This window comes from Bacillus sp. N12A5, assembly GCF_026790125.1.
In the GTDB taxonomy this organism is placed as follows: Bacteria; Bacillota; Bacilli; order Bacillales; family Bacillaceae; genus Bacillus.
This window is the reverse complement of the sequence record NZ_JALAMR010000025.1, coordinates 1-55,163: the sequence shown is the minus strand read 5'-3', so window position 1 is coordinate 55,163 and position 55,163 is coordinate 1. Positions and strand designations below refer to the sequence as shown.

59 protein-coding genes and 2 tRNA genes are annotated in these 55,163 nt (G+C 42.9%); 60 read left to right on the top strand and 1 reads right to left on the bottom strand.

Annotated elements, in window-relative coordinates:
• Positions 1-161: 161 nt before the first annotated feature.
• The 13 genes from csfB (at position 162) to rsmI (ending at position 9,439) form a co-directional block, all read left to right on the top strand.
• Positions 162-356 (top strand): anti-sigma-G factor, encoded by a 195-nt coding sequence (gene csfB / locus MOC09_RS19730; protein ID WP_268371645.1) that lies wholly within the window; start codon positions 162-164, stop codon positions 354-356.
• Positions 357-487: 131 nt separating this feature from the next.
• Positions 488-1,102 carry a 5-bromo-4-chloroindolyl phosphate hydrolysis family protein gene (locus MOC09_RS19725; RefSeq protein WP_268367117.1) on the top strand — a complete coding sequence of 205 codons (615 nt, stop codon included), beginning with the start codon at positions 488-490 and terminating at the stop codon, positions 1,100-1,102.
• Positions 1,103-1,120: 18 nt separating this feature from the next.
• Positions 1,121-2,278, top strand: coding sequence for a toxic anion resistance protein (locus MOC09_RS19720; protein ID WP_268367116.1), 1,158 nt, complete (start codon positions 1,121-1,123; stop codon positions 2,276-2,278).
• An 81-nt stretch (positions 2,279-2,359) separates the two neighbouring features.
• The gene (locus MOC09_RS19715; protein ID WP_268371643.1) at positions 2,360-3,802 is read left to right on the top strand and encodes an aminotransferase class I/II-fold pyridoxal phosphate-dependent enzyme; all 1,443 of its coding nucleotides are present in this window, start codon (positions 2,360-2,362) and stop codon (positions 3,800-3,802) included.
• Positions 3,799-4,437, top strand: a complete 639-nt coding sequence (gene tmk / locus MOC09_RS19710) for a dTMP kinase (protein ID WP_268367114.1) — start codon at positions 3,799-3,801, stop codon at positions 4,435-4,437. The genes MOC09_RS19715 and tmk overlap by 4 nt, the downstream gene beginning before the upstream one ends.
• A gap of 74 nt (positions 4,438-4,511) precedes the next feature.
• On the top strand, positions 4,512-4,841 hold the full coding sequence (gene darA / locus MOC09_RS19705) for a cyclic di-AMP receptor DarA (protein ID WP_003218295.1): 330 nt from the start codon (positions 4,512-4,514) through the stop codon (positions 4,839-4,841).
• 12 nt (positions 4,842-4,853) lie between these two features.
• On the top strand, positions 4,854-5,294 hold the full coding sequence (locus tag MOC09_RS19700) for a YaaR family protein (protein ID WP_268367113.1): 441 nt from the start codon (positions 4,854-4,856) through the stop codon (positions 5,292-5,294).
• 11 nt (positions 5,295-5,305) lie between these two features.
• Positions 5,306-6,295, top strand: coding sequence for a DNA polymerase III subunit delta' (holB, locus tag MOC09_RS19695; RefSeq protein WP_268367112.1), 990 nt, complete (start codon positions 5,306-5,308; stop codon positions 6,293-6,295).
• A gap of 2 nt (positions 6,296-6,297) precedes the next feature.
• On the top strand, positions 6,298-7,125 hold the full coding sequence (ricT, locus tag MOC09_RS19690; protein WP_003242158.1) for a competence/sporulation regulator complex protein RicT: 828 nt from the start codon (positions 6,298-6,300) through the stop codon (positions 7,123-7,125).
• Between the two features lie 14 nt (positions 7,126-7,139).
• On the top strand, positions 7,140-7,499 hold the full coding sequence (yabA, locus tag MOC09_RS19685) for a replication initiation-control protein YabA (RefSeq protein ID WP_010332687.1): 360 nt from the start codon (positions 7,140-7,142) through the stop codon (positions 7,497-7,499).
• A 57-nt stretch (positions 7,500-7,556) separates the two neighbouring features.
• The gene (locus MOC09_RS19680; protein ID WP_268362804.1) at positions 7,557-8,300 is read left to right on the top strand and encodes a tRNA1(Val) (adenine(37)-N6)-methyltransferase; all 744 of its coding nucleotides are present in this window, start codon (positions 7,557-7,559) and stop codon (positions 8,298-8,300) included.
• Entirely contained in the window at positions 8,287-8,586 is a 300-nt protein-coding gene (locus MOC09_RS19675; protein ID WP_268371641.1) for a GIY-YIG nuclease family protein, read from the top strand. The genes MOC09_RS19680 and MOC09_RS19675 overlap by 14 nt, the downstream gene beginning before the upstream one ends.
• Complete coding sequence (rsmI, locus tag MOC09_RS19670) at positions 8,561-9,439, top strand: 16S rRNA (cytidine(1402)-2'-O)-methyltransferase (RefSeq protein ID WP_268371639.1); 879 nt, start codon at positions 8,561-8,563, stop codon at positions 9,437-9,439. The genes MOC09_RS19675 and rsmI overlap by 26 nt, the downstream gene beginning before the upstream one ends.
• A 49-nt stretch (positions 9,440-9,488) precedes the next feature.
• Here rsmI and abrB read toward each other — a convergent pair whose 3' ends face one another.
• Positions 9,489-9,779, bottom strand: a complete 291-nt coding sequence (gene abrB, locus MOC09_RS19665; protein WP_268362813.1) for a transition state genes transcriptional regulator AbrB — start codon at positions 9,777-9,779, stop codon at positions 9,489-9,491.
• A 495-nt stretch (positions 9,780-10,274) separates the two neighbouring features.
• Between abrB and metG the strand changes: the two genes are divergently transcribed.
• The 47 genes from metG to lysS all read left to right on the top strand — a co-directional run bounded on the left by metG (position 10,275) and on the right by lysS (position 54,861).
• Complete coding sequence (gene metG / locus MOC09_RS19660; RefSeq protein ID WP_268371637.1) at positions 10,275-12,269, top strand: methionine--tRNA ligase; 1,995 nt, start codon at positions 10,275-10,277, stop codon at positions 12,267-12,269.
• A 78-nt stretch (positions 12,270-12,347) separates the two neighbouring features.
• Positions 12,348-13,115 carry a TatD family hydrolase gene (locus MOC09_RS19655; RefSeq protein ID WP_268362811.1) on the top strand — a complete coding sequence of 256 codons (768 nt, stop codon included), beginning with the start codon at positions 12,348-12,350 and terminating at the stop codon, positions 13,113-13,115.
• A gap of 245 nt (positions 13,116-13,360) precedes the next feature.
• A complete protein-coding gene (locus MOC09_RS19650) occupies positions 13,361-14,584 on the top strand; it encodes a ubiquitin-like domain-containing protein (protein WP_268367111.1) in 1,224 nt (407 codons plus the stop codon).
• A 144-nt stretch (positions 14,585-14,728) separates the two neighbouring features.
• Positions 14,729-15,289 (top strand): ribonuclease M5, encoded by a 561-nt coding sequence (rnmV, locus tag MOC09_RS19645; RefSeq protein WP_268360602.1) that lies wholly within the window; start codon positions 14,729-14,731, stop codon positions 15,287-15,289.
• A complete protein-coding gene (rsmA, locus tag MOC09_RS19640; RefSeq protein WP_268360603.1) occupies positions 15,282-16,160 on the top strand; it encodes a 16S rRNA (adenine(1518)-N(6)/adenine(1519)-N(6))-dimethyltransferase RsmA in 879 nt (292 codons plus the stop codon). The genes rnmV and rsmA overlap by 8 nt, the downstream gene beginning before the upstream one ends.
• 161 nt (positions 16,161-16,321) lie before the next feature.
• Positions 16,322-17,194: a sporulation-specific protease PrtG gene (gene prtG / locus MOC09_RS19635; protein WP_268367110.1), complete on the top strand. Its 873-nt coding sequence runs from the start codon at positions 16,322-16,324 to the stop codon at positions 17,192-17,194.
• A 209-nt stretch (positions 17,195-17,403) separates the two neighbouring features.
• Positions 17,404-17,664, top strand: coding sequence for a biofilm formation stimulator Veg (gene veg, locus MOC09_RS19630; RefSeq protein WP_003218330.1), 261 nt, complete (start codon positions 17,404-17,406; stop codon positions 17,662-17,664).
• A gap of 159 nt (positions 17,665-17,823) precedes the next feature.
• Entirely contained in the window at positions 17,824-18,009 is a 186-nt protein-coding gene (locus tag MOC09_RS19625; RefSeq protein ID WP_003218333.1) for a small, acid-soluble spore protein, alpha/beta type, read from the top strand.
• 147 nt (positions 18,010-18,156) lie between these two features.
• A complete protein-coding gene (ispE, locus tag MOC09_RS19620) occupies positions 18,157-19,026 on the top strand; it encodes a 4-(cytidine 5'-diphospho)-2-C-methyl-D-erythritol kinase (RefSeq protein WP_268360647.1) in 870 nt (289 codons plus the stop codon).
• A 55-nt stretch (positions 19,027-19,081) separates the two neighbouring features.
• Positions 19,082-19,939, top strand: a complete 858-nt coding sequence (gene purR, locus MOC09_RS19615; protein ID WP_003242134.1) for a pur operon repressor — start codon at positions 19,082-19,084, stop codon at positions 19,937-19,939.
• Positions 19,936-20,313 carry a 2-iminobutanoate/2-iminopropanoate deaminase gene (ridA, locus tag MOC09_RS19610; RefSeq protein WP_003226738.1) on the top strand — a complete coding sequence of 126 codons (378 nt, stop codon included), beginning with the start codon at positions 19,936-19,938 and terminating at the stop codon, positions 20,311-20,313. Before purR ends, ridA begins: the two co-directional genes overlap by 4 nt.
• A 194-nt stretch (positions 20,314-20,507) precedes the next feature.
• Positions 20,508-20,801 carry a septation regulator SpoVG gene (gene spoVG, locus MOC09_RS19605; RefSeq protein WP_003218346.1) on the top strand — a complete coding sequence of 98 codons (294 nt, stop codon included), beginning with the start codon at positions 20,508-20,510 and terminating at the stop codon, positions 20,799-20,801.
• A gap of 192 nt (positions 20,802-20,993) precedes the next feature.
• Positions 20,994-22,364, top strand: coding sequence for a bifunctional UDP-N-acetylglucosamine diphosphorylase/glucosamine-1-phosphate N-acetyltransferase GlmU (glmU, locus tag MOC09_RS19600; protein WP_268360606.1), 1,371 nt, complete (start codon positions 20,994-20,996; stop codon positions 22,362-22,364).
• Between the two features lie 22 nt (positions 22,365-22,386).
• Positions 22,387-23,340 (top strand): ribose-phosphate diphosphokinase, encoded by a 954-nt coding sequence (locus MOC09_RS19595; RefSeq protein ID WP_268360608.1) that lies wholly within the window; start codon positions 22,387-22,389, stop codon positions 23,338-23,340.
• 82 nt (positions 23,341-23,422) lie between these two features.
• Positions 23,423-24,040: a 50S ribosomal protein L25/general stress protein Ctc gene (locus MOC09_RS19590; protein WP_268360610.1), complete on the top strand. Its 618-nt coding sequence runs from the start codon at positions 23,423-23,425 to the stop codon at positions 24,038-24,040.
• A gap of 107 nt (positions 24,041-24,147) precedes the next feature.
• Positions 24,148-24,714 (top strand): aminoacyl-tRNA hydrolase, encoded by a 567-nt coding sequence (gene pth / locus MOC09_RS19585; RefSeq protein ID WP_268360611.1) that lies wholly within the window; start codon positions 24,148-24,150, stop codon positions 24,712-24,714.
• 59 nt (positions 24,715-24,773) lie between these two features.
• Positions 24,774-25,004: an anti-sigma-F factor Fin gene (gene fin / locus MOC09_RS19580; protein ID WP_003243417.1), complete on the top strand. Its 231-nt coding sequence runs from the start codon at positions 24,774-24,776 to the stop codon at positions 25,002-25,004.
• A gap of 69 nt (positions 25,005-25,073) precedes the next feature.
• Positions 25,074-28,607 carry a transcription-repair coupling factor gene (gene mfd / locus MOC09_RS19575; RefSeq protein WP_268371634.1) on the top strand — a complete coding sequence of 1,178 codons (3,534 nt, stop codon included), beginning with the start codon at positions 25,074-25,076 and terminating at the stop codon, positions 28,605-28,607.
• A 135-nt stretch (positions 28,608-28,742) separates the two neighbouring features.
• Complete coding sequence (spoVT, locus tag MOC09_RS19570; RefSeq protein ID WP_003218365.1) at positions 28,743-29,279, top strand: stage V sporulation protein T; 537 nt, start codon at positions 28,743-28,745, stop codon at positions 29,277-29,279.
• A 180-nt stretch (positions 29,280-29,459) separates the two neighbouring features.
• Positions 29,460-31,058, top strand: a complete 1,599-nt coding sequence (locus tag MOC09_RS19565) for a polysaccharide biosynthesis protein (protein WP_268360614.1) — start codon at positions 29,460-29,462, stop codon at positions 31,056-31,058.
• A complete protein-coding gene (gene mazG, locus MOC09_RS19560; protein ID WP_268371632.1) occupies positions 31,048-32,517 on the top strand; it encodes a nucleoside triphosphate pyrophosphohydrolase in 1,470 nt (489 codons plus the stop codon). The genes MOC09_RS19565 and mazG overlap by 11 nt, the downstream gene beginning before the upstream one ends.
• A gap of 2 nt (positions 32,518-32,519) precedes the next feature.
• Positions 32,520-32,780 (top strand): RNA-binding S4 domain-containing protein, encoded by a 261-nt coding sequence (locus tag MOC09_RS19555; protein WP_268371630.1) that lies wholly within the window; start codon positions 32,520-32,522, stop codon positions 32,778-32,780.
• A 78-nt stretch (positions 32,781-32,858) separates the two neighbouring features.
• On the top strand, positions 32,859-33,161 hold the full coding sequence (yabP, locus tag MOC09_RS19550) for a sporulation protein YabP (protein WP_003226714.1): 303 nt from the start codon (positions 32,859-32,861) through the stop codon (positions 33,159-33,161).
• Positions 33,158-33,793, top strand: coding sequence for a spore cortex biosynthesis protein YabQ (yabQ, locus tag MOC09_RS19545; RefSeq protein WP_268371628.1), 636 nt, complete (start codon positions 33,158-33,160; stop codon positions 33,791-33,793). The genes yabP and yabQ overlap by 4 nt, the downstream gene beginning before the upstream one ends.
• A 17-nt stretch (positions 33,794-33,810) precedes the next feature.
• Complete coding sequence (divIC, locus tag MOC09_RS19540) at positions 33,811-34,188, top strand: cell division protein DivIC (RefSeq protein WP_268360619.1); 378 nt, start codon at positions 33,811-33,813, stop codon at positions 34,186-34,188.
• Between the two features lie 80 nt (positions 34,189-34,268).
• Positions 34,269-34,655, top strand: coding sequence for a S1 domain-containing RNA-binding protein (locus tag MOC09_RS19535; protein WP_268360620.1), 387 nt, complete (start codon positions 34,269-34,271; stop codon positions 34,653-34,655).
• 167 nt (positions 34,656-34,822) lie between these two features.
• Positions 34,823-34,899: transfer RNA gene (locus MOC09_RS19530), tRNA-Met, on the top strand.
• A gap of 9 nt (positions 34,900-34,908) precedes the next feature.
• Positions 34,909-34,980: transfer RNA gene (locus tag MOC09_RS19525), tRNA-Glu, on the top strand.
• A 200-nt stretch (positions 34,981-35,180) separates the two neighbouring features.
• Positions 35,181-37,664, top strand: a complete 2,484-nt coding sequence (gene spoIIE / locus MOC09_RS19520; protein WP_268371626.1) for a stage II sporulation protein E — start codon at positions 35,181-35,183, stop codon at positions 37,662-37,664.
• Positions 37,665-37,748: 84 nt separating this feature from the next.
• Entirely contained in the window at positions 37,749-38,486 is a 738-nt protein-coding gene (locus tag MOC09_RS19515) for a VWA domain-containing protein (RefSeq protein WP_268360623.1), read from the top strand.
• A complete protein-coding gene (prkT, locus tag MOC09_RS19510; protein ID WP_268371625.1) occupies positions 38,452-39,468 on the top strand; it encodes a serine/threonine protein kinase PrkT in 1,017 nt (338 codons plus the stop codon). The genes MOC09_RS19515 and prkT overlap by 35 nt, the downstream gene beginning before the upstream one ends.
• Before the next feature lie 103 nt (positions 39,469-39,571).
• On the top strand, positions 39,572-40,990 hold the full coding sequence (gene tilS / locus MOC09_RS19505) for a tRNA lysidine(34) synthetase TilS (protein WP_268360625.1): 1,419 nt from the start codon (positions 39,572-39,574) through the stop codon (positions 40,988-40,990).
• Positions 40,987-41,529, top strand: a complete 543-nt coding sequence (gene hpt, locus MOC09_RS19500) for a hypoxanthine phosphoribosyltransferase (protein ID WP_268360626.1) — start codon at positions 40,987-40,989, stop codon at positions 41,527-41,529. Before tilS ends, hpt begins: the two co-directional genes overlap by 4 nt.
• Positions 41,530-41,626: 97 nt before the next feature.
• Positions 41,627-43,540, top strand: coding sequence for an ATP-dependent zinc metalloprotease FtsH (gene ftsH / locus MOC09_RS19495; RefSeq protein ID WP_268360627.1), 1,914 nt, complete (start codon positions 41,627-41,629; stop codon positions 43,538-43,540).
• Positions 43,541-43,730: 190 nt separating this feature from the next.
• The gene (locus tag MOC09_RS19490; RefSeq protein WP_268360628.1) at positions 43,731-44,507 is read left to right on the top strand and encodes a type III pantothenate kinase; all 777 of its coding nucleotides are present in this window, start codon (positions 43,731-43,733) and stop codon (positions 44,505-44,507) included.
• An 11-nt stretch (positions 44,508-44,518) separates the two neighbouring features.
• Positions 44,519-45,394, top strand: a complete 876-nt coding sequence (hslO, locus tag MOC09_RS19485; protein WP_268371623.1) for a redox-regulated molecular chaperone HslO — start codon at positions 44,519-44,521, stop codon at positions 45,392-45,394.
• Positions 45,395-45,441: 47 nt separating this feature from the next.
• Complete coding sequence (locus MOC09_RS19480) at positions 45,442-46,335, top strand: peptidyl-prolyl cis-trans isomerase (RefSeq protein ID WP_268360631.1); 894 nt, start codon at positions 45,442-45,444, stop codon at positions 46,333-46,335.
• 75 nt (positions 46,336-46,410) lie between these two features.
• Entirely contained in the window at positions 46,411-47,337 is a 927-nt protein-coding gene (gene cysK / locus MOC09_RS19475; RefSeq protein WP_003218399.1) for a cysteine synthase A, read from the top strand.
• A gap of 161 nt (positions 47,338-47,498) precedes the next feature.
• The gene (locus tag MOC09_RS19470) at positions 47,499-48,911 is read left to right on the top strand and encodes an anthranilate synthase component I family protein (RefSeq protein ID WP_268371622.1); all 1,413 of its coding nucleotides are present in this window, start codon (positions 47,499-47,501) and stop codon (positions 48,909-48,911) included.
• 13 nt (positions 48,912-48,924) lie between these two features.
• Positions 48,925-49,509 (top strand): aminodeoxychorismate/anthranilate synthase component II, encoded by a 585-nt coding sequence (pabA, locus tag MOC09_RS19465; protein ID WP_268360635.1) that lies wholly within the window; start codon positions 48,925-48,927, stop codon positions 49,507-49,509.
• Positions 49,509-50,390 (top strand): aminodeoxychorismate lyase, encoded by an 882-nt coding sequence (pabC, locus tag MOC09_RS19460; RefSeq protein WP_268371647.1) that lies wholly within the window; start codon positions 49,509-49,511, stop codon positions 50,388-50,390. The genes pabA and pabC overlap by 1 nt, the downstream gene beginning before the upstream one ends.
• A complete protein-coding gene (gene folP, locus MOC09_RS19455) occupies positions 50,372-51,229 on the top strand; it encodes a dihydropteroate synthase (protein ID WP_268360637.1) in 858 nt (285 codons plus the stop codon). The genes pabC and folP overlap by 19 nt, the downstream gene beginning before the upstream one ends.
• Complete coding sequence (gene folB / locus MOC09_RS19450; RefSeq protein ID WP_268360639.1) at positions 51,222-51,584, top strand: dihydroneopterin aldolase; 363 nt, start codon at positions 51,222-51,224, stop codon at positions 51,582-51,584. The genes folP and folB overlap by 8 nt, the downstream gene beginning before the upstream one ends.
• A complete protein-coding gene (folK, locus tag MOC09_RS19445; RefSeq protein WP_268371620.1) occupies positions 51,581-52,084 on the top strand; it encodes a 2-amino-4-hydroxy-6-hydroxymethyldihydropteridine diphosphokinase in 504 nt (167 codons plus the stop codon). The genes folB and folK overlap by 4 nt, the downstream gene beginning before the upstream one ends.
• Positions 52,036-52,254 carry a helix-turn-helix domain-containing protein gene (locus MOC09_RS19440; protein ID WP_268360642.1) on the top strand — a complete coding sequence of 73 codons (219 nt, stop codon included), beginning with the start codon at positions 52,036-52,038 and terminating at the stop codon, positions 52,252-52,254. The genes folK and MOC09_RS19440 overlap by 49 nt, the downstream gene beginning before the upstream one ends.
• Positions 52,255-52,268: 14 nt before the next feature.
• Entirely contained in the window at positions 52,269-53,270 is a 1,002-nt protein-coding gene (gene dusB, locus MOC09_RS19435; RefSeq protein WP_268371617.1) for a tRNA dihydrouridine synthase DusB, read from the top strand.
• A gap of 91 nt (positions 53,271-53,361) precedes the next feature.
• A complete protein-coding gene (lysS, locus tag MOC09_RS19430) occupies positions 53,362-54,861 on the top strand; it encodes a lysine--tRNA ligase (RefSeq protein ID WP_268360646.1) in 1,500 nt (499 codons plus the stop codon).
• Positions 54,862-55,163 lie beyond the last annotated feature (302 nt).

The window sequence follows — 55,163 nt, the reverse complement described above, 5'->3', positions numbered from 1 at the left end:
ATTGAGCTGGGTTTTTTGTTTATTCTAGATCGATAAAATCAAACAAATACAAACACCGACAGCTTATATAGCCCATATACTGATTTCAAGTTTCGAAAAGATCTAAATAGTGTATACAATATCCAGTTTAAGGGAAGGCTAATTGTACGGAGGTGGGGACGATGGACGAAACAGTTAAACCTAATCATACATGTGTGATTTGTGATCAAGAGAAGAATAGAGGCATCCATCTTTATACGAAATTCATATGCTTAGATTGTGAGAGAAAAATAATTTCTACATCAACTTCCGATCCTGACTATGCCTTTTACGTAAAGAAACTAAAAAGCATTCATACACCGCCATTATATTCTTAGACCTGAAAAGGTCTTTTTTTGTACCATTTATAAGGAATGGGTTAATAAAAAGAAGGTGAAACTTGTTTAGGGATTGAACGTAGTAGATAATAATATTAAAACTGAGTATTTACACAGGAGTCGATTATCTCATGCAGAGGTTTCTTCATTTTTTGATATGGAGTTTAACAAGCGGTGCGACTTTTGTTTTCATAGGGATATTGAGCTTTTTCGCTTTAAATCAGTCACTTTTCTTATCATTTGTTTATGGGCTCGCTTCAGGAGCAGTGGTATATACAGCTGGTATTTGGAATTCGAGACGGTTATTTCTTAAAAGGCATGAACTGACAGGAAGAGAATATGCCTACATTAAGAAAAACCTCGAGGAAGCAAGGCAGAAAATCATACGGCTTCGGAAAGCTTTGTTTCAGGCAAAAAGCATTCAAATGTTTAAACAAAATGCAGAAATGCTGAGACTTGTCAGGAGGATTTATATCCTCACCAAAAAAGAGCCGAAACGGTTTTATCAGGCTGAGCGCTTTTTTTATCAAACTCTCGATTCAGTTGTTGAATTAACAGAGAAGTATGCCTTTCTCTCTTCTCACCCGAAAAAAAGCAAAGAGCTGTCGATGTCGTTAAGTGAGGCGCGTATCACACTTGCTGAGTTGACCAAGCGTTTAGAGGAAGATTTAACTCATTTAATGGGTGATGAAATTGATGACCTGCAATTTGAATTAGATGCAGCAAAGCATTCATTAAAGAAATAATGGAAGAGGGTAAGAGCGATGAGCAGAGATCAAAGCGACCTTCAAATAGATGAATTATTGGCCGACCCTTTTGGTGATATAGAAATACCCAGGGTGGAGGCTGTAAAAGCAGAGAAGCAGCAAGTACGCCTTGTCGATGTTCTTCCTGAAGAAAACAGGGAAAAAGCAATTCAGCTTGCTGGACAGATCGACCATAATAATATGCAGAGCATTGTCTTATACGGCTCACAAGCCCAATCTAAACTGCTGAATTTTTCTCATACCATGATTGATCATGTTCAAAAGAAGGATGTCGGAGAGATTGGCGAGATACTTGGAGAGCTGATGAAAAAGCTGGAGCAAGTAAACCCTGATGATCTTCAGTCAAAGAAAAAGGGTATTTTGGCACGCGTGTTTGGAAGAGTATCGAGTTCTCTTCAGGAGGTGCTGTCTAAATATCAAAAGACCAGTGTGCAGATAGACAGAATCAGTTTGAAGCTGGAGCATTCAAAAAATGCCTTAATCAGTGACAATAAACTGTTAGAGCAGTTATATGAAAAAAACAAAGAGTATTTCGCCGCACTGAATGTTTATATTGCTGCAGGGGAACTGAAGCTGGAGGAATTAAGAACAAAAACGATTCCTGAACTGAAGCAACAAGCCGAATCAAGTGAGCACAACCAAATGGCCGTGCAAGAAGTAAACGATTTAGTTCAATTTGCAGACAGGTTAGATAAAAGGGTGCACGATTTGCTGCTGAGCAGGCAAATTACCATCCAAAGTGCGCCGCAAATCAGGCTGATACAGAATACAAACCAAGCGTTAGCTGAAAAAATCCAATCATCCATTGTGACTGCAATCCCGCTTTGGAAAAACCAAGTAGCAATTGCGCTGACGCTTTTAAGGCAGCGCAATGCAGTAGATGCACAACAGAAAGTATCTGATACAACCAACGAGCTTTTACTGAAAAATGCGGAGCTTTTAAAAACCAATACAATTGAAACTGTACGGGCAAATGAACGAGGCCTTGTTGATATCGATACTTTGAAGAAGGTTCAGGAAAGCTTAATCAGCACGCTTGAAGAAACGCTGACGATACAAGAAGAGGGACGAATTAAGCGGCATCAGGCAGAACAAGAACTCATGATGATGGAAGGCGATCTGAAGCAAAAACTGCTTACAATAAAGGAAAGATAGTTACCAGTAAGTCTAGCTTTAAGTTCTGTCAGAGGCACGATATAATAAAGTGTAAGAAAACACATTCAAAGGATTGTTTTAATGAACACACCTTTATATAAAGCACTGATTCAGCATGCGAGAAGAAATTCTCATTCATTTCATGTTCCGGGACATCACAATGGAGATGTCTTTTTTGATGACGCTAAGTCGATATTCAATCCGCTACTCACCATTGATGTAACTGAACTGGCAGGATTGGACGATCTCCACCATCCTACTGGGGTGATTAAGGAAGCTCAAGAGCTTGTCAGTCAATTATATGGATCGGCGGAAAGTTTTTTGCTTGTCAATGGTACGACTGTCGGGAACTTAGCAATGATTTTATCTGTTTGTGACCCGGGGGATACAATTCTGGTCCAGAGAAACTGTCACAAGTCTGTATTTCATGGTGTTGATCTGGCTGGTGCTGAGCCGGTTTATCTCGCACCTGACGTTGATAAAGCAATGCATGTGCCTACGCATGTTCCGCCTGATACAGTTAAAGAAGCCTTGGCAGCATATCCAGATGCAAAAGGCTTGGTGCTGACCAATCCGTCATATTACGGGCATAGTGCTGACTTAACCGAAATCATTTCAGAAGCCCATCATTACGGGATTCCTGTTTTGGTGGATGAAGCGCATGGTGCACATTTTGTTTTAGGAGAGCCTTTTCCTGTCTCAGCTTTAGAGATGGGGGCAGATATTGTTGTTCAGTCGGCTCATAAAACGCTGCCGGCCATGACGATGGGTTCTTATTTGCATCTCAATAGAGGCTGCAGAGTTGATCGGAATCGGGTGGCAGAGAACCTGGCCCGTTTACAAAGCAGCAGCCCGTCTTATCCGATCATGGCTTCATTAGACATTGCCCGTGCTTATGTTCAGCATATTATAGAAGAACAAAAGCTCTCCGGCATTTTGCAGCGAATACAATCACTTAAACAAACGTTTGATTTACTTACTAATGCAGAAGCTGTCAAACCGGCCGATTCACGGTTGATATCGGATCCGTTGAAGCTCACCATTCGTTCCACACGGGGCCATTCTGGGTATACGCTGCAAAACATCTTAGAGCGTGTCAACATATTCACTGAGCTTGCTGATGAAAATCAAGTGCTGCTCGTTCTTCCCTTGGGAGGAAAACGCAGAATAAACGCTGAAATCATTAAAAGCATTGATGAAGAAATTGAAAAAACGCCTCCGGATCAGATGTTTGTTTCTGCAGAATGGGAAGCACAGCCGGTTACCGTATTGCCTTATCCAAAAAAGGTCTTGCATACGTTCAAGAAAGAATATGTGGACTTTGATGAAGCAGCAGGCCGGCTGAACGCAGAGGATATCATTCCTTATCCTCCGGGTATTCCAATGATCATGGCGGGAGAAAGAATATCGAGAGAAAGTGTGCAAAAGCTCAGCCGCTTGATCAGCATGAAAACGCATGTTCAAGGGAATATGAAAATCAAAGAGAAACAACTACTTGTTTATATAGAAGAGGAGAAGTCATGAGCGGTTTATTTATTACATTCGAAGGTCCTGAAGGTGCGGGAAAAACGACTGTTCTGCAGGAAATCAAAAACATACTGACAGCAGAAGGCCTTCAGGTTACGGCAACTCGAGAGCCAGGCGGCATAGATATTGCAGAACAAATTCGAGAGGTTATTCTGAATGAGAACAACACCTTAATGGATCCAAAAACAGAAGCTCTCTTATATGCAGCTGCAAGACGCCAGCATTTAGTCGAAAAAGTAAAACCAGCATTAGAACAGGGGCATGTTGTTCTTTGCGACAGATTCATAGACAGTTCACTCGCATACCAAGGATATGCAAGGGGACTTGGGATTGATGAGGTTCTGTCAATTAATGAATTCGCCATCGGAGATATGATGCCCCATGTAACGGTTTATTTTTCAATTGATCCAGAAGAGGGGCTGAAGCGTATTCACGCAAACGGCTCACGGGAGAAAAACAGGCTCGATTTAGAAAAATTAGACTTCCATACAAAGGTACAGGAAGGTTATCAAGAGCTGATGAAGCGATTTCCGGAAAGATTTCATTCAGTTGATGCCGGCCAGTCCAAAGACCTCGTCGTTCAGGATGTCCTAAAGGTTATCAATGAAGCGTTGAAAAAAATTCAATTGTGACCTGTTTCCCAATAGTTGATATAATAATGTAAACGAGATCATTGTTGTTTCCAATCTAAAGGAGGCCTTCACAGATGAAATTGATAGTGGCAGTTGTACAAGATCAGGACAGCAACAGACTTTTGAAAACCTTAACGGATCACAACTTTAGAGTCACAAAGCTTGCGACGACGGGAGGATTTCTTAAATCAGGCAATACAACGTTTATGATTGGTGTCGAGGATATACGCGTCGATAAAGCATTAAGTCTCATTAAAGAAAATGGGCAGAAACGCGATCAGATGATTGCCCCAGTATCTCCAATGGGCGGAAATGCCGATTCTTATGTCCCTTATCCAGTCGAAGTTGAAGTTGGCGGAGCGACAGTGTTTGTTCTTCCAGTCGATGAATTTCATCAATTTTAAGGATTTGAAACTGTGAAAATTAATAAAGATATACGTACATTTATAGATAATAAGCAGCTTCCTTCTGTGAAAACATCTGAGATCACAGCGTCGTTTAAAACATCAATGGAAAACCAAAGCAGCAAATTGAAATTTGATCAGCTGACTAGGCTGTTATCGGATATAGAAGCGTTTGGAAAAAGACTGACGAAGTCCCGGAATTTTAAAGACCTAGCGAGATTTAAGGGACTCGTGAAACGTTTTGTCAAAGAAGCTGTAGACAGCGGGCTTTCACATGAAACGGCGCAAAGCTTTGACCTGTACGGTAACAGCAGAACGCTGGGACTTGTGAAAGAAATAGATGACAAATTGATACAGCTTACGGAAGAGATGATGGATCAGGAAAAGCCGGCAATTGATTTGCTGGAGCGTATTGGCGAAATAAAAGGTTTATTGATTAACCTTTACACATAGAGAGTGATACAATGGCAATATCCTGGAAGGAAATGACCGAGCTTCAGCCCAGAGTGATGAAGCTTTTATATAATAGTATTGAGAAGGACAGATTATCACACGCATATTTATTTGAGGGAAAAAAGGGAACAGGCAAGCTTGATGCCGCGCTGCTTCTTGCGAAAAGCTTTTTTTGCTTGGAGGGTGGCGCGGAGCCTTGTGAGAGCTGCCGAAACTGTAAACGGATAGCGTCAGGGAACCATCCTGATCTCCATCTTGTTCAGCCTGATGGTTTATCGATCAAAAAGGCGCAAATTCAAGCGCTGCAGGAAGAGTTCTCTAAGACAGGGCTTGAATCGCATAAAAAGCTGTATATTATTTCGCACGCAGATCAAATGACAGCAAATGCGGCAAACAGCCTTCTGAAATTTTTAGAAGAACCAAATAAAGACACAATGGCGATCCTCATCACTGAGCAGCCCCAAAGGTTATTGGATACCATCATTTCAAGATGCCAAACCCTTCCTTTTCAGCCTTTGCAGCCCAAAGCAATTGAAGAGAGACTAATCGAACAGGATGTCTCGCCTCATATGGCGAGGCTTCTGGCCAACATGACCAACAATGTAGCAGAAGCAGTCGAATTAAGTCGAAATGATGAGTTTGCAGAGTCTAGAGCGAAAGTGATAAAATTGTATGAAGTCCTACACCAGCGGAAAGGACATGCTTTTTTCTTTATTCAAGATCAATGGATGCCCTTTTTCAAAGAAAAAACCCATCAAGAAATGGGTCTTGATATGCTCTTATTGATATATCGTGATGTGTTGTCCATCCAAATAGGAAATGAAGATAAATTGATTTATCAAGACTTATTCCAATCAATAAAACAGCATGCGCTACAATCAACACAACAAAGCGTTACGAATCAAATTCTTGCTGTTTTAGAAGCAAAGAAACGGCTTCATTCCAATGTGAATGTACAAGGATTAATGGAGCACTTGGTGTTAATGTTGCAGGAGGGATAAGCTTGTACAATGTAATTGGTGTCCGCTTTAAGAAAGCGGGTAAAATATATTACTTTGATCCGAATGGATTTCATATAGAACATGACAGCTGCGTAATTGTAGAGACTGTCAGAGGCGTTGAGTACGGCCAGGTCGTGATTGCGAATAAACAGGTGGATGAGCATGATGTTGTGCTGCCCCTGCGAAAAGTGATACGTGTGGCTGACGAACGCGATCTTCTCATCGTAGAGGAAAATAAACAGGAAGCTTTATCAGCATTTGACATCTGCCAAAAGAAAGTGGCTGAACATGGCTTGGATATGAAGCTGGTTGATGTTGAATTTACGTTTGACCGCAATAAAGTCATTTTTTACTTCACTGCTGACGGCCGAGTAGATTTTAGAGAGCTTGTAAAGGATTTGGCTTCTATCTTTAAAACAAGGATTGAGCTGCGCCAAATCGGGGTAAGGGATGAGGCAAAAATGCTCGGAGGAATCGGCCCTTGCGGAAGAATGCTTTGCTGCTCAACATTTCTCGGGGATTTTGAACCTGTTTCCATTAAAATGGCCAAGGATCAGAACTTGTCTTTAAACCCTACGAAGATTTCAGGTCTTTGCGGACGTTTAATGTGCTGTCTAAAATATGAGAACGATGAGTATGAGACGGCAAAAGAACAGCTTCCGGATATAGGAGAAATGATTACGACAGCAAACGGCCCTGCGAAGGTCGTTGGACTTAATATTCTGGAACGGGTGCTTCAGGTGGAACTGATAAACCGTGAAAAAGTGATAGAATATACTTGGGAAGAGCTCTTGGAAGAGGGCGTCGTATCCGCACAAACCACAGATTAACGAGGTGTGGAACCTTGGATAAAAAAGAGTTATTTGATACAGTCATTAACTTAGAAGAACAAATTGGCTCACTATACCGGCAGCTGGGGGATTTGAAGCAGCACATCGGTGAGATGATTGAAGAGAATCATCATTTACAGCTTGAAAATAAGCATTTGCGCAAACGGCTGGACGATACGACGCAGCAGATTGAAAAGTTCAAAGCTGATAAAAAAGAATCAAAAACACAGAAGACAGAGCAAGCTGATATAGGGGAAGGATATGATAATCTGGCACGTCTGTATCAAGAAGGATTTCATATCTGCAATGTCCACTATGGAAGTGTTCGAAAAGAAGATTGTCTTTTCTGTCTGTCATTCTTAAATAAAAAATAGGAAAAGGCTTCCGCATACGACGGGAGCCTTTTTCAAAGGTACTGAAAGGATAAGAAGATGGTTTCATTACGTGATGATGAAAGATTAGATTATTTGCTGGCAGAGGACATGAAAATCATACAAAGTCCAACGGTGTTTGCTTTTTCATTGGATGCTGTACTTCTGTCCAAATTTGCATACGTTCCGATTCAAAAAGGAAAAATCGTTGATTTATGCACGGGCAATGGCATTGTGCCGCTGCTGCTCAGTACAAGATCCAAGGCCGACATTCTTGGAGTTGAAATTCAAGAAAGACTTCATGATATGGCCGTTCGCAGTGTGGCGTATAATGAGCTGCAGGATCAAATTCAGATCATACTTGATGATCTGAAAAACATGCCGGAGAAGCTGGGGCATAATCGATATGATGTTGTTACCTGCAATCCGCCGTATTTTAAAACGCCGAAGCAAACTGAACAAAACATGAACGAGCATCTCCGAATCGCAAGACATGAAATACACTGCACACTGGAGGATGTCATTTCAGTCAGCAGCAAGCTGCTCAAACAAGGAGGAAAGGCAGCCCTTGTTCACCGGCCGGGCCGGCTTTTAGAAATTTTTGAACTGATGAAGGCTTATCAAATCGAGCCAAAGCGTGTGCAATTTGTCTACCCGAAGCAAGGAAAAGAAGCCAATACCATTTTGGTTGAGGGCATCAAAGGCGGACGCCCCGACTTGAAAATACTTCCCCCTTTGTTCGTTTATGACGAACAAAATGAATATACAAAAGAAATCAGGACCATTTTATATGGAGACAAATAATCATTTTTTCTACGTCGTGCAATGTAAGGATGGTAGCTGGTATGCCGGGTATACCAACGATCTGCAGAAACGGGTGAAAACACACAATGACGGAAAGGGCGCAAAGTATACAAAAGTAAGACGCCCGGTTGAATTGATTTTTGCAGAAGCTTTCACAACGAAGCGGGAAGCCATGCAGGCAGAATACTTTTTCAAGAAAATGACTCGAAAGAAAAAAGAGCTTTATATAGAAGAAAAGCGGAACAGCAAGGAGGCTGTATATGTTAAGGCGCCAAAAGAGCTTTGATGGCAAGTCAGACATGGGGATTCTTTATTTGGTCCCAACCCCAATCGGAAATTTAGAGGATATGACATTTCGGGCCATCGACACGCTGAAATCAGTGGATGCAATTGCCGCGGAGGATACGAGACAAACGAAGAAGCTTTGTCATGTATACGAAATTGAGACACCGCTCGTCAGTTATCACGAACATAATAAAGAAAGCAGTGGCCACAAAATTATTGAATGGCTGAAATCAGGAAAAAACATTGCTTTGGTCAGTGACGCCGGGCTGCCAACGATTTCTGATCCGGGAGCGGAAATCGTAAAGGATTTTACGGAGATTGGCGGTTATGTTGTTCCGCTGCCGGGAGCAAATGCTGCTTTAACGGCTCTAATCGCTTCAGGGATTGTACCGCAGCCATTCTTATTTTACGGTTTTCTCAACAGGCAGAAAAAAGAAAAGAAGAAGGAGCTTGAAGGCCTTAAAAAACGGCAGGAAACGATTATCTTTTATGAAGCGCCTCACAGATTGAAGGAAACCTTGTCAGCGATGGCAGAAATATTAGGAGATCGGGAAATTGCTGTAACGCGCGAACTCACGAAGAAATATGAAGAGTTTATCCGAGGCACGATATCCGAGATCATCGAATGGGCAAACGAGGATCAGATCCGCGGTGAGTTTTGCCTTGTCGTAGAAGGAAGTAAAGCTGAGGAATCAGATCAAGAAACACAATGGTGGGAAGCCCTCACGGCGAAAGAACATGTTGAGCATTACATCTCGAAAGGCGCTACATCTAAAGAGGCCATTAAAAAAGCAGCAGTTGATCGCAATGTACCAAAGCGTGAAATATACGATGCTTACCATATTCAGCAATAAAAAAAACGTTCTTGTGTCATAACAAGAACGTTTTTTGTACAAGAAATGATTATTTAAGGTTTTGAAGCTGACTTTGGATTTCGCTGATGATTTGCTCAGCGCCTTCTTTACTAAGAACCAATTTGCCGCCTGCAAGTTTAAGGTTATCATCAGAAACTTCACCAGTTACTTGGCAAGTCATGTTTGGTTTATATTTTTTAAGGATGATTTTTTCATCATCAACATAAATTTCAAGAGCATCTTTTTCTGCGATTCCAAGAGTGCGACGCAATTCGATAGGAATAACTACACGTCCTAATTCATCAACTTTACGCACAATACCAGTAGATTTCATAAACAGTCTCCTCCCAAGAGATAATTATTTGTTTAAATTATATTTTTCTTCGTCATTATTCGACAAAATCCTTACCTTCATAGCATAACAAGGTTTCCAATAATCGTCAATCATTTTGTTTACTATTGATTGTAAGAATTAGTTCTTATAGTCAGTAATGCCTCGGAAACTACTGGAATAACAGCATTTTATAAACTTTTAATATAGCTATTATCCTACTAAAAATCCTTTTAAATCAAGACTTTCGAACCAAGGTTTTTTATTTCATTTGATTATATACGACAAAATTCGACATTAATAGACTTTTTTTATTTTCATTAAAGATTTTTAATTTTAATTATTCTTTTTCAGGGTATACGTATATATTCTTGATCTTAAAGGCTAAGATGGTATCATAGATACAGGATAAAATATAAAGAATAATCATATATGATTTGCATTTATCGCCGCTCTCGTCCTTTGGGCGGGAGCTTTTTGACATTCTGATTGGGAGGTTTCAAGATGCCGCAAGAAAACAATACATTTTATATTACAACACCGATTTATTATCCGAGCGGAAAATTACATATCGGCCATGCATATACAACAGTGGCGGGAGATGCAATGGCACGTTACAAAAGATTAAAAGGGTTCGATGTTCGCTATTTAACGGGAACGGACGAGCATGGACAAAAGATCCAGCTAAAAGCTGAGCAGGAAAACATTACACCTCAGGAGTATGTGGATCGCGCAGCGGCAGATATTCAGAAACTGTGGAAGCAGCTTGAAATCTCAAACGATGACTTTATCCGTACGACAGAAAAACGGCATAAAGTGGTCATTGAAAAGGTGTTTCAAAAGCTTCTTGATAACGGAGACATCTATCTTGATGAATATGAAGGCTGGTACAGTATCCCGGATGAAACGTTCTACACGGAAACTCAGCTGGTTGATATCGAGCGGAATGAAAAGGGAGAGGTCATCGGCGGAAAAAGCCCTGACAGCGGACACCCAGTTGAATTGATCAAAGAGGAATCTTATTTCTTCCGTATGGGGAAATACGCGGATCGTCTTCTGAAATACTATGAAGAAAATCCGACATTCATCCAGCCGGAATCACGCAAAAACGAAATGATTAACAATTTTATCAAGCCTGGACTAGAGGATTTAGCTGTTTCACGGACCACTTTTGATTGGGGCGTGAAAGTGCCGGAAAATCCAAAGCACGTTGTATATGTTTGGATCGATGCGCTATTTAACTATTTAACAGCACTCGGGTATGATACAGAAAATGATGAACTTTATCAAAAATATTGGCCTGCCGATGTTCATTTAGTCGGTAAGGAAATTGTGCGTTTCCATACTATTTACTGGCCAATTATGCTGATGGCGCTGGATCTTCCGCTGCCAAAACAGGTATTCGCGCATGGCTGGCTTTTGATGAAAGACGGAAAAATGTCGAAATCAAAAGGAAATGTTGTAGATCCGGTTACATTAATTGAACGTTACGGTTTAGACGAACTTCGTTATTACCTGCTTCGCGAAGTGCCGTTCGGATCCGACGGTGTTTTCACGCCGGAAGGATTTGTTGAGCGAATTAACTATGATTTAGCGAATGATTTAGGAAACCTATTGAACCGTACAGTTGCGATGATCAATAAGTATTTTGACGGACAAATCGGTTCGTACAAAGGCGCCGTAACGGAATTTGACCAAACACTCGTGTCAGTCGCTGAAGAAACGGTGAAGGCTTACGAGAATGCAATGGAAAACATGGAATTCTCGGTAGCTCTTTCGACATTATGGCAGCTCATCAGCCGTACAAATAAATACATTGATGAGACAGCTCCATGGGTGCTTGCAAAGGACCCGGCAAAAGAAGAAGAACTGCAATCCGTTATGTATCACCTGGCTGAATCATTGCGTATTTCAGCTGTACTGCTTCAGCCGTTCTTAACAAAGACACCGAAAAAAATGTTTGAGCAGCTGGGCATTACTGATGAATCTCTAAAAGCTTGGGACAGCATTACAGCTTTCGGTCAGCTGAAAGATACAAAAGTACAGAAAGGCGAGCCGTTGTTCCCACGTCTAGAGGCAGAAGAAGAAATTGCTTACATCAAAGGGAAAATGCAAGGTTCAGCACCAGCGAAAGAAGAAACAAAAGAAGAAGAACCACAAGAGGTCGATCGTTTACCTGAAATTACGATTGATCAATTCATGGATGTAGAACTTCGCGTGGCAGAGGTCATCGAGGCAGAGCCTGTGAAAAAAGCAGACCGTTTATTGAAACTTCAGCTGGATCTTGGTTTTGAAAAACGCCAAGTCGTATCCGGTATTGCGAAGCATTATACGCCTGAAGAGCTTGTTGGGAAAAAACTCGTATGTGTAACGAATCTAAAGCCGGTTAAGCTAAGAGGAGAGCTTTCTCAAGGTATGATCCTTGCAGGGGAAGCAGACGGCGTATTAAAAGTCGTATCTATCGATCAGTCGTTACCAAAGGGAACAAGAATTAAATAATGACAAACAAAAGGTGTTTCACGTGTAACAATTCGTCGAACACCTTTTGTGTTTCGACAAGAAAGGAGTTTTTCATTTATGTTGTTTGACACACACGCACATTTAAATGCAGAACAATATGATACTGATCTGGAAGAGGTTATTGAACGGGCAAAAGCTGAAAAAGTTGAACGGATTGTCGTAGTTGGTTTTGACCGCCCGACCATTACCCGTGCGATGGAAATGATTGAGGAATATGATTTTATTTATGCAGCCATCGGCTGGCACCCTGTTGATGCGATTGACATGACAGAGGAAGATTTAGCATGGATTAAAGAGCTGTCTGCTCATGAAAAAGTGGTAGCGATAGGTGAGATGGGGCTGGATTATCATTGGGATAAATCTCCTAAAGATGTTCAAAAAGAAGTCTTCAGAAAACAAATTGCCCTGGCAAAAGAGGTCAATCTGCCTATTATCATTCACAACCGTGATGCTACGGAGGATGTCGTAACCATTTTGAAAGAGGAAGGCGCAGAAGCTGTGGGCGGCATCATGCACTGCTTTACAGGAAGTGCGGAAGTGGCAAGAGAATGCATGAAAATGAATTTTTATTTATCCTTTGGGGGACCGGTGACATTCAAAAATGCGAAGAAGCCGAAGGAAGTTGTGAAGGAAATTCCAAATGACCGTTTGCTGATTGAAACCGATTGCCCGTTCCTCACACCTCACCCTTACCGCGGGAAAAGAAATGAGCCAAGTTATGTGAAATATGTGGCAGAGCAGATCGCTGAATTAAAAGGATTGACCTTCGAAGAAGTTGCATCAATCACGACTGAAAATGCAAAAAGACTTTTCCGTATAAACTGACAAAAAACGCTAGCGGGTTTTGTAAGTGCTTGTCCCTTACAGCGTTTTTTCATAAAAGTTCTACATGCTTTCTTCTCCTCATATGATAGGTTTGTCGACAAGTCTTTCTTCCGTTTTTCAGTGTATTTCAGGATAATGAAGAAGACACTGAGCTTTTAGGAGAAAGAGAAGGGAGGGTTGACAGCCTTTTAGATACTCTATATAATCTCTCCGAGGAGAAGGAGGCGTTTTTCATCACACAAAAAATGAAAAAGCTGTTTTCCGTAAAGCTTAGCAAAAGCAAAGTCATTCTGGTTGCTGCTTGTTTGCTTTTGGCAGGAAGCGGGACTGCGTACGCAGCTCATGAGCTGACGAAACAATCAGTCTCAATTTCTATCAATGGCAAAAAGAAACATATACGCACACATGCAAGTACAGTCGGTGATCTTTTAGAGACGCTTGATATAAAGACAAGAGACGAAGACAAGATCACACCTGCTAAACAGACAAAGATAACAGCAGATATGGACGTTGTGTATGAGGCTGCAAAACCTGTGAAGCTTACTATAAACGGGGAAGAAAAGACATTATGGTCAACAGCAAAAACGGTCGGTGCATTACTGGACGAACAAGATGTTGATGTGAAAGAACACGATCAAATTGATCCTGCAATAGATACAGATATTTCGAAAGACATGAAGATTAACATACAGCCCGCATTCCAGGTTACTGTGAATGATGGAGGAAAACAAAAGAAGATCTGGACGACTTCGACTACGGTCGCTGACTTTTTAAAACAGCAAAAGATGAGCATAAAAGACGAAGATAAAATCAAGCCTGCGTTAGATGCAAAGCTGACAAAAGGAAAGGCTGATATAACAATTACTCGTATCGAAAAGGTCACCGATGTAGTTGAAGAGAAAATCGCGTTCGATGTGAAAAAGCAAGAAGACGCTTCTCTTGAAAAAGGGAAAGAAAAGGTCGTCCAAAAAGGAAAAGAAGGCAAGCTTAAAAAACATTTCGAAGTCGTAAAAGAAAACGGCAAAGAAGTGTCTAGAGAGCTTATTAAAGAAGAAACAGCTGAACAAAGCAAAGACAAAGTGATTGCTGTCGGCACAAAGCAAAGCAGTCCAAAGGTTGAAAAGGTCAGTGCTTCCGGTGATTCAAAAACAGTTGTGTCCCGCAGCAATGAATCAACAGGCAAGGTCATGACTGTATCATCTACGGCTTATACGGCAAGCTGCAGCGGTTGTTCTGGACACACTGCGACAGGCGTCAATTTAAAAAATAATCCGAATGCCAAGGTCATCGCTGTGGATCCCAATGTCATTCCGCTAGGCTCCAAAGTCCACGTTGAAGGCTATGGATATGCTATTGCTGCAGATACGGGTTCAGCGATTAAAGGGAACAAAATAGATGTCTTTTTCCCAGAGAAATCATCGGCTTACCGATGGGGAAATAAAACAGTCAAAATTAAAATCTTAAATTAATATATACTTATGTATTCAGAGGGTTTTGCGCCCTCTGTTTTTTTCGTTATAATAGACAAAGTGTATTTTCTGCTTATTAGACGCTCGATATAAGAAAAAGTTTCATGAATATACAAAAGTTTTTATTTTGTCTTGGAGGAAATAATGAAAATAAAAGAGATCATTGTGGTCGAGGGGCGTGATGACACGGCCCGCATCAAATTGGCTGTTGATGCAGACACAATTGAAACAAATGGTTCAGCCATCGATGATCATGTGATTGACCAAATCCGCTTGGCCCAGAAGACCAGAGGCGTCATCATTTTAACGGATCCGGACTTCCCGGGAGAGAAGATCCGCAAAACCATTTCAGAGGCTGTACCCGGCTGTAAGCATGCATTTTTGCCAAAGCATCTTGCCAAACCTAAAAACAAGCGGGGAATCGGTGTGGAGCACGCATCGATTGAAAGCATTAGAGCATGTTTAGAAAACGTGCACGAAGAGATGGAAGCGCAGCCCAGTGACATTTCAGCTGAGGATCTGATTCATGCCGGATTGATTGGCGGATCTGCGGCCAAACGGCGCCGCGAACGGTTGGGGGATCTGTTGAAAATCGGCTATACCAATGGCAAACAGCTTCAAAAACGGCTTCAAATGTTTCAAATTAAAAAAGGTGATTTTATGAGTGCGCTCGATACCGTTTTGCGGGAGGAACAGAATGAATAAAGATATTGCGACACCGATAAGAACGAAAGAGATACTGAAAAAATACGGTTTTTCTTTTAAAAAGAGCTTAGGACAGAATTTCTTAATTGATACAAACATTTTAGACAGAATTGTCGACCACGCGGAAGTGACGGAAAATACCGGTGTTATTGAAATTGGCCCGGGAATCGGGGCGTTGACCGAACAGCTTGCCAAGCGGGCGAAAAAGGTTGTGGCATTTGAGATTGACCAGCGATTATTGCCGATCCTGAAAGATACACTGTCCCCTTACGACAATGTGACTGTTATTCATCAGGACGTATTAAAGGCTGATGTCAAATCAGTTATTGAAGAACAATTCCAAGGCTGTGATGAGATCATGGTTGTAGCCAATCTTCCTTATTATGTGACAACGCCGATTATCATGAAATTGCTTGAAGAGCATCTTCCGCTGAAAGGAATTGTGGTCATGCTGCAAAAAGAAGTGGCAGATCGCATGGCGGCAGACCCTTCATCCAAGGAATACGGTTCACTTTCTATCGCGGTGCAATTTTATACAGAAGCCAAAACGGTAATGACCGTTCCGAAAACCGTATTTGTTCCTCAGCCTAATGTCGATTCTGCAGTTATTCGGCTGATTCTGCGTGACGGCCCGGCAGTTGATGTGGAAAACGAAGCCTTTTTCTTTCAGTTAATCAAGGCGAGCTTTGCTCAGCGCCGTAAAACGCTGCTCAATAACTTAGTCAACAACCTGCCTGAAGGAAAAATGCAAAAATCAACGATTGAGCAAGTGCTGGAAGAAACGAATATTGACGGCAGGCGCCGAGGTGAATCCCTGTCTATTGAGGAGTTCGCGGCGCTGTCTAACGGATTGTATAAAGCCCTTTTCTAAAAGGGCTTTTTGTTTTGCGCACCACATGGACTGCCGCTACATAGGCTAGAGAAGGACCTTTAAATTCAATGATAAGAAAAACTTGGACTCAGCGAAAAAAGGCGCTTTCTCAAGGCTCTTTCTTTCATGATGAGGCTTAGTCTATGTGTGGAGTGAGGAACGTGCAATTTCAAATAGGGGATATGGTAGCCAGAAAATCCTATCAAATGGATGTTTTGTTTCGCATTATAGGAATAGAGCAAACAAGCAAAGGGAATTCAATCGCCATTTTGCATGGTGATGAAGTCAGGCTGATTGCTGATTCGGATTTTTCTGATCTGGTCGCAGTAAAAAAAGATGAGCAGATGATGCGGAAAAAGAAAGATGAGAGCAGAATGAATGAATCGCTCGAATTGCTCCGCCAGGATTATAAGCTGCTCAGAGAAAAGCAGGAGTACTATGCGACAAGCCAATATCAGCATCAGGAGCATTATTTTCACATGCCGGGCAAGGTGCTTCATCTGGACGGTGATGAAGCGTATCTGAAAAAATGCCTGAATGTCTATAAAAAAATTGGAGTGCCAGTATACGGCATCCATTGCCATGAAAAGAAGATGTCTGCTTCTATAGAAGAATTGCTCGACAAATATCGACCTGACATCCTGGTCATAACAGGGCATGATGCGTACTCAAAGCAAAAGGGCAGCATTGATGATTTGAACGCGTATAGACATTCAAAGCACTTTGTTGAAACAGTTCAGAACGCCCGAAAAAAGATCCCTCACTTAGATCAGCTTGTTATTTTTGCGGGGGCGTGCCAATCCCATTTTGAATCGCTCATAAAAGCGGGGGCAAATTTTGCGAGTTCACCATCAAGAGTAAATATTCATGCGCTTGATCCGGTATATATCGTCGCGAAAATCAGTTTCACACCGTTTATGGAACGAATCAATGTATGGGAAGTGCTCCGTAATACGCTGACAAGAGAGAAAGGGCTTGGAGGTATTGAAACAAGAGGAGTGCTGAGAATTGGAATGCCTTATAAGTCCAATTAACAGATGAAAACCTGCATAGGGATCTATGCGGGTTTTTTATTTTACATAAGGATACATAATTTACCGAAACTTGCGGAAAATAATTGAGGAATCATAGAATTTTGTCAAAATAATTTTATTGACAACGTCTTATTAACGTTGATATAATTTAAATTTTATTTGACAAAAATGGGCTCGTGTTGTACAATAAATGTAGTGAGGTGGATGCAATGGCGAAGACGTTGTCCGATATTAAAAGATCGCTTGATGGGAATTTAGGTAAAAGGCTGACGTTAAAAGCAAACGGTGGCCGCCGAAAAACGATTGAGCGTTCGGGCATTTTAGCTGAGACGTACCCTTCTGTTTTTGTGATACAACTAGATCAAGACGAGAACTCGTTTGAAAGAGTTTCATACAGTTATGCTGATATTTTGACTGAGACTGTTGAGCTGACATTTAATGATGACGCCGCAAGCTCAGTGGCATTTTAATGGGCAGTGAACCTTTTGTTTACTGCTTTTTGTTTTGCCCTTTTTTGGTTTCCAATAATTTTAATGAAAGTTCCATCTGATTTAACAAAAGATAAAACGGTCACATATTATCGTGACGTGCACGAATGGCTATCACTTCTAAAAAAGGGGTTGTTTCGTTTGGGCAGACGTCGTGGAGTTATGTCAGATGAGTTTAAATATGAGCTGGCTAAAGACCTTGGTTTTTATGACACAGTCAAAAATGGGGGCTGGGGCGAAATTCGGGCCCGTGATGCCGGTAATATGGTAAAGCGCGCTATTGAAATCGCCGAACAGCAAATGGCTCAGAATCAGAATAACCGATAAGGATGTGACCCGGGGGACATGCCGTTCCCCGGTTATTTGTGTTGGATATAAATACATAATGGTCTGAAATATGGATATGTTCATCCTGTACTTCAAATGTGATACAATGTTCATACTTATGTTTAGATGGAGAAGTAGGTGAAAGCTATGCGTATTTTAGAAAAAGCGCCAGCGAAGATCAATCTGTCACTTGACGTAACCCGAAAACGCCCGGATGGCTATCATGAAGTTGAAATGATTATGACGACGATTGACTTAGCGGATCGGATTGAATTGACGGAGCTGGCAGAGGATGAAGTGAGGGTTTCCTCCCACAACCGTTTTGTGCCTGACGACCAAAGAAACTTAGCTTATCAGGCTGCCAAGCTGATCAAAGACAGATACAACGTGAAAAAGGGAGTTTCCATCATGATTACGAAGGTGATTCCGGTGGCTGCCGGTCTTGCCGGCGGAAGCAGTGATGCGGCGGCGACGCTCAGAGGGCTGAACAGACTGTGGAATTTAAATCTTTCTGCAGAAACGCTTGCTGAGCTTGGAGCGGAAATTGGCTCTGACGTTTCATTTTGTGTCTATGGTGGGACTGCACTAGCAACAGGACGCGGCGAGCAGATTAAACACATCAGCACGCCTCCGCATTGCTGGGTCATTCTAGCGAAGCCGACAATCGGTGTATCAACTGCTGAGGTGTACAGACAGCTGAAGCTAGATGAGGTAGAGCATCCAGATGTACATGGTATGATTGAGGCTATAGAAGAAAAGAGTTTTCAAAAGATGTGCAGCCGTTTAGGCAATGTGCTTGAATCTGTAACGCTTGATATGCATCCTGAAGTCGCAATGATCAAAAACCAGATGAAACGATTTGGCGCAGATGCCGTGTTAATGAGCGGGAGCGGCCCGACAGTGTTTGGATTGGTTCAGTATGAATCGAAGGTGCAAAGAATTTATAACGGGTTAAGAGGCTTCTGCGATCAAGTTTATGCGGTGAGAATGATCGGCGAACAGAACGCTCTTGATTAAATCCGTATGTTAAGTTATATTGTTCTTAAAATATTCGGATTTTGGGGGTAAGTTCATGAAGTTTCGTCGCAGCGGCAGATTGGTGGACTTAACAAATTACTTGTTAACCCATCCGCACGAGTTAATACCGCTAACCTTTTTTTCTGAGCGGTATGAATCTGCAAAATCATCGATCAGTGAAGATTTAACAATTATTAAGCAAACCTTTGAACAGCAGGGAATTGGTACTTTGCTTACTGTTCCCGGAGCTGCCGGAGGCGTCAAATATATTCCGAAAATGAAGCAGGCTGAAGCAGAAGAGTTTGTGCAGACACTTGGACAGTCGCTGGCAAATCCTGAGCGTATCCTTCCGGGCGGTTATGTATATTTAACGGATATCTTAGGAAAGCCATCTGTACTCTCCAAGGTAGGGAAGCTGTTTGCTTCTGTGTTTGCAGATCGCGAAATTGATGTTGTCATGACCGTTGCCACGAAAGGCATCCCTCTGGCGTACGCAGCTGCGAGCTATCTGAATGTGCCTGTCGTCATCGTTCGCAAAGACAACAAGGTAACCGAGGGCTCCACAGTCAGCATTAATTACGTCTCAGGCTCCTCCAACCGCATCCAAACGATGTCACTTGCGAAAAGAAGCATGAAAACGGGTTCAAACGTACTCATTATCGATGACTTTATGAAAGCAGGCGGTACAATCAATGGTATGATTAACCTGTTGGATGAGTTTAACGCAAATGTGGCGGGGATCGGCGTCTTGGTTGAAGCCGAGGGAGTAGATGAACGTCTTGTTGATGAATATATGTCACTTCTTACTCTTTCAACCATCAACATGAAAGAGAAGTCCATTGAAATTCAGAATGGCAATTTTCTGCGTTTTTTTAAAGACAATCTTTTAAAGAATGGAGAGACAGAATCATGACAAAAGCAGTCCACACAAAACACGCCCCAGCGGCAATCGGGCCATACTCACAAGGGATTATCGTAAACAATATGTTTTACAGCTCTGGCCAAATCCCGTTAACTCCTTCAGGCGAAATGGTGAACGGTGATATTAAGGAGCAGACTCATCAAGTATTCAGCAATTTAAAAGCGGTGCTGGAAGAAGCAGGCGCTTCTTTTGAAACAGTTGTAAAAGCGACTGTATTTATCGCGGATATGGAACAGTTTGCGGAAGTAAACGAAGTGTACGGACAATATTTTGACACTCACAAACCGGCGAGATCTTGCGTGGAAGTTGCGAGACTTCCGAAGGACGCGCTGGTTGAGATTGAAGTAATTGCATTGGTAAAATAATAAGAAAAGTGATTCTGGGTAAGCTTGGAATCACTTTTTTATTTACCTTATGCCCGGATTAAAAGCGTTATGACCTAATTGTGTAACTATATCCTATTTTTTCAAAAAATATTTTAAAAACGAGCAGGATTTCAGAAAAAATCGTGGAATTGATACACTAATGCTTTTATATAGGGAAAAGGTGGTGAACTACTGTGGAAGTTACTGACGTAAGATTACGCCGCGTGAATACCGATGGTCGCATGAGAGCGATTGCATCCATCACGCTGGATCACGAATTTGTTGTACATGATATTCGTGTGATTGATGGAAACAATGGTCTTTTCGTTGCGATGCCGAGTAAACGCACCCCTGATGGAGAGTTCCGCGATATTGCTCATCCTATTAATTCAAGCACGCGAGGAAAGATTCAAGATGCCGTGTTAAATGAGTATCATCGTCTGGGTGACACTGAAGCATTAGAATTCGAAGAAGCTGGAGCTTCTTAAAAAATAACCAAAAAGCAAGGACTGCTGTAAGGGCTGACAAAAGCCTTTTTCCGGCAGTCCTTTTTTAATTCTGATTTTTCAAACTTAATTGTACTCAATAGAAAATTCTTGCACTTCATGAAGTCTCCTTGAAATCAGAAGATATTTAGGATATATTTTTCTATGGATAAAAGGGATATTGGAGGCCAATAAATGGATAAGCGGTTTGCAGTTGTTTTAGCGGCTGGACAAGGAACGAGAATGAAATCGAAGCTTTATAAAGTCCTTCATCCAGTTTGCGGTAAGCCTATGGTAGAGCACGTCGTGGACGAAGCCTTAAAGTTATCTTTATCGAAGCTTGTCACGATTGTCGGACATGGTGCGGAAGAAGTGAAAAAGCAGCTTGGTGATAAAAGCGAGTACGCGCTTCAAGCAGAACAGCTTGGCACTGCTCATGCTGTAAAACAGGCACAGCCATTTCTTGCTGACGAAAAAGGCGTCACGATTGTTATTTGCGGAGATACGCCGCTTTTAACAGCAGAGACAATGGAACAGATGCTGAAAGAACATACACAAAGAGAAGCGAAAGCTACGATTTTAACTGCGGTTGCAGAAGATCCAACCGGATACGGCCGCATTATTCGCGGCGAAAACGGAGCGGTTCAAAAAATCGTTGAGCATAAGGACGCCTCTGAAGAAGAACGTCTTGTAACTGAGATCAATACCGGTACGTATTGTTTTGATAATGAAGCGTTATTCCGGGCCATTGATCAGGTGTCTAATGACAATGCTCAAGGCGAGTATTATTTGCCGGACGTCATAGAGATTCTTAAAAACGAAGGCGAAACTGTTGCCGCTTACCAGACTGGTAATTTCCAAGAAACGCTCGGAGTTAATGATAGAGTTGCTCTTTCTCAGGCAGAACAATTTATGAAAGAGCGCATTAATAAACGGCATATGCAAAATGGCGTAACGCTGATTGACCCGATGAACACGTATATTTCTCCTGAAGCTGTTATCGGAAGCGACACTGTGATTTATCCTGGAACTGTGATTAAAGGTGAGGTGCAAATCGGAGAAGATACGATTATCGGCCCTCATACGGAGATTATGAATAGTTCAATTGGCAGCCGGACAGTCATTAAACAATCGGTAGTCAATCACAGTAAAGTGGGGAATGATGTAAACATAGGACCTTTTGCTCACATCAGACCTGATTCTGTCATCGGGAATGAAGTGAAGATCGGGAATTTTGTTGAAATCAAAAAGACTCATTTCGGAGACCGAAGTAAAGCTTCTCATTTAAGCTATATCGGTGATGCTGAGGTAGGTACAGATGTAAACTTGGGGTGCGGTTCAATAACTGTCAATTATGACGGAAAGAATAAATATTTGACGAAAATTGAAGACGGCGCGTTTATCGGCTGCAACTCTAACTTGGTTGCCCCTGTTACAGTCGGAGAAGGCGCTTATGTGGCGGCAGGTTCAACTGTTACAGAAGATGTACCTGGAAAAGCGCTTGCTATTGCCAGAGCGAGACAAGTAAATAAAGATGATTATGTGAAAAATATTCATAAAAAATAATCCTAAATTCGGAGGTTTATCCATGTCTAATCAATACGGAGATGAGAATTTAAAGATTTTTTCTTTGAATTCGAATCCAGAGCTTGCAAAAGAAATCGCAGATATAGTTGGAGTTCAATTAGGGAAATGTTCTGTCACAAGATTTAGTGACGGGGAAGTCCAGATTAATATCGAAGAAAGTATTCGCGGATGTGATTGTTATATCATCCAGTCTACAAGTGACCCCGTTAACGAGCATATTATGGAACTGCTGATTATGGTAGATGCGTTAAAACGCGCTTCTGCAAAAACGATTAACATTGTTATTCCTTATTACGGTTATGCGCGTCAAGACAGAAAGGCAAGATCCCGTGAGCCAATTACAGCAAAACTTTTCGCTAACCTGCTTGAAACAGCTGGTGCGACTCGTGTGATTGCACTTGATCTGCATGCGCCGCAAATTCAAGGATTCTTTGATATACCGATTGACCACTTAATGGGTGTTCCGATTTTAGGAGAATATTTTGAAGGCAAAAACCTTGAAGATATCGTCATTGTTTCACCAGACCATGGCGGTGTGACACGCGCCCGCAAACTGGCTGACCGACTAAAAGCGCCGATTGCGATCATCGACAAACGCCGTCCGCGTCCGAACGTGGCGGAAGTCATGAATATTGTAGGTAACATCGAAGGGAAGACTGCTATCCTCATCGATGACATTATTGATACTGCAGGTACGATTACCCTTGCTGCTAATGCGCTCGTTGAAAACGGAGCGAAAGAAGTATATGCATGCTGTACACACCCTGTACTATCAGGCCCTGCTGTTGAGCGGATTAATAATTCAACAATTAAAGAGCTTGTGGTGACAAACAGCATCAAGCTTCCTGAAGAAAAGAAAATTGAACGGTTCAAGCAGCTTTCAGTCGGACCGCTTCTGGCTGAGGCAATTATTCGCGTTCATGAGCAGCAATCCGTCAGCTATCTGTTCAGCTAAACCGATTTGAAGGTTTAAATCCTTATCGTTATGGGTATTGTTTGTAATAGGACAATAAAACGATAATAGGATGGTGCTGAATATGGCAACTTTAACGGCAAAAGAAAGAACGGACTTTACGCGTTCATCTCTTCGGAATATCCGTACTTCAGGACATGTTCCAGGTATCATATATGGGAAAGACACGGGAAATAAACCTATATCATTAGACAGTGTGGAGCTGATCAAAACGCTGAGAGACGAAGGCAAAAATACAGTCATCACACTGGATGTCAGCGGAGAAAAACATTCTGTCATGGTAACAGACCTGCAAACGGACCCGCTGAAAAATGAAATCACTCATGCTGACTTTCAAGTCGTCAATATGAGTGAAGACATTGAGGTGGAAGTCCCGATTCATCTGACCGGAGAAGCCATTGGAGTGAAAAACGGAGGCGTATTGCAGCAGCCGCTGTATGCACTTACTGTAAAGGCTAAGCCAAAAGCCATTCCGCAAACCATTGAGGCTGATATTTCAAATCTCGATGTGAATGAAGTACTGACGATTGCGGATTTGCCTGCTGGTGGTGACTACTCCTTTCATCATGAATCAGACGAGGTCGTGGCTTCTATCCTTCCTCCGCAGCAGCAGGAAGCAGCTGAGATCGATGAAGAGGAATCTGCCGACGCTCAGCCTGAAGGTGAAAACAAAGAACAATAATAGCTTAAGGCGTAACCCTCCCGCGGTTACGTCTTTTGTGCTAGAATGAGAAGAATTATAGCCCGCTTATGAAGCCGGGAGTTTAAGTGACTAAGGGAGGATTCGCCATGCTTGTGATTGCCGGTCTCGGGAACCCGGGGAAGAACTATGAAAATACACGGCATAATGTCGGATTTATGGTGATAGATCAGCTCGCGAAGGAATGGAATATTGAGCTGAATCAAAATAAATTTAACGGATTATACGGAACGGGATTTGTTTCCGGCAAAAAGGTTCTACTTGTTAAACCGCTTACATATATGAATTTATCAGGAGAATGTTTGCGGCCTTTAATGGACTATTATGATGTCGATAACGAGGATTTGACAGTCATTTATGACGATCTCGATCTTCCGACTGGCAAGATCCGTTTAAGAACAAAAGGAAGCGCCGGGGGGCACAATGGCATCAAATCACTGATCCAGCATCTTGGAACATCCGAGTTTGACCGTATCCGCATCGGAATCGGCCGGCCTGTAAACGGCATGAAGGTCGTTGATTATGTGTTAGGCTCCTTTACTAAGGAAGAGGCGCCTTCAATTGATGAAGCGGTCGATAAATCTGTGAAGGCTTGTGAGGCTTCTCTGAGTAAACCGTTTTTAGAAGTCATGAACGAATTTAACGCAAAGGTATAAAATAAAACAACAAAGTCCATACTACACCAAAATGACTTTTTCATCAGGAGGTCCCTTGTATGGCTTTGCATTATTATTGTCGTCATTGCGGAGTGAAAGTAGGCAGTCTCGAATCTTCCATGGTATCGACAGACTCACTTGGATTTCAGCACTTAACAAATGAGGAAAGAAACGATATGATTTCTTATAAAGAAAATGGAGATGTCCATGTTTTGACAATATGTGAAGATTGCCAAGAGGCGCTTGACCGAAATCCGCATTACCACGAATATCACACATTTATTCAATAAAAAGCTTTGGTGTAGACACTAGACCAAAGCGTTTTTCTGTTCTCACAGGAAACAGAGAGGAGGGGCCATATGGACAACATTCAAACCTATATCAAAGAAAGCGATGACTTTAAATCCATCATCAACGGTTTACACGAGGGGCTGAAGGAACAGCTGCTCGCGGGTCTGTCGGGTTCCGCGCGTTCTGTTTTTACTTCTGCCCTGGCTAACGAAACGAATAAGCCTATCTTTCTAATCACCCATAACTTATACCAAGCCCAGAAAGTAACGGATGATCTGACTTCACTTTTAGAGGATCGGTCTGTCCTTTTGTACCCCGTCAATGAACTCATTTCATCAGAAATTGCAGTCGCAAGCCCTGAATTGCGGGCGCAGCGATTAGATGTCATTAATAGATTAACGAATGGAGAAGCGCCAATTGTCGTTGCTCCTGTAGCTGCAATCAGAAGAATGCTGCCGCCTGTAGAGGTGTGGAAAAACAGCCAAATGCTTATTCAAGTGGGCCATGATATCGAGCCTGATCAGCTTGCATCACGGCTGGTAGAGGTAGGATATGAGCGGTCTGATATGGTTTCAGCACCCGGGGAATTCAGTATTCGCGGAGGAATCATTGACATTTACCCGCTAACTTCAGACAATCCGGTGAGAATTGAACTTTTTGACACCGAAGTAGATTCAATCCGCAGCTTTAACTCAGATGATCAGCGGTCAATTGAGACACTTACCTCTATTCATATCGGTCCTGCGAAGGAGTTGATTATCAGACCTGAAGAAAAAGCGCGGGCGATAGAGAAAATCGATAAGGGTCTTGCCGAAAGCTTGAAAAAATTAAAGCTCGACAAACAAAAAGAAATTCTTCATTCGAATATTTCTCACGACAAAGAGCGCTTGTCTGAAGGCCAGACAGATCAGGAACTGGTGAAGTATCTCTCATATTTCTATGAAAAGCCTGCTAGTTTGCTAGATTATACACCTGATAACACACTTCTGATTTTGGATGAGGTCAGCCGGATTCATGAGATGGAAGACCAGCTTCAGAAAGAAGAAGCGGAGTTCATAACAAACCTTCTCGAGGAAGGGAAGATTTTGCATGACATCAGTTTGTCATTTAACTTCCAAAAAATAGTGGCTGAACAAAAACGGCCTCTGCTGTATTATTCATTGTTTTTGCGGCACGTACAGCATACAAGTCCGCAAAATATCGTCAATGTGTCCAGCAGGCAAATGCAGAGTTTTCATGGCCAAATGAACGTACTCGCGGGTGAAATGGAGCGCTTTAAAAAGTCAAATTTCACCGTTGTATTCTTAGGAGCTAACAAGGAACGCACACAGAAATTATCATCTGTTCTGGCTGATTATGATATCGAAGCGGCTGTGACAGACAGCAAAAAAGCGCTTGTTCAGGGACAGGTCTATATCATGGAAGGTGAGCTCCAATCGGGGTTTGAGCTGCCGTTAATGAAGCTTGCTGTTATTACGGAAGAAGAACTGTTCAAAAACCGTGTGAAAAAGAAACCTAGAAAACAGAAGCTTACCAATGCGGAGCGCATCAAGAGCTATTCTGAGCTTCAAATCGGTGATTATGTCGTGCACATTAATCACGGGATCGGAAAGTACTTGGGGATTGAAACTCTTGAAATCAATGGAATCCACAAAGATTATTTAAACATTCATTATCAGGGAAGCGATAAGCTTTACGTCCCTGTAGATCAAATTGACCAGGTGCAAAAATATGTCGGCTCCGAAGGAAAAGAGCCGAAGCTGTATAAATTAGGCGGAAGCGAATGGAAACGGGTTAAGAAAAAAGTAGAGACATCCGTTCAGGATATTGCTGATGACTTAATTAAGCTCTATGCCGAAAGGGAAGCGAGCAAGGGCTATGCGTTTTCTCCTGACCATGAAATGCAGCGTGAATTTGAATCAGCGTTCCCTTACCAAGAGACTGAAGATCAGCTCCGTTCGATTCACGAAATCAAAAAGGACATGGAAAGAGAACGTCCGATGGACCGCTTGCTGTGCGGAGATGTAGGCTACGGTAAAACAGAGGTTGCGATACGTGCCGCGTTTAAGGCAATCGGTGACGGGAAGCAGGTAGCTCTGCTCGTACCGACAACAATATTGGCACAGCAGCACTATGAAACCATTAAAGAGCGCTTCCAGGACTATCCGATTAATATCGGCCTGCTCAGCAGATTTAGAACGAGAAAAGAAGCGAACGAAACAATCAAAGGGTTGAAAAACGGGACTGTTGATATCGTCATCGGGACGCATCGGCTGCTATCAAAAGATGTCGTGTATAAAGACTTAGGGCTTCTCATCATTGATGAAGAGCAGCGTTTCGGTGTCACCCATAAAGAAAAAATCAAGCAGATCAAAGCCAATGTTGATGTATTAACATTAACAGCGACGCCAATTCCGCGTACGCTGCATATGTCTATGCTTGGCGTAAGGGATCTTTCTGTCATTGAGACGCCGCCGGAAAACCGCTTCCCCGTACAGACGTATGTTGTGGAATACAACGGAGCCCTTGTCAGAGAGGCGATTGAACGTGAGCTTGCGCGCGGTGGCCAGGTCTATTTCTTGTACAACCGGGTAGAGGATATCGAGCGGAAAGCGGATGAAATCTCAATGCTTGTCCCTGACGCGAAGGTAGCATATGCACATGGGAAGATGACAGAAAATGAATTAGAAACCGTTATGCTAAGTTTTCTAGAAGGAGAGGCAGATGTTCTCGTCAGCACAACGATTATTGAAACAGGCGTAGACATCCCGAACGTCAATACCCTGATCGTATTTGACGCTGACAAGATGGGGCTTTCCCAGCTTTATCAGCTAAGGGGACGTGTCGGCCGTTCTAACCGTGTGGCGTATGCGTACTTTACGTATCGCCGGGATAAAGTCCTGACAGAAGTGGCTGAAAAAAGGCTGCAGGCTATTAAGGAATTCACAGAGCTTGGTTCCGGTTTTAAGATTGCCATGCGTGACTTAACGATTCGCGGAGCCGGGAATCTTCTTGGTGCCCAACAGCACGGCTTCATCGATTCGGTTGGGTTTGACCTCTATTCACAAATGCTGAAGGAGGCCATTGAGGAGCGTAAAGGAGACACAGCGAAGACGGAGCAGTTTGAAACCGAGATTGATGTCGAGCTTGATGCGTATATTCCTGAAACCTATATTCAAGACGGCAAACAGAAAATTGACATGTATAAGCGCTTCAGGTCTGTGGCAACAATCGAAGAGAAGAATGAACTTCAGGATGAAATGATCGACCGGTTTGGAAACTATCCAAAAGAAGTCGAATACTTGTTTACTGTTGCAGAGATGAAGGTTTATGCGAAACATGAACGTGTTGAGCTGATTAAGCAGGATAAAGATGCCGTCAGATTGACGATTTCTGAAGAAGCAAGTGCTGAAATTGACGGCCAGAAGCTGTTCGAGCTCGGCAATAAATACGGCAGACAAATCGGACTGGGAATGGAAGGCAAAAAACTCAAAATCTCCATACAAACGAAAGGCCGGAGTGCTGATGAATGGCTCGAAACCGTGCTGGGCATGCTGAAGGGCCTAAAAGATGTGAAAAAGCAAACCATTTCATCAACGTAAATTTTGTTACTCTCTGGTGTATATTACATTTGATGTGATGGATACTAATTTCAAGCGAGGCGGAAGGTACATAAAGTAGCTGCTTTAGGTCTTTCCCACATCTATATACCATCAAATGAAAGAGAGGCACCAGAGATGAAAGCAACCGGTATCGTACGTCGTATTGATGACTTAGGTCGGGTCGTAATTCCTAAAGAAATTCGCAGAACTCTGAGAATCAGGGAAGGCGATCCGCTTGAGATTTTTGTAGATCGTGACGGAGAAGTGATTTTGAAAAAATACTCTCCGATCAGTGAGCTTGGAGACTTTGCAAAGGAGTATGCGGATGCGCTTTACGACAGTCTCGGACATTCAGTCCTGATTTGTGACCGTGATGTATATATTGCCGTGTCTGGCAGCTCGAAAAAAGACTACTTAAACAAATCAATTAGCGAAATGCTGGAAAGAACAATGGATCAGCGCAGTTCCGTGCTTGAGAGTGATGCGAAATCAGTACAGCTTGTGAATGGCATAGATGAGGATATGAATTCTTATACTGTGGGCCCAATTGTGGCGAATGGCGATCCGATAGGCGCCGTGGTCATTTTTTCAAAGGATCAGACAATGGGCGAGGTAGAGCATAAAGCTGTTGAGACAGCAGCTGGATTTTTAGCGCGTCAAATGGAACAGTAGGTCTTATTCCTTTTATCGAAATAGGCAAGAAAAGAACAGCTCTCCTTGGGACGCTGTTCTTTTTTCGTGCATGCCCAAAAAGGATTCCAAGGGTTGGGATATGTTATAATAACCTCGTTTTTATTTGTTCCGCGGTAATACGTGAACCGTATTGCTCTGATGTTGGGAAGGAGCTTTTGGATGGATGATTCAATAGGCGTCAAACGGCATTGGATTTGGCAGGGGGCTGTTGTTTTAATTCTGGCAGGCATCATCTCAAAAGTATTAAGCGCTGTTTACAGAGTCCCGTTCCAAAACATTGTCGGCGATGTTGGATTTTATATATATCAGCAGGTGTACCCCTTTCTTGGTATTGCGGTCATGCTGTCCACATCAGGATTTCCGGTTATTATTTCGAAACTGATGAATGATTATAGTGAAAAAAGCCACCGTACCATATTAAAAATATCAGCGTTGTTTCTGTCTTTTATCGGTGTTTTATTATTTCTTTGCTTATATATGGGTGCTGTTCCCATCGCGCTTTTTATGGGAGACTCACATCTCGCCTTGTTAATTCAAGTGACTGCGTTTGCATTTCTGCTGTTCCCGTTTGTCGCGTTGCTTAGAGGCGGTTTCCAAGGGCGGCACGATATGCTCCCGTCAGCCGTATCACTGATAACAGAACAGCTTCTGCGGGTTGCGGTGCTCCTTGGCTTATCATTTTGGCTCGTCAAAAAGGGAGCTTCGCTTTATACTGCGGGAGCGGCAGCCGCTTCCGGTTCTCTTGCCGGAAGTTTCATTGCGTTGATCCTACTCGGATTTTTTTGGTTCAAAGCAAAGAGAGACAATCAAACAGATAGGCAAAAAGAACATGTCATCACAACAAGCGTACTGATAAAAAAACTGCTTTTATATTCGGTTACCATTTGTGTGAGCAGTTTGCTGCTTTTGTTTATCCAGCTCGTCGATGCTTTGAATTTATATGCTTTGCTTTCGGGCGGTGAGGCAAGCGAAGAAGCGAAACGCCTAAAAGGGATTTATGATCGGGGGCAGCCATTGCTGCAGCTTGGTTCGGTTTTCGCAGTGAGCATTGCGACGTCACTTGTTCCGTATATTTCTAAGGCTGTAAAGAACAAAGAGCTTAAGATCATGAAAGAAAAAGTCACGTCTTCTTTAAAACTATGTCTTGTCCTGGGTACAGGCGCGTCGGCTGGATTGATTTGCATCCTTGAGCCGGTCAATATCATGCTGTTTCAAAATAGTGAAGGGACAGCTGCGTTACAAGTATTCAGCTGCTCCATTTTGTTTGCATCCTTGGCCGTCACGGCTGCTGCAGTTTTGCAAGGAGCGGGCTATACAGTTTTTCCTGCGATCGCGGTGGGGGCAGGTATTGCAGTGAAATGGGTATTAAACACTCTTCTTGTTCCGCGCTATGGGATTGAAGGTGCATCGCTTGCAACAGCGGCATCCTTTGCAGCTGTCGCCGGGCTTAACCTGTATCAGCTTCGACAAAAGAAATGGCTTGATAAGCTCAGAGCTGTTGTAATTCCGATCATTGGATGTGCTCTTTTGATGTCGGCTGTCTTATTTGCGTATATGCGTCTCTGGGCTTTCCTGTTTCCTGAAGCAGGAAGAGGAGCAGCCGCAATTGAAAGTCTTTCTGCTGTTGCCATTGGTGGCGCGGTGTTTATTTATTGTATGATGAAATTGGGAATATTTACAGATGAAGAGCTGAACAGTGTGCCTTTTGGCAGCAAGTTAAGCAAAATCATGAGAAGGAGAGAACAAAATGGCGGGTAAAATTACAGTCGTCGGACTGGGTGCCGGGGATATGGACCAATTGACAATTGGTATACATAAGCTGCTGACAAAAGCTGATACGCTGTACGTCAGAACCAAGGATCATCCTTTAATTCAGGAGCTTGAGAAAGAAACGAAGAACATCCGTTTTTTTGATGATATATATGAGAAGCACGACCAGTTTGACGCAGTATATGAAGAAATTGCCGATATCCTCTTTGAAGAGGCGCAGCATGAGGACGTGGTTTATGCTGTACCAGGACACCCTTTTGTCGCGGAAAAAACAGTACAGCTGCTGACGGAGCGGCAGGAAGAGAAAAATGTTCAAGTAAAAGTCGCGGGAGGACAAAGCTTTCTTGATGCCACATTTAATGCCTTGCAAATCGACCCGATTGAAGGCTTTCAGTTTGTGGATGCCGGCACATTGTCCGCGGATGAGCTTGAACTCAGACACCACTTGATCATTTGTCAGGTTTACGACCAAATGACGGCTTCTGAAGTCAAGCTGACATTGATGGAGAAGCTGCCTGATGATTATGAGGTTGTGATTGTGACTGCAGCAGGAAGCCGTGACGAGGAGATTCTGAGAGTGCCTTTATTTGAGCTGGACCGCAATGTCGCCTTGAATAACTTAACAAGTGTGTATGTTCCGCCGATTAAAGAAGAGAAGCTGCTTTATCACGAATTCTCCACGTTCCGAAGCATTATCAAAGAGCTTCGAGGGCCTAATGGATGTCCGTGGGATAAAAAGCAGACGCATCAGTCATTAAAACAGTACATGATTGAAGAATGTTATGAACTTCTCGAAGCAATTGACGAAGAAGACACAGATCATATGATTGAAGAGCTTGGCGACGTTTTGCTTCAGGTCTTACTTCACGCGCAAATTGGTGAAGATGAAGGTTATTTCACAATTGATGATGTCATAAAAGGAATCAGTGAAAAAATGGTCCGAAGACATCCCCATGTGTTTAAAGATGTTAAGGTTCAGGATGAAAACGATGTTTTGGCAAATTGGGAAGACATAAAAAAAGCCGAAAAAAACGCATCCGAATCATCCTTATTAGACAGCGTGCCGAAAACTCTTCCAGCTCTTTCGAAAGCCGCTAAACTGCAGAAAAAAGCAGCGAAGGTCGGTTTTGACTGGGATGACGTCAGCGATATTTGGGAAAAGGTAAGTGAGGAAATGAAGGAATTTTCTTCTGAGGTTTCTGAAGCTCCTCACGAACACAATCTTAAAGCCGAGTTTGGCGACATTTTGTTCGCGCTGGTGAATGTAGCCCGCTTCTACAAAATAGAGCCGGAGGAAGCGCTGGCCATGACCAATGACAAATTCCGGAGACGGTTCTCATATATTGAGACGTCAGCGAAGGAAAAGGGAATCGAACTGGCTGATATGTCTCTTGAGGACATGGACAAACTGTGGAATGAAGCAAAAGAAACTGAGAGGAGATCATAAATATGAGACTAGATAAATTTTTGAAAGTATCACGGCTGATCAAACGACGTACACTAGCAAAGGAAGTAGCCGACCAAGGCCGCATCTCTATTAACGGAAACCAGGCTAAAGCAAGCTCTGACGTCAAATCGGGAGATGAACTAACGGTTCGCTTCGGCCAGAAGCTTGTAACGGTGCAAGTCAATGAGTTGAAAGACACGACGAAAAAAGAAGAAGCTGCAAACATGTATACAATCCTAAAGGAAGAAAAACTCGGCGAATAGGCTTGTTCTAAAAAAACCCCCCGCCTCATACAATGCAGTAATAATGCTAAAAGTATCGAGGATATGGGGGCTGAATAGATGAATTCATATTATGATCAAAAAGGTTCTTCGTCTGTTCCGGAACAGCATGATGTGACAATGAAAGGCCGGAAGCATTTAGATATCTCTGGGGTTAAGCATGTGGAAAGCTTTGATAATGAAGAATTTCTGCTGGAAACTGTGATGGGAATGCTCTCAGTCAGAGGCCAAAACCTCCAGATGAAAAATCTAGATGTAGAAAAAGGGATTGTGTCCATAAAAGGCAGGGTATTTGATTTAGTGTACTTAGACGAACAACAAGGGGATAAAGCTAAAGGGTTTTTTAGCAAGTTGTTTAAATGACGCTGACGACACAATTCTATACAATGCTGGCGATGTCCGGTATGGGTCTATGGCTTGGCGCGTCACTTGATACATACCGGCTCTTTGTCATTCGTGCCAAAACAGCCAGATGGCTATTATTTATTCATGATATTCTTTTCTGGATTGTACAAGGGCTGCTTTTCTTTTATGTCTTGCTCCACGTAAATGAGGGAGAATTCAGGCTGTACATCTTTTTAGCGGTTCTGTTGGGCGTTGCGACGTATCAGAGCATTTGCAAACGAATCTATATAAAAATACTGAAATTCGTCATTTACCTTGTTGTTTCTGTTTATCAATTCTTCAAAAAGCTCATTCAGCACGTGTTATTTCATCCTATTGTGTGGACATGCGGAGTAATCATCTGGCTGGCAGCGTTTTTAGTAAAGAAAACATACCGCCTGATTGCTTTTCTCCTGTTGTGTCTATATAAAATCATCATGGTTCTGTGTTTTCCGATCCGTTTTATCGCAAAACAATGTTTGAAACTTCTTCCTGAAAAGATGCGTCTAACTTTTAGACGTTATTTTGAAAAAGGTGCAGGATTTCTCAAAAAGAAGAAGAAACTATTGATAACCATAAGAACGACCATTACACGTTTTTTGAAGAGGTGAAAGGAGGACCGTCTGATTTGAATTTATCCAGGGAACGAACGATAGCTGAAATACAAAACGACTATAAAGAACAGGTAGAGCGGCAAAATCAGCTGAAGAAAAGAAGACGCAAAGGGCTGTACAGACGGTTAACCGTTTTTGGCGCCCTCGTATTCCTGACGGCAATTGTGCTGGCAAGCTCTGTATGGTCCCAAACATCTTCCCTTAGTGCAAAAGAAGAAAAGAAAGAACAGCTTGAAAAAGAACTGAAGAGTTTAAAGACAAAACAGGCGGATTTAAAAGAAGAAATATCCAAATTGAAGGATGAAGATTACGTCACAGAGCTTGCCAGAAGGGACTTATTCATGTCTGGAGACGGAGAAATTATCTTCAATGTGGAGAAGAAGAGCAAGTAGCCTTGTTGACACTTAAATTTTTATTTAGGTATAATTAAGCAAACGATCTTTTTATAAGCCTAAGGAGGAGCACTTTTTTTATGTCGATTGAAGTTGGCAGCAAGTTGCAAGGGAAAATTACAGGTATTACAAATTTTGGAGCATTTGTTGAATTGCCTGGAGGCTCAACCGGTCTCGTTCACATCAGTGAGGTAGCAGATAATTATGTCAAAGACATTAATGACCACTTAAAAGTCGGCGACCAAGTTGAAGTGAAAGTCATCAACGTTGAAAAAGACGGGAAAATTGGTTTATCTATTAAAAAAGCTAAAGACCGTCCGCAAGCCAGACCTAGAAATGATTTCCGTCCGAAAGAATCTTTTGAACAGAAAATGAATAAGTTTTTAAAAGACAGCGAAGATCGCTTGTCATCTTTAAAACGCCATACGGAATCAAAACGTGGAGGGCGCGGAGCAAGAAGAGGATAACTTGCTGCTTTCTATAAATAAATGAAGCATCCGTTCATCCCGACGGATGCTTTTTTTAGTATCCTCTACCATGGTGAATTCAGAAAATTACAACATTAAAGTTTCTGTTGACGAAAAGGACAAACCTTTGTATTATATAACTTGTGCTTAGAAGCACAAAACAATATGGCGGTGTAGCTCAGCTGGCTAGAGCGTACGGTTCATACCCGTGAGGTCGGGGGTTCGATCCCCTCCGCCGCTACCATATTTGTTTGGCCCGTTGGTCAAGCGGTTAAGACACCGCCCTTTCACGGCGGTAACACGGGTTCGAATCCCGTACGGGTCATCCTAAGAAAATCGGTTTCTCTTGCAGAAGCCGATTTTTTTCATTTTTAGACATCATTCCAGAAATTCTTATCATAAACGAATATCAAGGCAGAAACCGTCGAAGATTTCTTTGGTATTGTTACCTTCTTTTGACAAAATCCTATCTGTGCTTTCGCTATAATGACAGGCAACGAATATAACAGGTGGGAGATGAGAGGAATGGAAAAAGCAGAAAGAAGAGTGAACGGGCCAATGGCGGGACAAGCTTTGGAAAAACTCCAATTGTTTTTTAACAGGGGCGCGAAGCTGGTGACTCATCATGTGCATTCACTGTTTTTCTATAAAGGATTCATTTATGTCGTCATCGGGTTTTTGCTTGGACGGGCTTTCATATTATCCGAGGTGCTTCCTTTCGCACTTCCTTTCTTTGGAGCAATGCTTCTCATCAGAAGAGACAAGGCGCTTTATGCGGTTTTGGCTGTGCTTGCAGGAGCGCTGACCATTTCTCCGAAGCACTCCTTGCTCATACTAGCGGCATTGCTCGCCTTCTTCGTATTTTCTAAAGTGGCTGCCTTCATCACCGACGATCGTGTAAAAGCACTTCCGATTGTCGTGTTCTTCTCCATGGCTGCAGCAAGAGCCGGGTTTGTTTACGCTCAAAATGGCGCGTTTACAACCTATGATTATGTAATGGCTGTCGTTGAAGCTGGACTATCCTTTATTCTAACGCTGATTTTCCTTCAAAGCCTTCCGATTTTCACTGTGAAAAAAGTAAAACAATCTTTAAAAATAGAAGAAATTATTTGCTTTATGATCCTTATCGCTTCCGTGCTGACGGGACTTGCCGGCTTGTCCTATCAAGGGATGCAGGCAGAACATATATTGGCTCGTTATGTTGTATTGAGTTTTTCCTTTATTGGCGGAGCAAGCATTGGCTGTACGGTTGGTGTTGTGACCGGTCTGATTCTTGGCTTGGCGAATATCGGAAATCTTTATCAAATGAGTCTGCTCGCATTTTCCGGCTTATTAGGCGGTTTGCTGAAGGAAGGGAAAAAAGCGGGTGCAGCAATCGGTCTGATTGTTGGGTCGCTTCTTATTTCTTTGTACGGTGAAGGCTCTGCCGGATTGATGACAACGCTCTATGAGTCATTAATCGCAGTCGGTCTGTTTTTGCTAACACCTCAATCTATTACAAGGAAAGTGGCGCGATATATTCCGGGAACTGTGGAGCATCTACAAGAGCAGCAGCAATATGCAAGGAAAATCAGAGATGTCACTGCTCAAAAGGTAGACCAATTCTCTAATGTGTTTCATGCGCTGTCTGAAAGCTTTGCAACCTTTTACCAAGCATCGGACGAACAGACAGATGACAGCGAAGTTGATCTGTTTTTAAGCAAGATTACGGAGCATTCCTGTCAGACGTGCTACAAGAAAAACAGGTGCTGGGTACAGAACTTTGATAAAACATATGACTTAATGAAACAAGTTATGCTTGAAACAGAAGAAAAACAATATGCATCAAACCGAAGACTGAAGAAAGAGTTTCATCAGCATTGTTCTAAATCAAAACAGGTTGAAGAGCTGATTGAGGATGAACTCGCACACCATCATGCCCACTTGACGCTCAAGAAAAAAGTGCAGGACAGCAGGCGTCTTGTTGCTGAACAGCTTTTAGGTGTTTCTGAAGTCATGGCAGACTTTTCTCGGGAAATAAAAAGAGAACGAGAACAGCATTTCCTGCAGGAAGAGCAAATTATAGAGGCGCTTCAGCATTTCGGAATCGAGATTCAGCATGTGGAGATCTATAGTCTTGAACAAGGAAATATCGATATTGAAATGACCATTCCGTTCAGCGGACATGGAGAAAGTGAAAAAATTATTGCTCCTATGCTTTCTGACATTCTGGAGGAACAAATTCTCGTGAAAGCTGAACAGCATTCTCCGCATCCGAATGGATACAGCCATGTCGCCTTTGGATCAACAAAATCATTCAGGGTATCTACGGGTGCGGCTCACGCTGCGAAGGGCGGCGGCCTTGTCTCCGGCGACAGCTACAGCATGATGGAGCTTGGAGCAAGAAAGTATGCTGCTGCAATCAGTGACGGAATGGGCAATGGCGCTAGGGCGCACTTCGAAAGCAATGAAACGATCAAGCTTCTTGAGAAAATCCTTGAATCCGGCATTGATGAAAAAATAGCCATTAAAACGATCAACAGCATACTGTCTCTAAGGACAACTGACGAGATATATTCCACGCTTGACCTATCTATTATCGATCTTCAAGATGCCAGCTGTAAATTTTTGAAGGTCGGATCAACCCCTAGCTTTATTAAACGGGGAGACCAAGTAATGAAAGTTCAAGCGAGCAATCTGCCAATCGGTATTATTAATGAATTCGATGTGGAGGTTGTGAGTGAGCAGCTGAAAGCGGGCGACCTTTTGATTATGATGAGTGACGGCATTTTTGAGGGGCCTAAGCATGTAGAAAATCATGACTTATGGATGAAGCGCAAAATGAAAGGCTTGAAAACAACTGACCCGCAGGAGATTGCCGATTTGCTCATGGAAGAAGTCATCCGTACGCGATCTGGCCAAATTGAGGATGATATGACAGTCGTTGTCGTCCGGATTGACCATAATACACCAAAATGGGCATCCATTCCTGTTCCGGCCATCTTTCAACACAAACAAGAAATTTCATAATGCTTCCGTATAAATCAAATTTCTTCTGGCGAAGATGGGAATATATGAATCTGAGAATCCTCGTATTCTCCAGGAGGAATGAATGTGAATAACGGACATTTAAATCAAATTTTGCTGATAACGGATGGCTGCTCGAATCATGGGGAAGACCCGCTTGCAATGGCTGCTTTTGCTAAGGAGCAGGGGATTACTGTAAATGTCATAGGTATAATGGAAGAAAACCAAATTGACCCTGAGGCAATGAAGGAAGTCGAAGGGATTGCACTTGCCGGAGGCGGCGTGCATCAGGTTGTATATGCGTCTCAGCTTTCACAAACCGTTCAAATGGTAACAAAAAAAGCGATGACGCAAACCTTACAAGGCGTGGTTAATCAAGAGCTGAAACAAATTCTCGGAAAGAATGTGGAAATGGAGGAGCTTTCTCCGGAAAAGCGCGGCGAAGTCATGGAAGTGGTAGACGAGCTTGGAGAAACGGTGCATCTTCAGGTTTTGGTTCTGGTTGATACAAGCGCAAGTATGGCGCCTAAGCTTCCTACAGTGAAAGAGGCGCTGATCGATTTGTCTGTCAGCCTCAATTCCCGAATCGGCAATAACGAATTTGCGATGTGTATATTTCCCGGGAAAAAACAAGAGGTCGAGCTTGTGCTGAACTGGACACCGAAGCTGCAATCGCTTTCCACTCTCTTTGCAAAGCTTTCAACTGGCGGGATCACGCCGACAGGTCCGGCGATACGTGAAGCGACTCTGCAATTTCAAAAAATCCGCTCAAGAAGGAGCATGCTGGCAGATGATGAACGACGCCTTGACGAGTTTGGCATGTAATCTTAAGCCGGGTACGACAATCAAAGGCAAGTGGAATGGAAACACTTATACATTGCGTAAACAGCTAGGAAAAGGCGCCAATGGAATTGTGTATTTGGCAGAAGCATCAGATGGACATGTTGCCTTAAAGGTGAGTGATGACAGCCTGTCTATTACTTCTGAAGTGAATGTCTTGAAATCTTTTTCAAAGGCCCAGTCCGTTACGATGGGGCCTTCTTTTTTTGATACGGACGACGCCTATATCCCCAGTGCCAATACGAAAGTTTCATTTTATGCAATGGAATACATAAAAGGGCCGCTGCTTCTGAAATTCGTCAATGATAAAGGGGCAGAATGGATACCGGTATTGATGATTCAACTGTTATCCAGCTTATCAGTGCTTCACCAGCAAGGATGGATATTTGGCGATCTTAAACCTGATAATCTGATCGTAAACGGTCCGCCTGCAAGAATCCGTTGCATCGATGTAGGCGGCACGACAAAGGAAGGCCGGGCCATAAAAGAGTATACAGAGTTTTATGACAGAGGGTATTGGGGGTATGGAACAAGAAAAGCAGAGCCATCCTATGATTTGTTCGCGGTTGCCATGATTATGATCAACAGCGTGTATAAAAAAGAATTCAAGAAAACAAACCAGCCTAAGGAACAGCTTAGATCTCTCATTGAAGGAAATGCGCTGCTGAAAAAGTATAAAAAAGTGCTTTTATCAGCATTGAATGGAGATTATCAATCCGCAGTTGAAATGAAGAAGGATATGCTCGACGCGGGGCAAAATGCAGTACAGAGAAAACAAGCTGTAAAAGCTTCACCGCAGCCTGTCACAAGACAAAGACAGCAAAAACCGCGCCAAGGGAAAGTAACGAAGACGCGATACACTCCAAAACAGAAGGCGGCGAAGTCAGGCGGATTGTTTGAAACAACGCTTATTGTGGTCAGTGTGTTAGCGCTTTATTTTGCCTACATTATCTTTTTCTTAATCTGAGTGGCGGAATCTGCTAAGCCTGTGCTTCTTCTTTGCTTGGAGGGATTGAAAGTGATAGGATATGAATATCTTTAAAAAACCTGCTCATTGTGAGGAGGACATTGTGAAAAGTGTCAAAGATTTTTTTAGCAAACATCATCTTTCATTAAAAGGGACCACAATCATTGTAGGCGTTTCCGGCGGTCCGGACTCAATGGCGCTTCTCCACGTGCTTCATACGTTATGCGGCCGTTCAGCGAATATTATTGCGGCGCACGTTGACCATCGGTTCAGGGGCGCGGAATCCGAGGAGGACATGCGTTTTGTCCAAGCTTATTGTAAGGCTGAACAGCTCGTGTGTGAAACGGCTCAAATCAATGTAACCGCTTATGCACAGGAAAAAGGTCTCAATAAACAGGCTGCAGCACGTGATTGCCGCTATCAATTTTTTGAGGAAGTCATGTCAAAGCATCAAGCGGACTATCTGGCACTTGCGCATCATGGTGATGACCAGATTGAAACGATCCTTATGAGACTGGCTAAGGGCACGCTTGGAGCGGGACTTGCGGGAATGCAGGCTGTCAGGCGTTTTGGGACGGGACGGATCATCAGGCCATTCTTAACCATTACTAAGGAAGAGATCCTTCACTATTGCCGTGAAAACGGCTTGAGCTACCGCACGGATGAAAGCAATGCCAAAGATGATTACACCAGGAACAGATTCAGAAAAACAGTCCTCCCGTTTTTGAAACAGGAGTCGCCGGATGTGCATAAAAGGTTTCAGAAAGTAAGCGAGGCACTGACGGAAGATGAGCAATTCTTACAGTCATTAACGAAAGATGAAATGAATAAAGTAATCACAAGCCAGTCTAATACATCAGTTGAAATCAATTCCTCTCAATTGCTTGCCCTCCCGATGCCTTTACAAAGAAGAGGAGTTCAACTAATATTAAACTATCTTTATGAAAACGTTCCATCATCCTTTTCAGCTCATCATATTCAGCAGTTTCTTGAGTGGGCTGAAAAAGGCAGTCCTTCAGGAGTATTGGATTTCCCAAGAGGGCTGAGGGTGGTCAAATCATATCAGACATGTTTGTTTACATTTGAACAATGGCAGTGCAAAAATGTTCCCTTTGAATACCAAATAAGCGGAGCTGCTGGCGAAACGGCAGTGCTCCCCAATGGATTTCTGATAGAGGCAAAGCATTATGCGGAATCGCCTGAAGAACATGGGAATGCTGTTTTTATTACAAGTGCAAAAAAGGTTCGATTTCCCTTAACGATCCGGACAAGAAAAGCTGGAGACCGGATTAAACTAAAAGGGATGAACGGCTCGAAAAAGGTAAAGGATATATTTATTGATAAGAAACTGCCTCTCCGAGAAAGAGACAGCTGGCCGATTGTGACTGACGCAAGCGGTGAAATTATCTGGATACCGGGCTTGAAAAAATCAATTTTTGAAGATCTTGTGATTCCAAACAGCGACCGCATTGTATTACAATATAGACAGCATGAAAAGTGTAGGGGGCAAGCAAAATCATGATGAAACATGATATCGAAACAGTACTGATCTCAGAGGAAGAGATACAAGAGAAAGTAAAAGAGTTAGGCGCAGAATTAACGAGCGAGTATCAAGATACATTTCCGTTGGCAATCGGTGTGTTAAAAGGAGCGCTTCCTTTTATGGCGGATCTTATCAAGCATATTGATACATATTTGGAAATGGATTTCATGGATGTATCAAGCTACGGAAAGTCTACGGTTTCTTCTGGAGAAGTCAAAATCATTAAAGATTTGGATACATCTGTAGAGGGCCGGGACATCTTAATTATTGAAGATATCATCGACAGTGGGTTAACCTTAAGTTATCTAGTAGAGCTCTTCCGATACCGTAAAGCAAAATCAATTAAGATTGTTACCCTTTTGGATAAACCGAGCGGAAGAAAAGCGGACATCAAAGCAGACTTTGTAGGCTTTAAAGTTCCTGACGCGTTTGTAGTGGGTTACGGACTTGATTATGCTGAGCGCTATCGCAATCTGCCTTATATCGGAGTGTTAAAACCGGCAGTTTATGAAAGCTGATCGGCAGCCTGCTTCCGAGATGGTTATTGTTTGTATTGGAATGATTTTCTATGGTACTATTGAACATAGTTGTGCTTACTGTGGGAGGAGGTAAGGAATGAATCGGGTCTTCCGTAATACCATTTTTTATTTACTTATTTTATTAGTAGTAATCGGGGTTGTGAGCTACTTCCAGACCTCAAATCCGAAAACAGAAAATATGTCGTACAGTACGTTCATCAAAAACCTGGATGACGGGAAAGTTGATAGCGTATCGGTTCAGCCTGTCAGAGGTGTTTATGAGGTAAAAGGACAGCTGAAAAACTACGACAAAGATCAATACTTTTTGACTCATGTTCCTGAAGGAAAGGGAGCAGACCAGATATTTAATGCTTTGAAAAAGACAGACGTAAAGGTTGAGCCCGCTCAAGAAACAAGCGGATGGGTGACGTTCCTGACGACCATCATCCCATTTGTCATTATCTTTATTCTGTTTTTCTTCCTGCTCAATCAGGCTCAAGGCGGCGGCAGCCGTGTCATGAACTTTGGTAAGAGCAAGGCGAAGCTTTATACAGAGGAAAAGAAACGCGTCAAATTTAAAGACGTTGCAGGGGCAGACGAAGAAAAACAAGAACTCGTTGAAGTTGTTGAGTTTCTGAAAGATCCCCGCAAGTTTGCCGAGCTTGGTGCAAGAATACCAAAAGGCGTACTTTTAGTCGGACCTCCTGGTACCGGTAAAACATTGCTGGCCAAAGCTTGTGCAGGTGAAGCTGGCGTACCTTTCTTCAGCATCAGCGGATCTGATTTCGTTGAAATGTTTGTAGGGGTCGGTGCTTCCCGTGTGCGTGACTTGTTTGAAAATGCGAAAAAGAATGCGCCTTGTTTGATCTTCATTGATGAAATTGACGCAGTCGGACGCCAGCGTGGAGCGGGTCTCGGCGGCGGACACGATGAACGTGAACAGACGCTCAACCAATTGCTTGTTGAAATGGACGGATTCAGCGCCAATGAAGGTATTATCATCATTGCTGCGACGAACCGTGCGGACATCTTGGACCCAGCCTTACTTCGTCCGGGACGTTTTGACCGTCAAATCACAGTGGACCGCCCAGATGTCATTGGCCGTGAAGCTGTATTGAAAGTCCATGCGAGAAACAAACCGCTGGATGAAACGGTTAACCTGAAATCAATTGCCATGAGAACACCTGGCTTCTCGGGCGCTGACTTAGAAAATCTCCTGAATGAAGCTGCACTAGTGGCAGCTCGTCAAAATAAGAAAAAAATCGATGCACGTGATATTGACGAAGCGACGGACCGCGTAATTGCCGGACCAGCTAAGAAGAGCCGCGTCATCTCTAAGAAAGAACGCAATATCGTGGCTTATCACGAAGGCGGACACACCGTTATCGGACTTGTTTTAGATGAGGCAGATATGGTTCATAAAGTAACGATTGTTCCTCGGGGGCAGGCAGGCGGTTACGCTGTTATGCTGCCAAGAGAAGACCGTTACTTCCAAACAAAGCCCGAGCTGCTTGATAAAATTGTCGGCCTCTTGGGCGGACGTGTCGCTGAAGAGATTATCTTCGGTGAAGTTAGCACAGGAGCGCACAATGACTTCCAGCGTGCGACAAACATTGCTAGACGAATGGTTACAGAATTCGGTATGTCAGATAAACTGGGACCAATGCAATTTGGACAGTCTCAGGGCGGTCAGGTATTCTTAGGCCGTGATTTCAACAACGAACAAAACTACAGTGATCAGATCGCTTACGAAATTGATCAGGAAATTCAGCGCATCATCAAAGAATGTTATGAGCGTGCGAAACAAATCCTGACTGAAAATCGTGACAAGCTTGAATTGATTGCTCAAACGCTTCTGAAAGTTGAAACACTGGACGCTGAACAAATCAAACACCTTGTCGATCATGGAACATTGCCAGAGCGCAATTTTTCTGATGATGAGAAGAATGATGACGTGAAAGTAAACATTCTGACGAAGACAGAAGAAAAGAAAGACGATACAAAAGAGTAATTCGCTTTCTTTCTAAAAACTGCCAGCTGACGCTGGCAGTTTTTTTATGTAATTTTGCCTCAAGCAGCCGCTTTTGCAATCATCCAATTCTGGTATCGATTTGTTTACAAATGAGCCGCTGATCGTGTATGGTATTGTAGAATGTTTGTAAAAGTAATATAGAGAAACTATTCAAAAGTGGTGATAGAGGTTGTTACTGGTTATTGATGTGGGGAACACCAATACTGTACTTGGTGTATATCATGAGGGAAAATTAGAATATCACTGGCGTATAGAAACAAGCAGGCATAAAACAGAAGATGAGTTTGGGATGATTTTGCGCTCTTTATTCGACCATTCCGGACTTATGTTTGAACAGATAGATGGCATTATTATTTCATCAGTAGTGCCGCCAATCATGTTTGCGTTAGAAAGAATGTGCACAAAATACTTTCATATCGAACCGCAAATTGTCGGTCCGGGTATGAAAACCGGTTTAAATATAAAATATGACAATCCGAAAGAAGTGGGAGCAGACAGAATCGTAAATGCTGTCGCTGCGATACACTTATACGGCAATCCGTTAATTGTTGTTGATTTCGGAACTGCCACAACGTACTGCTATATAGATGAAAACAAACAATACATGGGCGGGGCGATTGCTCCTGGGATTACGATTTCGACAGAGGCGCTTTACTCGCGTGCGGCAAAGCTTCCGCGAATCGAAATCACCCGGCCTGACAATATCATCGGAAAAAACACTGTAAGCGCGATGCAATCTGGAATTTTATTTGGCTATGTCGGTCAAGTGGAAGGAATCGTCAAGCGAATGAAATGGCAGGCTAAACAGGAACCAAAGGTCATTGCGACGGGAGGCCTTGCGCCGCTCATTGCAAACGAATCAGATTGTATAGATATCGTTGATCCATTCTTAACCCTTAAAGGGCTGGAATTGATTTATGAACGAAACCGCGTAGGAAGTGTATAGGAGGTTTTGTAATGGATTATTTAGTAAAAGCACTTGCGTATGAAGGAAAAGTTCGCGCTTATGCAGCGAGAACAACGGAAATGGTAAATGAGGGGCAAAGACGGCACGGCACGTGGCCGACAGCATCCGCTGCACTGGGCCGTACAATGACAGCTTCGCTTATGCTCGGCGCTATGCTGAAGGGTGATGACAAGCTGACAGTGAAAATCGAGGGCGGAGGTCCAATCGGAGCAATTGTGGCTGATGCCAATGCAAAAGGGGAAGTCAGAGCGTACGTCTCTAACCCGCAAGTACATTTTGATTTAAATGAACAAGGCAAGCTTGATGTCAGACGTGCGGTTGGAACGAGCGGAACGTTAAGTGTCGTAAAAGATTTAGGGCTGCGCGAGTTCTTCACAGGACAAGTAGAAATTGTTTCAGGAGAATTGGGCGATGATTTCACCTACTATCTTGTGTCATCGGAACAGGTTCCTTCATCAGTGGGTGTAGGAGTGCTCGTGAATCCTGACAATACCATTCTTGCGGCAGGAGGCTTTATTATTCAGCTTATGCCGGGAACAGATGATGAAACGATCACAAAAATTGAACAGCGGCTATCTCAAGTAGAGCCGATTTCTAAGCTCATCCAAAAAGGGCTTACACCTGAAGAAATTTTGGAAGAGGTCCTAGGTGAGAAGCCTGAGATTTTAGAAACGATGCCTGTTAGATTCCATTGTCCTTGTTCAAAAGAACGTTTCGAAACAGCTATTTTAGGACTAGGCAAAAAAGAAATTCAAGATATGATAGAAGAAGATGGACAAGCCGAAGCTGTATGCCATTTTTGTAATGAAAAGTACTTATTTACAAAAGAAGAGCTGGAAGGGCTTCGTGATCAAACTACCCGCTAAGCTCTTTAGCGGGTTTTTTAATTTAAGAAAAGGGGCTGAAAGCAGGTTTGAAATCAAGAACAATCTGGACCGTTATTTTAGGGGCGCTGCTGGTTTGCTGTATTGCCGTTGCGTATACGCTGACCAAATCCCAAGCAGGCGCATCGCCGTCCGGTGAGTCTATTGCGACGATCGGAGGCAAAAGCGTGACAAGAGAAGAATGGCTGAAAGAAATGGAAGATCAATATGGAAAGTCGACTCTTGAAGATATGATCAATGTCCGTGTCGTTGAGCAGCTCGCCAAAAAGAACGATCTCAAAGTGTCTAAAAATGAAATTGATCGTGAATTTTTGCTGATTAAAGCGGTCAACAATTCCTTTTACGAAGACGAACATACAACTGAAAAAGAGTGGAAAGACCAAATTCGTTATAATATTCTCCTCGAAGAATTGTTAACGAGGGATATTGATATCTCAAACAGTGAAATGAAATCATTCTATAATAAAAATAAAGAACTGTATCAGTTTGATGATTCGTATCGAATTCGGCACATTGTTGTAAAAGATGAAGAAGAAGCGAGAGAAGTCCTGAAAGAACTAAAAGGCGGCTCTAGCTTTGAAGCTGTTGCAGCGGAAAGGTCCACAGACAGATATACATCACCATACGGCGGAGATTTAGGCTTTGTCACAGAAGCATCAGACAACATCCCGTCAGCATACATTGAAGAAGCTAAAACACTCAAAGAGGATGAATGGTCTGAGGAGCCGATAAAGGTCAGTAACGGATATGCCGTGATTCAGCTGAAAGAAAAACTAAAGGCAAGGACATTCTCATATGATGAAGTGAAGGATCAGATCAGGCGGCAAATCGCAATGGATCAGTTAGGTGATAAAGCTACAGTCAAAACGCTATGGAAAGAAGCTGATGTATCTTGGTTTTATGGGGAAAAAAGTACTAAATGATTGACAAAAAATTTTGAAATTGATAGATTATATACATAATACCAATACAAATAGTCGGAAATTGAGGTGTCGAGAATGGTACGTGTAGCAAACTCCATTACTGAATTAATTGGGAATACGCCAATCGTTAAATTAAATCGCCTTGCAGATGAAAACAGTGCGGATGTATATCTAAAGCTTGAATACATGAACCCTGGAAGCAGTGTAAAAGACCGTATCGGCTTAGCCATGATTGAAGCCGCTGAAAAAGAAGGAAAATTAAAAGCTGGTGATACAATCATTGAACCGACAAGCGGAAATACGGGAATCGGTCTTGCGATGGTTGCTGCTGCTAAAGGATTAAAAGCTATTTTGGTTATGCCTGATACAATGAGTATGGAGCGCCGCAACCTTCTTCGCGCATACGGTGCTGAGCTTGTGCTAACTCCTGGTGCGGAAGGCATGAAAGGTGCTATTAAGAAAGCTGAAGAACTTGCTGAAAAGCATGGATACTTTGTGCCTCAGCAGTTTAATAACCCTTCTAACCCAGAAATTCACCGTCAAACAACGGGTAAGGAAATCGTTGAACAATTCGGTGATGATCAGCTTGACGCATTTGTGGCGGGAATCGGAACAGGCGGAACGATTACAGGAGCGGGTGAAGTTCTGAAGGAAGCATACCCTTCCATCAAAATTTACGCTGTTGAACCGTCAGATTCTCCAGTGCTTTCAGGAGGAAAACCAGGCCCCCACAAAATTCAGGGGATCGGAGCTGGATTTGTGCCGGACATCTTAAACACGGAAGTATACGATGAAATTTTCCCTGTGAAGAATGAAGAAGCATTTGAATATGCGCGCAGAGCTGCACGTGAAGAAGGAATTCTCGGAGGCATCTCATCAGGTGCGGCAATTTATGCTGCTCTTCAAGTGGCGAAAAAACTTGGAAAAGGAAAAAAAGTATTAGCTATCATTCCAAGTAACGGCGAACGTTATCTGAGCACGCCGCTGTACCAATTCGATTAAAAAAGCAAACTCCCGGTCCGCCGGGAGTTTTTTTTATTTGTGCATCAAATATGCCGTGTCTGCGACGAATGTTATTCTTGGAAGAGAAATTCACTTTTTTCACTAACAAGATTGCTTTACAATAAAAAACAAGCAAAATAGAAAATAGAGGAATGATATAAATGGCACAACGCAGACCGGCAGGCAAAAAAGTACCCTTCCAAAAAGATTCATTCTTACAACAATTTGAGAAACTTGCGCAATCCAAAAAACAGCATGTACTGCTTGAAAGTGCAAGAGGCGGCAGATACACGATAGCCGGTCTTGATCCAATTGCGACTGTAAAAGGAAAAGATGGAATTACCACCATTAAGCATGGTGACGAGATGCTGTTTAAGGAAGGTGATCCTTTACGTGCCTTCCACAGCTGGTTTAAAACGCTGGAAACAGAAACGGATGATGAGCTTCCGGATTTTCAAGGCGGGGCAATCGGGTTTCTTAGCTATGATTACGCACGTTACATTGAGAACTTTAAAATGCTTTCATTAGATGACCTGGAAACACCGGATATATATTTTCTTGTTTTTGATGATATAGCAGTTTATGACCATCAAGAAGAGACTCTGTGGCTGATTACTCATGTTAATGGTTCTGATCAAAAATCTGCAGAGGCGAAGCTATCTGAGCTGGAGCGCATGTGGGTGACTGAGCTTCCTGCTGTTCCTTCGCGAGAGATGAAGCATGAAGCAGACGGTTCCTTTGCGGCACCATTTACTGAGGATGGATTCTCACAAGCAGTAGAGAAAATCAAACAATACATTGCCAGTGGAGATGTGTTTCAAGTCAATCTGTCAATCAGGCAGTCACAGTCACTGTCTGCCCACCCGTATCAAATTTACAAGGCTCTGAGAGAAGTGAATCCTTCTCCGTATATGGCCTATTTAGAAACACCTGATTTTCAAATTATTTGCGGATCGCCTGAACTGCTTGTCAGCAAAAAGGGCAAACGATTAGAGACGAGACCGATTGCCGGGACCCGTTCCAGAGGGAAAACCGATGAAGAAGATGAGGCGCTCGCAAACGAATTGATCCACAACGAAAAAGAACGAGCTGAACATGTCATGCTGGTTGATCTTGAGCGAAATGATCTGGGAAGAGTATCACGTTACGGGTCTGTGCGCGTGAACGAATTCATGGCTATTGAAAAATACTCGCATGTGATGCACATTGTGTCTAACGTCCAAGGTGAACTGCAGGATGGGTATGACGCTGTAGATATTATTCATGCTGTATTTCCTGGAGGAACCATTACAGGTGCTCCCAAAGTGAGAACGATGGAAATTATAGAAGAACTTGAGCCGACACGCCGCGGGCTTTATACTGGATCTATAGGATGGTTTGGATATAATCACGATCTGCAGTTTAATATCGTCATTCGAACCATTTATGCAACCGGAGGGCAGGCATTTATGCAGTCCGGCGCAGGAGTTGTGATTGATTCTGTTCCAAAGCACGAATACAGGGAATCATTCAAAAAAGCTTTTGCAATGCAAAAGGCATTAGAGCTGAGCAAAGAAGAGACAAAAATTAGATGAGGTGAGCGGAGAAATGATTTTAATGATTGATAACTACGATTCATTCACGTACAACTTGGTGCAGTATTTAGGTGAGCTTGGGGAAGAATTGATTGTAAAACGTAATGACGACATCACTGTTGAAGAAATCGAAGAGCTGTCTCCGGATTTCCTGATGATTTCTCCTGGACCGTGCAGTCCTGATGAGGCAGGAATCAGCCTTGAAGCTATTAAACATTTTGCAGGCAAAATTCCCATTTTCGGTGTATGCCTCGGACATCAGTCCATCGCCCAAGTGTTTGGCGGTGACGTGGTTAGGGCAGAACGGCTGATGCACGGAAAAACCTCGGATATCGAGCATGACGGCAAAACAATCTTTGAAGGTTTGAAAAATCCCCTTGTCGCGACTCGTTACCACTCGCTGATTGTTAAACCTGAGACGCTTCCAAGCTGTTTCACAGTAACAGCACAAACGAAAGAAGGAGAAATCATGGCCATTCGCCACAATGACCTCCCGATAGAGGGCGTGCAATTTCACCCAGAGTCTATAATGACCTCCTTTGGGAAAGAAATGCTCAGAAATTTCATTGAGACATACCGCAAGGAAGTTATTGCGTGATGATATATGTAAACGGCCGGTATATAGAGGAGAAAGATGCAGTTCTTTCTCCTTTTGACCATGGATTTTTATATGGGATCGGTGTTTTCGAAACCTTCAGGCTTTACGAAGGCTGCCCATTTTTGCTTGATTGGCATATAGAAAGGCTTGAACGGGCGCTTAAGGATCTGCAGATCGAATATACGGTTTCAAAGGATGAGATCCTTGAGATGCTGGACAAGCTGCTTTGGCTGAATGATATCAAGGATGGGAATGCCCGTGTCAGGCTGGACATATCAGCCGGAATCAGCGATAAAGGCTTTGTTGCCCAGACTTACGATAAACCAACTGTTTTATGCTTTGTGAACCAGCTGAACCCAGAAAGCTTACCTTTACAAAAAGAAGGAAAGATTTTATCGATACGGAGAAACACACCAGAGGGGCCATTTCGGTTAAAATCTCATCATTACTTAAATAATATGTATGCGAAGCGGGAAATCGGAAATGATCCCCGTATCGAAGGGATTTTCTTAACAGAGGATGGTGCTGTTGCAGAGGGCATCATATCAAACGTTTTCTGGAGAAAAGGCAGCTGCATCTATACCCCGTCACTTGATACCGGTATTCTGGACGGTGTCACGAGACGTTTTGTTATAGAACATACAAAGAAAATAGGGCTGGATCTCAAAACAGGCCTATATGAGTCAGAAGCTCTTTTGACAGCTGATGAAGCGTGGATGACGAACTCGGTTCTTGAGATCATCCCGTTTACGAAAATAGAAGAAGTCAATTATGCGGGTCTCAGCGGAGAAGCAGTCTCTGCTCTTCAAACGCTTTACAAAAAAGAAATAAAGAACATGATTCATGAAATGGGAGGAAGAGAATGGCGCAGCAAACGATAGACCAAACACAAGTAATCCACACCAAGCCCAGCGCTTTATCATATAAAGAGAAGACACTGGTGATGGGGATTTTAAACGTCACGCCTGACTCTTTCTCGGACGGCGGAAAATATGACAGCTTAGACAAGGCGCTCCTGCACGCGAAAGAGATGATTGATGACGGTGCACATATCATTGATATCGGAGGAGAATCGACAAGGCCCGGTGCTGAGTACGTGTCAGAGGATGAGGAGATGTCCAGAGTGATTCCGGTGATTGAGCGGATCACAAAAGAACTTGGCGTGCCGATTTCCGTAGATACGTACAAGGCTTCTGTCGCAGATGAAGCTGTGAAAGCCGGCGCATCCATCATCAATGATATTTGGGGAGCGAAACATGATCCGAAGATGGCTTCGGTTGCAGCTGAACACAATGTTCCAATCGTTCTCATGCATAACCGCCCAGAGAGAAATTACAATGACTTATTACCGGATATGCTGTCGGACTTAATGGAGAGTGTAAAAATCGCTGTTGGGGCCGGAGTTGAGGAGAAGAACATTATTCTTGATCCGGGTATCGGGTTCGCGAAAACGTATCATGACAATTTGGCAGTAATGAACAGACTGGAAATTTTCAGCGGACTGGGGTATCCGGTTCTTTTGGCAACCTCCCGAAAAAGATTCATCGGACGTGTTCTGGATCTTCCGCCTGAGGAGCGGGCTGAGGGCACCGGTGCGACCGTATGTCTCGGCATTCAAAAAGGCTGCGACATTGTCAGGGTCCATGACGTAAAACAAATAGCCAGAATGGCGAAAATGATGGATGCGATGCTGAATAAGGGAGGGGTGCACCATGGATAAAGTCTATGTAGAAGGCATGGAGTTTTACGGATATCACGGTGTGTTCAAAGAAGAAAACAAGCTCGGCCAGCGGTTTAAAGTTGATTTAACTGCTGAGCTGGATTTAAGCAAAGCCGGACAAACAGACGACCTTGAGCATACGATCAACTACGCTGAGCTCTATCACGTATGTAAGGATATCGTAGAAGGGGAGCCAGTGAAGTTAGTGGAAACGCTGGCGGAACGCATTGCTGATACGGTCCTTCGGAAATTTCAGCCGGTGCAGCAATGTACTGTGAAAGTGATTAAGCCCGACCCGCCAATTCCCGGACACTATAAATCAGTAGCAATTGAAATCACGAGAAAAAAATCATGAACAACATAGCTTATATTGCACTTGGATCTAACATTGGAGATAGAGAAACGTATTTAAGACAAGCAGTGGCCTTGCTGCACCAGCATGATGCGGTGATGGTCACTCAAGTGTCTTCTATTTATGAAACTGACCCTGTCGGATACGAAGACCAAGATGAATTTTTGAATATGGCTGTTGAAATCAAGACGTCACTGAACCCTTTTGAACTCCTTGAACTGACGCAGCACATCGAAAATGAATTAGGAAGAACAAGGGAAGTAAGATGGGGGCCGAGGACGGCAGACCTTGACATTTTGCTGTTTAATCGTGAAAATATTGAAACAGAGCAACTAATTGTTCCGCATCCGAGAATGTATGAGCGTTTGTTTGTACTTGCGCCGCTTGCGGAGATTTGCCCGCAGGTTGAAAAAGAGGCAAAAAACGCGGAAACCGACCAAGAAGGTGTAAGAGTATGGAAGCAGAAATCTGGGGTAGACGAATTCGTGCATTCAGAAAGCTGAAAGGTTATACTCAAGAAGGATTTGCAAAAGCATTAGGTATATCAGTTTCTATTCTCGGCGAAATTGAACGCGGAAACCGATTGCCGTCAGCTGCCATCATTCAAGATGCAACAGATGTTTTAAATATAAGCGCGGACGAATTGGCGCCGCCCGAAAAAAATAACAAATGAAAGGAGGAGAAAATTTGTTTAAAATTGGGGATATTCAATTGAAAAATCAGGTTGTGCTTGCTCCTATGGCTGGTGTCTGCAACTCTGCATTCAGATTGACCGTAAAGGAGTTCGGAGCTGGATTGGTATGCGCTGAAATGGTCAGTGACAAAGCAATCCTTTACAACAATGCTAGAACAATGGGCATGCTTTACATTGATGAACGCGAAAAACCGCTCAGCCTTCAAATTTTCGGAGGCAAAAAGGAAACCCTTGTAGAAGCGGCGAAGTTTGTAGATCAAAACACAACTGCTGATATTATTGATATTAACATGGGTTGTCCTGTGCCAAAGATTACAAAATGCGATGCGGGAGCCAAATGGCTTCTCGATCCTGATAAGATTTACGAAATGGTTTCTGCAGTAGTGGATGCCGTTGAAAAACCGGTTACAGTGAAAATGAGAATGGGCTGGGATGAAGACCACATTTTCGCAGTGAAAAATGCACAGGCCGTAGAACGTGCGGGCGGAAAAGCCGTTGCGCTTCACGGCCGTACAAGAGTGCAGATGTACGAAGGAACGGCAAACTGGGACATCATCAAAGAAGTAAAACAATCAGTATCGATTCCGGTTATCGGGAACGGCGATGTGGAGACGCCGCAGGATGCTAAGCGTATGCTCGATGAAACAGGAGTAGACGGTGTCATGATCGGACGCGCTGCATTGGGCAATCCGTGGATGATTTACCGTACGGTTCAGTACCTTGAAACAGGTGAATTAAAAGAAGAGCCGCAAGTACGCGAGAAAATGGCGGTATGCAAACTGCATCTTGACCGCCTGATTAACTTAAAAGGTGAAAATGTAGCGGTAAGAGAAATGAGAAAGCACGCTGCATGGTATCTGAAAGGCGTAAGGGGCAATGCGAATGTTCGTAATGAAATCAATCATTGCGAGACAAGAGAAGAGTTTGTACAGCTTTTAGATGCATTTACGGTTGAAGTTGAGGCAAAAGAGCTTCAAAACGCAAAAGTAGGATAATACTCACCTCTATTTGCTGCTCACTGCCAGTTTTGCGCTGGCAGTTTTTCTGCTTTTTTTATGAAACAATATCTGTAATGGAGTGATAACAATGAGTCAAGAAGAGCATAACCATGAAGAATTGAACGACCAGCTGCAAGTCAGACGCGATAAAATGAATCAGCTGAGAGAAAACGGCATTGATCCGTTCGGTGCACGTTTTGAAAGAACTCATCAGTCTCAGGAAGTTATTTCGGCATATCAAGATCTAACCAAAGAAGAGTTAGAAGAAAAAGCGATTGAAGTCACAATCGCAGGCCGCATGATGACAAAACGCGGCAAAGGAAAAGCCGGATTTGCACATCTTCAAGACTTAGAAGGCCAAATTCAAATCTACGTAAGAAAAGACAGTGTTGGTGACGATCAATACGAAATCTTCAAGTCTTCTGACCTCGGTGATCTTATCGGCGTAACCGGAAAAGTCTTCAAAACAAATGTAGGCGAATTGTCTGTTAAAGCAACTTCTTTTGAATTGCTGACAAAAGCGCTTCGCCCGCTTCCAGACAAATACCATGGTTTAAAAGATGTTGAACAGCGCTACCGTCAACGCTACCTGGATCTTATCGTAAATCCAGACAGCAAACATACGTTCATCACACGAAGCAAGATCATTCAAGCTATGAGAAGATACCTTGATGATCATGGATACTTAGAAGTAGAAACACCAACAATGCACAGCATTCCTGGAGGTGCGTCTGCACGTCCGTTTATCACTCATCATAATGCGTTAGACATTCCGCTCTATATGCGTATTGCAATTGAACTGCACCTAAAACGCCTGATCGTCGGCGGTTTAGAAAAGGTATATGAAATCGGCCGTGTGTTCCGTAATGAAGGTGTCTCAACACGCCATAACCCTGAGTTCACGATGATTGAGTTGTATGAAGCGTATGCAGACTATAAAGATATCATGAGCTTAACAGAAAACCTCGTTGCCCATATCGCTCAAGAAGTGCTTGGAACGACTACGATCCAATACGGGGAAGAACAAATCGACCTTAAACCTGAGTGGAAAAGAATCCATATGGTTGACGCAGTCAAAGAAGCGACTGGCGTTGACTTCTGGGAAGAGGTTACTGTTGAACAGGCGCGTGAATACGCTAAAGAACATGGTGTAGAGATTAAAGAGTCTATGACAGTAGGCCATATCATTAACGAATTCTTCGAACAAAAAATTGAAGAAACGCTTATTCAGCCAACGTTTATCTACGGTCATCCTGTAGAAATTTCTCCTCTTGCTAAGAAAAACCCTGAGGACCCGCGTTTTACAGACCGTTTTGAACTGTTTATCGTTGGACGTGAACATGCAAACGCGTTTACAGAGCTGAATGATCCTATTGATCAAAGAGAACGCTTTGAAGCGCAGTTAAAAGAGCGTGAAGCTGGCAATGATGAAGCTCATCTGATGGATGAAGACTTTGTTGAAGCACTGGAATACGGTATGCCGCCAACAGGGGGGTTAGGCATCGGTATTGACCGTCTGGTTATGCTGCTAACGAATGCTCCTTCTATTCGTGATGTGCTGTTATTCCCGCAAATGAGACAACGCTAATATAGAAGAGCGGCATCTTTCATGGAGAAAGGATGCCGCTCTTTTTAAATTCCTAAGTATTTCTTCAAAAAAACTATTGCACTATTATTTACATGGTGGTATATTATTATTCGTTGCCGCTAAACAAGGCGATAACGAAAAAAATAACTTCAAAAAAAGTTATTGACTTCACTGAGACAACGAGTTATAATAATAAAGTCGCTTGAACGAAGTGAACAAAATGATCTTTGAAAACTAAACAAGACAAAACGTACCTGTTAATTCATTTTTTATAAATCGCACAGCGATGTGCGTAGTCAGTC

What these genes read in the sequence shown, in the direction of transcription:
- MOC09_RS19440 (WP_268360642.1), top strand. Translation starts at nt 52,036, where the DNA reads ATGGAAGCAGAAATCTGGGGTAGACGAATTCGTGCATTCAGAAAGCTG.
- rsmA (WP_268360603.1), top strand. Translation starts at nt 15,282, where the DNA reads ATGAATAAAGATATTGCGACACCGATAAGAACGAAAGAGATACTGAAA.
- mfd (WP_268371634.1), top strand. Translation starts at nt 25,074, where the DNA reads ATGGACAACATTCAAACCTATATCAAAGAAAGCGATGACTTTAAATCC.
- yabP (WP_003226714.1), top strand. Translation starts at nt 32,859, where the DNA reads ATGAATTCATATTATGATCAAAAAGGTTCTTCGTCTGTTCCGGAACAG.
- MOC09_RS19595 (WP_268360608.1), top strand. Translation starts at nt 22,387, where the DNA reads ATGTCTAATCAATACGGAGATGAGAATTTAAAGATTTTTTCTTTGAAT.
- purR (WP_003242134.1), top strand. Translation starts at nt 19,082, where the DNA reads ATGAAGTTTCGTCGCAGCGGCAGATTGGTGGACTTAACAAATTACTTG.
- MOC09_RS19555 (WP_268371630.1), top strand. Translation starts at nt 32,520, where the DNA reads ATGAGACTAGATAAATTTTTGAAAGTATCACGGCTGATCAAACGACGT.
- MOC09_RS19470 (WP_268371622.1), top strand. Translation starts at nt 47,499, where the DNA reads ATGGCACAACGCAGACCGGCAGGCAAAAAAGTACCCTTCCAAAAAGAT.
- mazG (WP_268371632.1), top strand. Translation starts at nt 31,048, where the DNA reads ATGGCGGGTAAAATTACAGTCGTCGGACTGGGTGCCGGGGATATGGAC.
- MOC09_RS19675 (WP_268371641.1), top strand. Translation starts at nt 8,287, where the DNA reads ATGGAGACAAATAATCATTTTTTCTACGTCGTGCAATGTAAGGATGGT.
- MOC09_RS19535 (WP_268360620.1), top strand. Translation starts at nt 34,269, where the DNA reads ATGTCGATTGAAGTTGGCAGCAAGTTGCAAGGGAAAATTACAGGTATT.
- rnmV (WP_268360602.1), top strand. Translation starts at nt 14,729, where the DNA reads ATGAAAATAAAAGAGATCATTGTGGTCGAGGGGCGTGATGACACGGCC.
- cysK (WP_003218399.1), top strand. Translation starts at nt 46,411, where the DNA reads ATGGTACGTGTAGCAAACTCCATTACTGAATTAATTGGGAATACGCCA.
- hslO (WP_268371623.1), top strand. Translation starts at nt 44,519, where the DNA reads ATGGATTATTTAGTAAAAGCACTTGCGTATGAAGGAAAAGTTCGCGCT.
- MOC09_RS19725 (WP_268367117.1), top strand. Translation starts at nt 488, where the DNA reads ATGCAGAGGTTTCTTCATTTTTTGATATGGAGTTTAACAAGCGGTGCG.
- ispE (WP_268360647.1), top strand. Translation starts at nt 18,157, where the DNA reads ATGCGTATTTTAGAAAAAGCGCCAGCGAAGATCAATCTGTCACTTGAC.
- yabQ (WP_268371628.1), top strand. Translation starts at nt 33,158, where the DNA reads ATGACGCTGACGACACAATTCTATACAATGCTGGCGATGTCCGGTATG.
- tmk (WP_268367114.1), top strand. Translation starts at nt 3,799, where the DNA reads ATGAGCGGTTTATTTATTACATTCGAAGGTCCTGAAGGTGCGGGAAAA.
- MOC09_RS19680 (WP_268362804.1), top strand. Translation starts at nt 7,557, where the DNA reads ATGGTTTCATTACGTGATGATGAAAGATTAGATTATTTGCTGGCAGAG.
- MOC09_RS19565 (WP_268360614.1), top strand. Translation starts at nt 29,460, where the DNA reads ATGGATGATTCAATAGGCGTCAAACGGCATTGGATTTGGCAGGGGGCT.
- fin (WP_003243417.1), top strand. Translation starts at nt 24,774, where the DNA reads ATGGCTTTGCATTATTATTGTCGTCATTGCGGAGTGAAAGTAGGCAGT.
- spoVT (WP_003218365.1), top strand. Translation starts at nt 28,743, where the DNA reads ATGAAAGCAACCGGTATCGTACGTCGTATTGATGACTTAGGTCGGGTC.
- folP (WP_268360637.1), top strand. Translation starts at nt 50,372, where the DNA reads ATGGCGCAGCAAACGATAGACCAAACACAAGTAATCCACACCAAGCCC.
- veg (WP_003218330.1), top strand. Translation starts at nt 17,404, where the DNA reads ATGGCGAAGACGTTGTCCGATATTAAAAGATCGCTTGATGGGAATTTA.
- ridA (WP_003226738.1), top strand. Translation starts at nt 19,936, where the DNA reads ATGACAAAAGCAGTCCACACAAAACACGCCCCAGCGGCAATCGGGCCA.
- pabC (WP_268371647.1), top strand. Translation starts at nt 49,509, where the DNA reads ATGATATATGTAAACGGCCGGTATATAGAGGAGAAAGATGCAGTTCTT.
- hpt (WP_268360626.1), top strand. Translation starts at nt 40,987, where the DNA reads ATGATGAAACATGATATCGAAACAGTACTGATCTCAGAGGAAGAGATA.
- prkT (WP_268371625.1), top strand. Translation starts at nt 38,452, where the DNA reads ATGATGAACGACGCCTTGACGAGTTTGGCATGTAATCTTAAGCCGGGT.
- MOC09_RS19650 (WP_268367111.1), top strand. Translation starts at nt 13,361, where the DNA reads ATGAAAAAGCTGTTTTCCGTAAAGCTTAGCAAAAGCAAAGTCATTCTG.
- lysS (WP_268360646.1), top strand. Translation starts at nt 53,362, where the DNA reads ATGAGTCAAGAAGAGCATAACCATGAAGAATTGAACGACCAGCTGCAA.
- metG (WP_268371637.1), top strand. Translation starts at nt 10,275, where the DNA reads ATGCCGCAAGAAAACAATACATTTTATATTACAACACCGATTTATTAT.
- pth (WP_268360611.1), top strand. Translation starts at nt 24,148, where the DNA reads ATGCTTGTGATTGCCGGTCTCGGGAACCCGGGGAAGAACTATGAAAAT.
- MOC09_RS19655 (WP_268362811.1), top strand. Translation starts at nt 12,348, where the DNA reads ATGTTGTTTGACACACACGCACATTTAAATGCAGAACAATATGATACT.
- glmU (WP_268360606.1), top strand. Translation starts at nt 20,994, where the DNA reads ATGGATAAGCGGTTTGCAGTTGTTTTAGCGGCTGGACAAGGAACGAGA.
- pabA (WP_268360635.1), top strand. Translation starts at nt 48,925, where the DNA reads ATGATTTTAATGATTGATAACTACGATTCATTCACGTACAACTTGGTG.
- holB (WP_268367112.1), top strand. Translation starts at nt 5,306, where the DNA reads ATGGCAATATCCTGGAAGGAAATGACCGAGCTTCAGCCCAGAGTGATG.
- MOC09_RS19590 (WP_268360610.1), top strand. Translation starts at nt 23,423, where the DNA reads ATGGCAACTTTAACGGCAAAAGAAAGAACGGACTTTACGCGTTCATCT.
- spoIIE (WP_268371626.1), top strand. Translation starts at nt 35,181, where the DNA reads ATGGAAAAAGCAGAAAGAAGAGTGAACGGGCCAATGGCGGGACAAGCT.
- MOC09_RS19720 (WP_268367116.1), top strand. Translation starts at nt 1,121, where the DNA reads ATGAGCAGAGATCAAAGCGACCTTCAAATAGATGAATTATTGGCCGAC.
- folK (WP_268371620.1), top strand. Translation starts at nt 51,581, where the DNA reads ATGAACAACATAGCTTATATTGCACTTGGATCTAACATTGGAGATAGA.
- darA (WP_003218295.1), top strand. Translation starts at nt 4,512, where the DNA reads ATGAAATTGATAGTGGCAGTTGTACAAGATCAGGACAGCAACAGACTT.
- rsmI (WP_268371639.1), top strand. Translation starts at nt 8,561, where the DNA reads ATGTTAAGGCGCCAAAAGAGCTTTGATGGCAAGTCAGACATGGGGATT.
- ftsH (WP_268360627.1), top strand. Translation starts at nt 41,627, where the DNA reads ATGAATCGGGTCTTCCGTAATACCATTTTTTATTTACTTATTTTATTA.
- folB (WP_268360639.1), top strand. Translation starts at nt 51,222, where the DNA reads ATGGATAAAGTCTATGTAGAAGGCATGGAGTTTTACGGATATCACGGT.
- csfB (WP_268371645.1), top strand. Translation starts at nt 162, where the DNA reads ATGGACGAAACAGTTAAACCTAATCATACATGTGTGATTTGTGATCAA.
- MOC09_RS19715 (WP_268371643.1), top strand. Translation starts at nt 2,360, where the DNA reads ATGAACACACCTTTATATAAAGCACTGATTCAGCATGCGAGAAGAAAT.